The following is a 57,100-nucleotide window of genomic DNA, read 5'->3' on the forward strand; positions in this document are numbered from 1 at the left end:
ACACTCTTTCGGACAGGCTGGCACGCGGAAAGCCGTACCATGGACCAAAGCCGGCGGCACCCCCTTCACCGGGGGCACAGAAGAAACGCATGTCCGGCAACCACCTGTTTGGGAAACGAGTGCTTAAGGAAAGCAGCATGGCCGAGCCGCAAGGACCCGAGATCAAGATCCCCGATCCGGTCGAAATGTCGCGCAACATGGCGCGCATCGCCGAACAGAGCCAGCGGCTGGTGGCCGACTTCCTGCAGCGGCAGAACGGTGAGAGCAGTGCGCCGCAGAGCCTGATGAATATCGGGGCCGCCTTCATGGAGATGACGGCCCGCCTGATGGCGGACCCGGCCAAGCTGATGCAGGCGCAGATGTCGCTCTGGCAGGATTACATGGCCCTGTGGCAGCGCACGACCCAGCGCCTGCTGGGCCAGGAGGCGGCACCGGTCGTCGCCCCGGCCAAGGAGGACAAGCGCTTCAAGGACAGCGCCTGGGACGAGAACACGCTGTTCGACTATATCAAGCAATCCTACCTGCTGACGGCACGCTGGCTGCAATCCACCGTCAAGGAGGTGGAGGGCATGGACGACAAGACGGCCAAGAAGGTCGATTTCTATACCCGTCAGTTCGTCGACGCCATGGCGCCCAGCAACTTTGTGCTGACCAATCCGGAGGTGTTGCGCGCCACGATGGAGTCGGGGGGCGAGAATCTGGTGAAGGGGCTGGAGAACCTGCTGGGCGACCTGGAACGCGGCAAGGGCCAGCTCGCCATCTCCATGACCGACTACAAGAAGTTCGAGGTGGGCCGCAATATCGCAGCCACGCCCGGCCAGGTCATCTTTCAGAACGACCTGATGCAGTTGATCCAGTACAATCCGACGACCGAGCAGCAAAATAAGCGGCCGCTGCTGATCGTGCCGCCCTGGATCAACAAATTCTACATCCTGGATCTGCGCCCGGCCAATTCGCTGGTGAAGTGGCTGTGCGACCAGGGGCATACGGTCTTCATCGTCTCCTGGGTCAATCCGGACGAGAAATTGTCGGCCAAGACATGGGAAGACTACATGACCGAGGGCCCGCTGGCCGCCCTGGACGCCATGGAGCAGGCGACGGGCGAGCGGGAAGTGAACCTTGTCGGCTATTGCATCGGCGGCACGCTGACCGCGTCCACCCTGGCCTATATGGCCGCCAAGGGCGATGACCGGGTGAAAAGCGTGCTGTACCTCGTCACGCTGACCGATTTCACCGAACCAGGGGAACTTTCCGTCTTCATTGACGAGGAGCAACTGGCCGCGCTTGAGGAGAAGATGAACAGCCAGGGCTACCTGAACGGGCAGTCCATGGCGACAACCTTCAACATGCTGCGCGCCAACGACCTGATCTGGTCCTTCGTCGTCAACAACTACCTGCTGGGCAAGGACCCGTTCCCCTTCGACCTTCTTTATTGGAATTCTGACGCGACCCGCATGCCGGCCGCCATGCACAGCTTTTATCTGCGCAACATGTATCAGCGGAATCTGCTGGTGCAGCCCGGCGCGCTGACGCTGAAGGGCGAGAGTATCGACCTGCGCAACATCAAGGTGCCGACCTTCATGCTGTCCACGCGGGAAGATCACATCACCCCGTGGAAATCCACCTATGCGGCAAGCCAGCTTTATGGTGGTCCGGTCAAGTTCGTGCTGGCGGCGTCGGGCCATATCGCGGGCGTTGTCAACCCGCCAGCCGCCAACAAATACAGCCATTTCCTGAACACCAAGCTGCCCAAGGACCCCGACCAGTGGCTGGCCGGCGCCCGGCAGGTGGAGGGAAGCTGGTGGCCCGAATATGCCAAATGGATCCAGAAATATGCCGGCCCCAAGGTGCCGGCCCGCGTGCCGGGCGACGGGAAGCTGACACCGGTCGAGCCTGCGCCCGGTTCCTACGTGAAGCTGCGCGCCTCGGATTGATGCCGCCGCCGCCCCCGCACCGAATGGGTGCGGGGGCGGCATCCCTCATGGCCGCCATTCGAACATGGTCAGCAGCGTGCGCTGCAACAGGCTGTTGAAATTATCGTCCGACACCAGATAGACGGCGACCCCGCCATCGGGCAGGGCACGCGCGTCGATGCCTTCGTAATTTTCCGTCGCCATGGGGGATGCCAGGCGTGCGATCTCCCGCCCGGCCAGCACACCGCCCGGGACAAGCATGGCCGGCAGGTCGGCCGCCGGGACATGGACGATGCGACTGCCCCAGCCGCCCAGCAACCCCACCCGCCGTTCCAGCACCAGCAACCCGCCATCCGGCAGGCGCGCCGCATCGACAGGCAGGAACGGCGGCAACGCCCGGTAGCAGAGCTCGATCCAATCACCGGACCGGCCGACCCAGGCGCGGTGCAGCCCCTGCCCCTCCCCCCCTTCGGCAATGGCCAGCAACCGGCCGTCGGAAAGGGCCAGCAGGGTTTCCAGCCCGCTGTTGAAGGGCAGGTCGGACAGGCCGGCGGGACCTTCGACCGGCGTTGCCGGCACGCCGGCCAGCGCCGGCGGGTAATGCCAGATGCTGTGGCGGCGCTCCATGGAGACGGCCCATCCGTCCCCCGGCCAGTCGCCCAGCAGCGCCAACCCCTCCGTATCGTTGAAGAAACCCGGGAACGGCTGCCCATCGGGACCCAACAGCAAGGCGACCTGGAAATCCGACGCAGCGGCCAGCCTGCCCTCTCCATCATAGGAGAGCCGGCCGGCGATACGCCGTCCACGGTCGCTGATGGCCACGAACTGGCTGCCATCAGGGGCGACGCGCAGGCTGGACAAGCCACCGAAATCAGCATTGCCGTCACGCAGATGCAGGCTTCCCCGCCAAAGCAGTTCACCGGCCCGCGGCGCACCGACCGGTTCCTCCAGCAGGGCGACGGGCACGCTGGGCGGTCCTTCCCGGCCACTCGCACAGCCGCCGCACAGCAGGGCGAGCGACAGAAGCACCGGCAGCACGCAGACAGAGCGGATCATCGGTGGCATACTCCTTTCAGCGAATGGCACGAACGGCTTATGCCAATCGGTCAGGGCCGTTCAGTTCCCCTTCCTATCGCGACTGCGAAACGTTTATCCTCTCTCACCAGGAAATGGCATCCCTCGAAATCAGCGGGCAAAAATCGATGGGCATTGACAAGATGACAGGCATTGAAGCGGGCCCGGAACCTGAATTGTCGGGCGACACTGCGCGACTGGACCGGATCGAAGCGCGACTGGCCGTGCTGGAAGATCGGGTGGCCGGTGCCGGGGCTGCCGTCCCCCCGCCGCCCGAGCCGGCACCGGTTGTCGCCAGCGGCAAGCCGGAATGGCTGACCCAATTGAACGATTTCGTGCGCAACAACCCGGTGCTGGCCCTGATCGGCGTCATCATCGTGCTGGTGATTGCGTCGCACATTCTTGACTGATCAACGGGCAGGCGGGGCGGATGAGCAGTTACAGCTTTGAAATCACGATGAAGTTCAAGAACCGCGGCGACATGGAAAAGGCCGAGGACTGGATCAACGACAATATCAAGGGCCTGTGGGCGCTGGAATTCCTGGGCATGCAGGAAGAGATGAGCGTTGATACCGGCCTGCGGTCCCAGGTCCTGAATGTGCTGTTCAAGTTCGGACGGCGCGAGGATTTCGAGCGGTTCCGCAACGAATATGTCATGGGCAAGCGCCCCGCCGCCGCCGCAACGAAGAAGCCGAAAGTGCCGGAAAAGCCCAAGGGGTTCTTCGCCCGCCTGTTCTCCTGACCGCGCAGCGCCAGGCCCTGAAAACAAAGGCCCGGACGGTGCGCCGTCCGGGCCTTTGACGTCAGAAGGCCGCGCGCCCATGCACAAAGCCGCCGGATGGCGGCGCCCGACGCCTAAATCCGTCGGCACCAGCATCCGCTGGCTCGGGCGCGCCGCAGAACGGTGCGACGGTTGTCGCAGCCGAGGGTCTGATCAATGCTTATTCGAATCAGAAGTCGACATTGACGGACACCCAGAGCCGGCGGCCCTGCTGGTTGTTGTTGTATTCATTGGCATAAAGCGTGTTGGCACCACTGGCATAGGGCAGATAGCGCAGGAAGTTGCGGTCCAGCACGTTATAGACCGTGGCATTGATGGTGACGTTTTCCGACACCTCATAGGCGCCGCCGACATGGAACAGGTTGTATCCCTTGAAATTCCCCAGCCCGGCGCGGGCCACCGCGTCGCTGCGGAAACGCCGGGACCGGTATTCGCCCCGCACCCACGCATTCACCTGGTCGGTCGCCTGCCAGCGCAGGGCGGCATTGACCATGTGCTTGGGCGTGTTGGTCAGCGGCTGCCCCTTGGCCGCCCCGCTCTTCTGCTCGCTGTCGGTATAGGTGTAGTTGCTGGTCAGCGTCCAATCCTCGTGCAGCCGGGCCCGCAGAGCCAGCTCACCGCCCCGGGTCACCGCCTCGTCCACGTTCACGGACTGGCTGAACAAGTCTACGCGCGGCCAGTTGCCGTAATCCACACAACCCGGCCGGTTGGGCGATGCGGCAAAGGAACAGTTCAGCAGGCCGGGGCCACTGGCAATCTTGTCCTGAAATTCGTTGTTGAACAGGGTGACATTGCCCGACAGCCAGCCGCCATCATCGAAATAGGCGGCGATTTCCGTGCTGGTGCTGGTTTCCGGCTTCAATCCGGGGCTACCGATAGACGGGATCGTCCCCTGCCCCGTGAAGCCGGTGATGCCATCAGCCAACTGTTCCAGACGGGGGGTCTTGTACCCCCGGCTGACACCGCCCTTCAGGATCAGTGCCTGGGTCGCGTTCCAGACCAGATAAGCGCGCGGGCTGGTATGGCCGCCAAAGGAACTGTGATCGTCGTGGCGAACACCGACGGTCAGCGCGAAATCGGGCATGAACCGCCATTCATCCTCGGCGAACAACGCCCATTGCCGGTGCGTATAAGGTGCGGGGGCCACCCCATCCACCATCTCCGCGTCCCACCATTGGCCGCCCAGGGTCGCCGTATGATTGCCGATGCGGCCATTCAGCTTGGCGTCATAGATGGTGTTCTCCGACTCCAGCGTGCGGGGCGCGCCCGCCACCTTGCCGGGCGTTCCCGGCGGCAGGGTCCGGCCGATAGTTTCCGTCGTGTTGCGCATCACCGACGTGTCCAGCGTATAATCCGGCGTGATGCGCCAGGTATAGGCCAGCGTATATTGCTCACGATTGAAACGCTGGGTGGGGCCATAGCCGCCCTGGGTGCCGACCGTGCCCAACTGGTTGTCGCCATTCTCATATTTCTGCCAGGCGCCATCCGCGTCGAACCAGATGTCGTGATCGGCGTTGGGCGAGATGGTCAGGCGGGCACCGGCGGTGCGGATCAGCGCCTCCACGGGGCTGGGGCCACGCTTGGAAACCTCGATCTCATTACCGCTGGCATCCGCATAGGCCAGATCCGACGCACCGCGATCCAGCACCGAACCACGAAGCGCAAGCGCCACCTTGTCCGCCAGCAGCGGGCCATGGACATAGATGTTGGCCTGGCTGGTATTGCCGAAATCGGTGTCCTCGTTCAGGGTCTTGGACAGGCTGATGGAACCTGCCCATTCCTTGCCCGGCTTGCGGGTGATGATGTTGACGACGCCACCCATGGCATCGGAGCCGTAAAGCGTCGACATCGGGCCGCGCACGATCTCGATCCGCTCGATGGCCGACATGGGCGGCATGAAGCTGGTGGATGTTTCGCCAAAGCCATTGGGCGTGACACTGCCGGCACTGTTCTGACGGCGCCCATCGATCAGCACCAGCGTGTAGTCACTGGGCATGCCGCGCATGGAGATGTTGAGGCCGCCCGTCTTACCGGCCGTGTCACCGACATCCACCCCCTCGACATCCACCAGCGCCTCGGCCAGGCTGCCATAGGCCTTTTCCCGCAGGTCCTGCTGTCCCAGGACGGTGATGCTGGCCGGCGCCTCCACCAGCTTCTGCGCGAAGCCGGATGCGGTGACCACAATCTCTTCCGTCAAGGGGCGCTGGGCGACCTGGGTTGCGGGATCAGCGGATTGGGCCTGGGCGGCGCATGCCAGAACGCAGGCAGCCGTTCCCAGCAGCGCCGTCCGCATGGACGGCAACAGGGAGCATGTCATCACCACACCTTATGATGTTTCTTGAATACGCGAGACGATCCAACTGGCCGCCCTTTTGGCAGGCGACCATCTTATCGTCAAGCGTTGTTAAGAGAGATTCTCATTCTTATTGTCGTATGATGACAGACGCGCTATAGAAAAACAGGCTCACGTCAATGCGGCCGCGCCACGCGCAGCGGCGACAGCCGTGGCGTAGCAGCCCTGCAGAAGGTAACCGCCGGTCGGCGCTTCCCAATCCACCATCTCGCCACAGGCAAAGACGCCCGGCAGGTCCCGCAGCATCAGATTGCCGTCCAGCGCAGACAGCCTGATGCCGCCGGCCGTGGAAATGGCCCTGTCCAGCCCCCGCTGCCCCGCCAGCGGCACGGGCAGCGCCTTGACCAGGCCGGCCAGCACGGAGGCCCGACCCACATCCTGGTCGCCGCAAAATTCACGCAGCAGCGCCCCCATGGGCGGGGTCAGGGCCAGCGCCTTGCGCAGGCGGTTGGCGAGACTGTCTGCCGGGGGTACCCGCGCCAGCCGGTTCTGGACCTGGGCCAGGGTCATGTCCGGCTTCAGGTCGAGATGGATGACTGCCCTGCCCTGCTTGTCGATGGCCTCGCGCAACGGGGCTGACAGGGCATAAAGCGCGCCCCCTTCCAGCCCTGTCCGCGTCACCACCAGTTCACCGGGAACGGTGCGGTCCTGGAAATGGATGGCGACCCGCTTCAAGGGCTGCCCCTCCGCCCGCTCCAGAAAGCCTTGCGACCAGGAAAGATCGAAGCCGCTGTTCGACGGGCGGAAAGGCGCCAGCGGCACACCGCGCGCCGCCAGTATCGCTGCCCAGCCACCATCCGACCCCAGGCGCGGCCAGCTCGCCCCCCCCAGTGCCAGGATGGTGGCCGACGGCATGACGGACAGGGGCCCCGCGGCCGTATCGAAAGCCAGCGCCCCGTCCCCGTCCCAGCCCGTCCAACGGTGACGGGTGAACAGCTTGACCCCCAACCCGTCCAGACGTTGCAGCCAGGCCCGCAGCAGAACGGACGCCTTGAAGCTTTTCGGGAACACGCGCCCGGACGACCCGACAAAGGTTTCCACCCCCAGCCCATGGCACCAGCCGCGCAGGTCACTGGGCGTAAAGGCGCGGATCAACGGGTCCATGAAGGACCGCCCCGCACCATAGCGGGTGATGAACCGGTCCAGGGGTTCGGAATGGGTTATGTTCAGCCCGCCACGGCCAGCCATCAGGAACTTGCGGGCCGGCGACGGCATGGCATCGTGGATTTCCACCAGCCGGCCGGCCGCTGCCAGGGTTTCCGCCGCCATGAGGCCGGCCGGACCGGCACCGATGATCACGACAGGGCGGGGCATGGCAATTTTCCGTGGAGATGAAAGGGAAGCGTGAAGGGCGGCAGCAAAAAGCCAAGGGGCGGCACCGTCACCGGCACCGCCCCCCGATTTTGTCGCAGCGTTCGGTCAGGCGTGGGTGATCGCCCGCTCGACAAGCTGGCCCAGATGCTGGGTACGCTTGGTCAGGCTTTGCAGCACGGCAGAGATTTCGGCCGTAGCGGCGGCGGTCTGGCCCGACAGGTTCTTCACCTCGCCGGCCACAACGGCGAAGCCCTTGCCGGCCTCACCCGCACGCGCGGCTTCGATGGTGGCGTTCAGGGCCAGCAGGTTGGTCTGCTTGGCGATGGCGTCGATCTGCTGCGCCACGGTGCCGACCTTCTCGATCTCGGTCCGCAGGCCTTCCAGTTCACGGCTGATTTCCTGCAGGGCGGAGGACACCTCGCTCTTGCCGGCGCCGGAGAGATTGCTCGATTCGCTGCCGTACTTCATCTGCAAAGGCCTTGCGTCTATGGGTTGTCCGAAAAGGACCCGGGCCCAGCCTGGGTCTGCCAGACTTCATATCACAAACCGCAGAGAGTGATCGTTACGATTTTCCACGCCCGCCATCACTTTTGGAGGGGTGGCGCCGATGGAAAGGGGGCAGGCCGGCTGCTGAAAAGAAAAGGGGGAGGGCCGGCGCCCTCCCCCTTTCCCGGACGGCTGACCGCCCTTTCCGGATCAACCGAAGGTCAGGGCCGTGGCGCGCACCACGCTGGGCAGTGCGCGGATGGTGGCCAGCAGGTCTTCTCCCACCTTCTGGTCAACCGACACCAGGCAGATGGCGTTCGCGCCCGGTGCCGTGCGACCCAGATGGAAGGTGGCGATGTTGACGCCGGCGTCACCCAGGGTGCTGCCCAGCTTGCCGATGAAGCCCGGCTTGTCCTCGTTGCGGACGAACAGCATGTGCGGGGTGACCTCCGCTTCGACGGGGACCTCCTCGATCTCCACCAGGCGCGGCTTGTCGCCGCCGAACAGGGTGCCGGCCACCGACCGGGTGCGCTGTTCGGTCTGCACGATGACGCGGACCAGGGTCTGGTAATCGCCGGCCACCTCGCGCTTGGTCTCGCTGACCTTGATGTCGCGTTCCTTGGCGATGACGGGGGCGTTGACCATGTTGACCGATTCCATCAGCGGGCCCAGCAGGCCCTTCAGCACGATGGCGGTCAGCGGACGGGTGTTCAGTTCCGCAGCCTGGCCTTCATACTCGATGGTCACGGCCTTCAGGCCCGTCTCGGTGATCTGACCCGCGAAGCCACCCAACTGCTCGGCCAGCTTCATGTAGGGGCGCAGCTTCGGCGCATCCTCCGCCGACACCGACGGCATGTTCAGCGCGTTGACGACGGCGCCGTTGACCAGATAGTCGGCCAGCTGCTCCGCCACCTGCAGAGCCACATTTTCCTGTGCTTCGGTGGTGGAGGCGCCCAGGTGCGGGGTGGCCACGACCTTCTCATTGCCGAACAGCGGGTGGGCCTTGGCCGGCTCCTCCGCGAACACGTCCAGCGCGGCACCGGCAACATGCCCGGCCTCGATGGCCGCCTGCAGCGCCTCTTCCACGATCAGGCCGCCACGGGCGCAATTGATGATGCGCACGCCCTTCTTGGTCTTGGCCAGCGCCTTGGCATCCAGGACGTTCTTGGTGGCCTCGGTCAGCGGCGTGTGCAGGGTGATGAAGTCGGCGCGGCGCAGCAGGTCGTCCAGTTCCACCTTCTCCACGCCGATTTCCGTGGCGCGCTCCGGCGACAGGAACGGGTCGAAGGCGACGACCTTCATCTTCAGGCCGATGGCGCGGTCGGCGACGATGCCACCGATATTGCCGCAGCCGATGACGCCCAGCACCTTGCCGAACAGTTCCACGCCCATGAAGCGGTTCTTTTCCCACTTGCCGGCATGGGTGGAGGCATTGGCGGCCGGGATCTCACGGGCCAGCGCGAACATCATGGCGATGGCATGTTCGGCGGTCGTGATCGAGTTGCCGAACGGCGTGTTCATGACGACGACGCCACGGGCCGTGGCGGCCGGAATGTCGACATTGTCGACACCGATGCCGGCGCGGCCGACAACCTTCAGGTTGGTGGCGGCGGCCAGGATTTCCTTGGTCACCTTGGTCGCCGACCGGATGGCCAGACCATCATACTCGCCGATGATGGCCTTCAGCTCATCGGGCTTCAGGCCGACCTTCACGTCGACCTCGACGCCGCGCTCCTTGAAAATCTCGACGGCGCGGGGGGAAAGGCTGTCGGAAATCAGAACCTTGGGCATGGGAATGTCCTTCGCATGGAGATGCGGGATATCGTTGGAAACGGGGTCCGGCTCGCACTGGGTCACCATTTGCCCTTTGTGCCTTCCCCCCGCAAAGGCAGGGGAAGGCACTTCACAGCAATGGTTGCGCCAAGCGGCGTTCGCCGGAACAGCAGAAAGTTCGAAATCAGCCGGCCTTGACCGTCTCATAAGCCCAGTCGAGCCAGGGCAGCAACGCCGCGATGTCGGCATTCTCCACCGTGGCGCCGCCCCAGATGCGAATGCCCGGCGGGGCATCGCGGTAGGAGCCGGCATCCATGGCCACGCCTTCCTTCTCCAGCAGGCTCGTCAGCTTCTTGGCGATATCCGCCTGCGCCTCGGCCGGCTGCGCCGTCGCCCAGGGGTCGACGATCTTCAGGCAGATGGAGGTGCAGGAACGGCTTTCCACCGTATCGGCCAGGAAATCGACCCAATCGGTCCCGGCGACCCAGTCGGCCACCAGCTTGAGGTTGCTTTCCGAACGGCCGACCAGCCCTTCCAGACCCCCCACCGACTTGGCCCAGTTCAGCCCGTCCAGCGCATCTTCCACGGCGATCATCGACGGCGTGTTGATGGTCTCGCCCTTGAAGATACCCTCGGTCAGCTTGCCGTCCTTGGTCATGCGGAAAATCTTGGGCATCGGCCAGGCCGGCTTGTAGCTTTCCAGCCGGGCCACGGCGCGCGGCGACAGCACCAGCATGCCGTGCGCGGCCTCGCCCCCCAGCACCTTCTGCCAGGACCAGGTGACGACATCCAGCTTGTCCCACGGCAGGTCCATGGCGAACGCGGCAGACGTCGCGTCGCAGATGGTCAGACCCTCACGGTCGGCGGCGATCCAGTCACCATCCGGCACCCGCACGCCCGATGTCGTGCCGTTCCAGGTGAAGACCACGTCACGGCCGAAATCGACCGTGGAAAGGTCGGGCAGCTTGCCATAGCCGGCGGTCAGGGTCCGCACGTCCTGCAGCTTCAGCTGCTTGACGACGTCGGTGACCCAGTCCTTGCCGAAGCTTTCCCACGCGACCATATCGACGCCGCGGGCGCCCAGCATCGACCACAGCGCCATTTCGACGGCACCGGTGTCGGAAGCGGGAACGATGCCCAGCCGGTAATCGGCAGGAATGCCGAGGATTTCCTTGGAGAGGGCGATCACCTGCTCCAGCTTGGCCTTGCCGGGCTTGGAGCGGTGGGAGCGGCCCACGAGCGCGCCCTTGAGGGCGTCGATCGTCCAGCCGGGGCGCTTGGCACAGGGGCCGGACGAGAATTGCGGATTGGCGGGGCGATTGCCCGGCTTCGGCGCAGCCATATGGCTATTCCTTCCAGAATAGTAGCGTCCCGTTGGGGGGACGTGACCCGCCGCCGAAGCTATGGACTTGGCCCGCACCCGTCAATGGGGCATCGCCGTGCGCGTATCGGATTGCTGCCCTGCGGGGTGCGCAGGGGAAAGATTATTCCAGCCCGGACCGCGTCATCCCATGGGTAGCATCGATTTGTCGACCAGACCTGAATCGAGCATGGCGCTGCACAGCTTGAAATAGGCGTCCCGGCGTTCCTGCGCACCGGCGAACCGTTCCAGATAGTTCAGGATGAATTCCGGCCGCTTGAGCGCCTGGGTCAACTGGTCGGCCGCCAACTGCCGGGCCCGCCCTTCCGGCAGCCCGCCGCACAGGCGGACAATGGCCAGGATGCGGTCGGTATAGTTCATCGCCTGGTTGGCCAATATCTCGGTGCGGACATTGTCGAAAATGGCAGCATCCAGGATTTCCGCCATTTCCCGTTTCGGCGCGGCGGGCATGCCCGACATCACGATGCGCCGGGCCAAAGTGCCCAGCGTCTTGATCGCCTCCATCCGGTTGCCGACCTCACGGATGAAATCCTCCGGCACGATCAGACTGCGCAGATATGTTGCCACCTTCGCCTTGGCGGCGTCGCCGGGGGCGGTTTCCGCCAGGGAAAGAACGGTCTCCGCCCTGGTGACGGCGCCGCGCAGCGGGCCGATCAGGTCGGACATGGATTCCGGCTGGATCAGGCGGTCGGCCCGCTGGGCCAGCGCCTCCAGAACCTCTTCATCCCGGGCCAGAACGGGAGCATGCCGGCGAAGGTGGCCGATCACTTCCACCGTCGCTTCCATCTCGTCCCGGATGCCGCGGTCGCTGCGCAATGGCAGGCGCGCATGCAGGTGGCGCAGCAGGCCCAGGCGCAATTCCGCCATGGTGCGCGGCAGCACCCCTTCTGACAGAAGCAGTGACAGGGCTGCCACGCCGGGCGGCTGCTCGTTGCGCCCGCCCGTGCCGAGATTGCCGGCATAGAGGTCAATGGCGTTCAAGACCAGGTCCAGGCGCGACTTCTCCTGCCCGGCCAGGTCCTTCAGTGCCAGCGGCGACGACATGATCTCCGCCGCGATGCTGTCCAGGATGCGCATTTCCCGCACCGACAGGTCGGGCGTGGCCAGCAGGAACAGGCGATCCAGCTTCTCCACCCAGCCCTTGGCATCGGCCAGATAGGCGGCCACGGCCCGATACAGGCAATGATCCAGCCCCGCCGCCGGCCCCTTGTACTGGTCGGCCACGGCCACCAGGCCACCTTCCCCGATCCGGGCGGGCGGAACGGTCTTGGCATTTTTCACCAGTGCGGCCAGGGCCGTGTCGGCCAGGGCCATCAGTTCCTTCATGCGCGCCACGGCGGTCTGCTTGGTACCCCGCACCTGCACAGAGGCGACGCGCTGCAAGGCGCCCTGCAGGATGGTGCCCGCCCCATCCAGCACGCGGGCATTCACCTCGTAATTCAGAACCTCCAGCGGCGTCATCCGCTTTTCGTCCAGGAATTTGGCGAAGAAGGTCCGGAAGATCTGACGCTGCACATCCCCCATCAGGTCTTCGGGCTTCTCGCACCAGGAGGCGTCGCGGCCGGGATTGGCCCGGGCCAGCGGATCGACCTCCTGCACGCCATTACGCAGGCGCTTGACCATGGTCACCGTGGTGGTGAAGCCATGATCCTTGTAGTCGGAACGGCGGACAAGCCGGATGCCATCCACCTCGTTGCGCTGCACCAGCAGCGCAGCGGAAGGTTCCAACTGGCGAAGATCGGGAGACTCCCGAACGACCAGCCAGATGTCGCCGTGAAAGCTATGCAGCTCGTAGACCGTTTGGACGGCACCGATGAGTTTCTGTTTGTCCACAGGCCCTGGCTCGAAAATAGCCGTCCACGCAGCCGGCCATCCCCCTGATGGCCGGCGTCAACGGCCGGGTGGTCTGCAAGCCCCGCCATTTTGCTCAATTCTCCATCCGGGGTAAACAGTGTAATCGGGTCGATCACGCCTATCACGTTAGTGGTAGTGCCGATTCCGGCGCGGCAGGCCGCCACATGGCCCGGTCCGGCTGGTCCAGCGGCCTAAATCCATAGTGCCGGTAAAGCCCGTGGGCATCGACGGTGAACAGCAGGAAACGGCGCAAGCCCATCCATTCCGGCCTGTTCACGACCGTCCCGACCAAGAATTTGCCGAATCCGCCACCCCGCAGGCCGGGATCGATCCAGACATCGGCGAGATAGGCGAAGGTCGTGTGATCGGTAACGATGCGGCAATAGCCGGCCTGCCGCCCGTCATCCAGATAGAGCCCGACCGGCACCGAATGGCGGGCAGCCTTCACCACCTTCTCCCGGCTGATGCCCGGTGACCAATAGCTGCTGGCCAGCGACCGGTGGATGAAATCGAAGTCCAGCCGCGCAGGATCGCTGGACACCACGCACCCATCGTCCCGCCGCACCTCCCAGACCCCACAGGCGGGCGCGTCAGACATGGATGGCACCTTCCAGATAAAGCACGCCGCGCCCGGCGATATGCACGCGCTCGCCCAGCAAGCGGCAATGCAGCCGGCCGCCACGGGCGGAAAGCTGCCGCGCCTCCAGCCCATCCCGGCCCAGCCGCGCGGCCCAATAGGGGATCAGGCTGCAATGGGCCGATCCCGTCACGGGGTCCTCCGGAATACCCTCCGCCGGCGCGAAGAATCGGGAGACGAAATCCACATCCTCCCCCGGTGCGGTGACGATCACCTTCCCGGCGATGGCCGACAGCAGGGCGAAATCCGGTGTCAGGCCACGCACGGCGGCAGCGTCGGGATAGACGATGAACCAGTCGCGCGCTGCCAGCACCTCCACCGGATCAGGCCCTCCCAGGGCACGCAGCAGATCGGCCGGGGCCGTGGCCGGTGCCGGCGCGCGGGTGGGGAAATCCAGCGTGTAAAGGTCGCCGTCCCTGGACACGCGCAGATCACCCGCCACCTTCGTATGGAACAGCAGCTCGGTCGCCTGGGGATCGATGAAGGCGGTGATGACGAAGGCCGATGCCAGCGTGGCATGCCCGCACAGATCAATCTCGCCCGTGGGCGTGAACCAGCGGATGCCCCAACCCTGTCCCTGCCGCACAATGAATGCGGTTTCTGACAGGTTGTTCTCCATCGCGATGGATTGCATCAAGGGTTCCGGCAGCCATTGCTCCAGCGGTACGACGGCTGCGGGGTTGCCGGTGAACAACCGGTCGGCAAAGGCATCGACCTGATAAAGGGGCAGGCGCATGTCGGTCTCCGGTCGGGACCCCGTCTCACAGGGTCGTGAAGTCGAACGCATTGTCCAGCGGGGTCAAACCGGCCTGGGGGTAATAGCTCATCGCGCCGGGAGCCGAGAGCAGCAGGCAGCGCAACGGCCAGCGCCCCGGTTCCACACCGCGGGACGCGGCATCGCGCGTTTCCCGCATCAGCCGCTTGCCGATGCCACGGCCCTGATGGGCGGCATCGACCGCCAGATCGGACAGATAGCAGCAGAAGGCGAAATCCGTGACCGACCGCGCGACGCCCACCAGCAGACCGCCAACCCGCGCCGTCACGATCAGGTTGGCATGGCGCAGCATGGCCTCGATGCGCGCGGGATCGTCGATGGGCCGGCGCTCGGCCAGGCCTGAGCGCTTCAGCACATCGATAAATTCCGCTGTCCGCAACCGCGTTTCCACCGCATAGACGACAGGCATTGACACCATGACAATCCTCCCCGCCCAAAGGCAATCGGACTGGCCAACCTTAAATACGGATACAATTGGCGCAGGAGTCCGATCAATGTCACATTTGTTACGATGACAATTACAACAATAGAAGCGCTGTCGCGGCCGTGGCCAGACCCAGGAAGCCGTTGAACAGCCGGAGTTGGAGATCATCGCGCAGCCAGCGTCCCATCCCCTGCCCGAACAACGCCCAGACGAGGGTAAAGGGCATGCCGACCACAAGGAACATGCAGGTGATGGCCAGCACACTGCCCCATTCGCCCAGTTGCGGCATGCGGAAAATGGCATGTACGGAAATGGCCATGGCCAGACCCTTGGGATTGATGAACTGGAACGCCGCCGCCTGCCAGAATCCCAGCGGCCGGGACCGGGCCCCCGCCTCTGGCCGGCCGGCCGTGCCGATCTTCCAGGCCAGGTAGAGCATGTACAGGACCCCGCCATATTTCAGGACAGGGGCCAGCAGGGGTATCGCCAGCATCGCCGCCTCACCGCCAATGCCTGCCAGCAGCAGGAGTGTGCCGAAGCCGGCCACGATGCCCAGGATGTTGGGCAGGGTGCGCCGCAGGCCGAAGGTCGCCCCGCTGGCCGCCAGGATCATGTTGTTAGGCCCCGGCGTCACAGAAGAAACAATGCAGTAGACCGCCAGTGCCATCAGCGGTTCGATCAAGCCCTTATCCATCGCCCTGACCTCCGGCCATATCCCAGAACGGAATTGCACCTTTCGACCTGCGATAATTGTCACCCAGCATTTCGCAGGCGGCACATTGATACCGTGCATTTCCTTGGATAGAATGGCGGCAAAACAGCGTCAATCTGCGGATTGCAACTGGCAACCATGCAACAAGTGGGACAATCGCCGACCGCAGCGCGGCAGACAGCACAGGAGCGTCAGCCATGAACCAGCCCGCCACCATCCGCTGGCAACCCGCCATGGCCGGCCGGGCCGGCCCGCTCTATCGGGCCATCGCCGCGGCCCTGGCAGAGGATATCGCCAATGGCACCCTGCCGCCGGGCACGCGCCTGCCCACCCACCGCGACCTGGCCTGGGATTTGAAGGTGACCGTCGGCACCATCACCCGCGCCTATCAGGAGGCCGAGCGGCAGGGGCTGATCGGGGGCGAGGTGGGGCGCGGCACCTTCGTGCGCGATCCCCGCCGGCTGGTGGACGCCACAGTGGAAGCCGGCGGCCTGCTGGAACCGGCCACGGGGCTGATCGATCTGTCGGTCAACGCCACGGCGCTATGGCCCGATGCCGCGGCCCTGGCCGCCGCGACCCAGGCCGTGGCGCAGCGGCCCGACCTGACGGCGCTGATGTCCTATCAGACACCCCTGGGCCACCCGCGTCTGCGCGCGGCCATCGCCGACTGGCTGGCCGATACGGCCGGCCTGCATGTCACGGGCGATCAGGTCCTGCTGGCGGCCGGGGGACAGGGTGCGATGCAGGTGGCCCTGGCCGCCGTGACCCGGCCGGGCGACACGCTGCTGGTCGAACAACTGACCTATCCCGGGATGCGCACCCTGGCCCTGCATCTGGGACTGCGGCTGGTACCCGTCCCCATGGATGGCGAGGGCCTGTTGCCCGACGCGGTGGAACAGGCGGCGCGCACCCATGGGGCCCACGCTCTCTATTGCATGCCGACATTGCAGAACCCCACGACAGCAACCCTGTCCCTGGAAAGGCGGCGGGCGCTGGTGTCGATGGCCCGGCGCATCGGGCTGATGCTGGTGGAGGATGATGTCTATGGCTTCCTGAAACAGCCCGCCGTTCCGACCCTGGCCAGCCTGGGGCCGGACGTGACGCTTTATGTCAGCAGCCTGTCCAAATCGCTTTTTCCCGGTCTGCGCACGGGCTATGTCATCGGCCCGCGTCCCTTGTTCGATCGTATGGCCACCGTGCTGCGCGCCACGATCCTGACCCCGGCCCATCTGGGCACGGTGGTGGCCGCCGAACTGATCGACAGCGGGGAGGCCGGGCGGATCGCGCAGCGTCGACGGGCGCTGGTGGCGGAACGACAGGGCCTGACCCGCACGCTGCTGCGCAGCCTGGATCTTTCGGCTTCCGACCCCGACGTGACCCATGTCTGGCTGCCATTGCCGGACAATGTGCGCCGCGACGATCTGGTGCGCGCCGCGCTGGAACACGGGGTCAAGATCACCTCGGCGGAAGCGTTTGGCGTCGGCAAGGCAGAGGTCCAGAACGCCGTGCGTATCTGCCTGCTGGGCGTGGACCATGCCGGCCAACTGGAAAGGGGCGTATCCGTCCTGGACGGGCTGATCGCCAACCCCGTGGCCAGCAGCGCCACCCTGGTTTAGGAACCGGCGCCTCAGGACAGCAGCCGTTCCACCAATTCCATGTCCGCCGCCTTGTCCACATCCACGGCAGCCAGGCCGAACGGCATTTCCACGACCGCCGGCCGCGCCCCGGTGATCCGGCCCAGACGGGCCAGCGCCATGGACAGGGTCAGCCGGCCCAGCAGGAACCGCAGCACGGACAGCGGCCCCAGCAGCCGGATCATGCGCAGTGGATTCTTCCGTTGCGCCTCCACCTGCCGCCAGGTCCGCGCCACACCCATCGCCGCCGCGGTGCGGAAGGCGAAGAGGTTGCACCCGGAAAACGCCCCATCGGCAAACCGCAGATAGGTGCGCTGCGTTTCCGCAACGGCGGCCTGGACGACATGATCGCGCGCCAGACCGACACAGACATCGGCATCATCAGGCAGGTGGGCCAGGAAATGTTCCACCCATTCGGGCTGCAAAAGCGCGTGGTCGGCGGTGGTGACGAACAGCGGCGTGCCCAGGCTGTCCAGGGCCGCGCAGACGGTCAGGCTGGGGCTGCCCGCAGCCGGCAGCAGGGCGATGCGCCCGCCGGCCAGCAGCAGGCCCAGTTCGGGATGGTCGCGGACCAGTTCCGGGCGCTCGATGGCGATATGGATCGGGCCCACGGCCGGCGCGGCCACCAGCGCGCGCACCACCCGGACCAGCATGGGCACCCCGGCGACGGGGGCGAAGGCCTTGTGGCTGACGCCCGCCAGCATCGCCACCGGGTCGGCCGCCCCGCGCGAGCCGGCGAGAACCAGCGTCGTCATTCCCGTCACGGCCATCCCGTCACAGCGCCTTTTCGTAGAGACGATAGGTCTTGTAGCGCTCACAGCCGATGGTCTCGATGATGCGGCGCATGGGCATGTTGTCTTCCAGAATCCAGGACAGCTCGATCCAGCGATAACCCAGGGCGCGCGCCTCCCGCCGCATCCCGTCGATGACCAGGAAGGGCAGGACGGCCGCCAGCCAGCCCCCCACATCCCGGCGGACCCCCATCAAGGGCACCCGCGCCGACTGGACACCCTTGACCTTCAGCCGCCACAGCATCTTGAACAGGCCGAACGGCAGAAGCCGGCCATTCAGGTCGAAGATCGCCTCGTTCAGGTTGGGCAGGGCGACGCCGAATGCCACAGGCTTCCCACCCAGTTCGGCAATCCAGACCAGACGCGGATTGATCAGGGGCTTCATGGATTTGGCCATGTGCCGGGTTTCCGCCGCCGTCAGCGGCACGAAACCCCAATTGCCGGCCCAGGCATTGTTGAAGATATCGGTGATGGTCTCCAGTTCCTGGTCATAGCGCTTCATGTCCAGCATGCGCACGACCAGATTGTGCGGCAGCCGCCGGCTGATGACGCTCCGCACGGCCTGGGGCAATTCGTTGCCGATATCGTGGAGATAGGCGAAAACGTCCTTCGCCTTTTCCAGGCCCGCCGCTTCGATGCGCGCGCCCAGATAATGGCGGTCATGCCCCATCATCAGCATGGGCGGCCTGTCCCAGCCATCCACCAGCAGGCCCGTCTCCTCGTTGATCGACAGGTTGAACGGTCCCAGCATGCGCCGCATGCCCCGCACCAGCAGCCAGTTGCCGGCGGCGCTGAACAGAGCATCGATGACGGCCTGATCATCCTCCGCCGCCAGCAGGCCGAAATGGCCGGTGGCATCCTGCCGTATCTCCAGGCCGGACCGGTCGATCTGGGCAGAGATGCGGCCCACGACCTGCCCATGGCGCCGGGCCAGGAAGAAAGCCGCCTCGGCATGCTGGAAATAGGGATTGTGCTTGGCCGAAAGGGCTTCCTTGCGTTCCAGCAGCAGGGGCGGCACCCAGTTGCGGTCGCCCTTGTGCAACCGGTACGGCAGACGGATGAAGCGATCCATGTCCTTCGGGTCCGTCACCGCGCGGACGTCGACCCGAACAGGATCACCATGCAGCACGCTCAAGATGCGGCCTTCAGTCCATCGCCGCCGCCGGCGCCACCACCCGGTGCCGGCGGACGCGGGGGCCGGTCACGCGGCGGCGCGCCGGTCAACTCCATGACCCAGGGATAACGCTCCGCCTCGTCAAGGTCATAGCCCAGGTTGAACACCGTGGGGCTGCGCGGCTTCTGCCTTGCCTCACCGTAATAGCTGCCGAACAGCATGTCCGGGCCATAGGCGATGATGCCGTAATTCCCGTCCTCGTTATGGAAGTGATGATAGAGGTGGAGCTGCTTGATCCGGGAAACCCAGGCCCAGCGCGGCTTGTAGTTCAGATGCTGGATGCAGTGGAAGAACTCGTAGATGCAGGTCGTGACCAGCCCGGTGGACAAGGCCGCCGCCGCCCCGGTCCGGCCGTCGATCAGCCAGCCCACAGGCAGGGTGACCAGGGCGATGGTCGGCAAGGTGTTGGCCAGGCTGCCGAACAGGACCTCCAACTTGTGCGGGTCCTGGTGATGGTCGAAATGGATGCGTTTCCACAATCCGGCGGACCATTTCATCCGGTAGAGCCAGCGGCCGTGCAGGATGTAGCGGTGGATACCGTACCAGGCCAGCGGATAGATCAGCGAGGCGACCAGCACGACCAGCCCCAGCCGCCACCAGCTTTCCACCCAGGCCAGGGCAAGGATGCCGGCCACCATGGCCAGCAGGCCGTAAGCCTGGATGGCCGGATATGTGGAATAGGCCAGCGCCAGTTCCCGCAAATTCATCTTGCCGAGGTCATAGCTGCGGCCGCGCCAGGCATCGCCCCACATGCCCCTACCCTTTCCCAAACGGGACGGCGTGCCGCCCCTTCTGTCATCGTGCCGTCAAACTATGCCCCGGTCGCCCCGCCTTCAAGCCCGGAACAGGGGTTTCCTCTTGCGACATGGTGGCCGCCTACCCTTCCACATAGACCATGATGGCACCACCGATGGCCGCGAACAGCAGCAGTGGCGCCCAGACGGCGATGAGTGGCGGCAGCACACCCGCCTGCCCCATGGACCCCAGAATGCCGGCCGACAACAGGAAGACCAGCCCGATGACGGTGCCCAGCGCCATGCTGCCCATGGCCCCGCCGCGCCGGCGCATGCCATGCGCCACCGGTGCGGCCAGCAGCAGCATGACCAGGGAAGCGAGCGGAGCTGCATAGGTGGAATGCAGCCGTGTCGCATAGAAGGCCGGGCTTTCACCGCCGGCCCAGGTGCCACGGACGATCCGTATGAGCCGGTGGATGGAGATATTCTCCATCGGCTTGCTCAGATCGACCATGTTGCCCGGGGACAGGGACACGTCCCAGACCATGCCGTCATCATGCTCCACCCGCACGGGATCGCCGATATGGGTGCGCACCACGCCGGTCAGCCGCCAGACGCGATCGACATATTCCCCGCTCTGCGCCGACATCAGGGCCGTGGCCCGGCCGGCCGCGTCACGGTCGACGACCTCCAGCCCCTCGAACCGGCGCCCGTCCTCAGCGATGGAGGCGACGCGCATGATGCTGCCATGCAGCCGGAACCAGACCGGCTTGGCCGGCTCGTCATCCGCCCCCTCGTCGGGCAGCGCCGTCTCGTTCCACCAGGTGACGAACGCACGCTCGGCCCGCGGTGCCACCTGATCGGCCAGCAGGAAATGCCCGATGGCCACGATCAGTGCTGCCGGCAGCAACGCGCCCATGATCTGATAAGGCGTCATGCCCACGGACCGCATGGCCACGATCTCGTTCGTCGACGCAAAGGTCCAGAGCGTGGACAGGGATCCGATCAGCACGGCCAGCGGCACGATCCGTTCCACCACCATGGGCAGACGGATGATCGTGTAATGCATGAGCCCGCCGGCCCCCAGTCCCCGTTCCAGCACGGTGGAAGCGGCATCCAGCAGATCCAGCAGCTGCAGCAGCGCGGAAAGGGCGATCAGCACCGACAGGACACGGATCAGGAAGGTGCGCGTCAGGTAGCGGGTGATGGTACTGCGATGGTTCATGGCTGCGTTCCCCCCGGCGCTCCGCCGGGCCCGCCTGTCCCTGTTTCTGTCCCGCCGCCCTTGCGTCGCCGCCGTGGGATCAGGCGGCGGACAAAGGCGCCGGCCGCATCGATGGCATCGAACAGCGCGGCGAAGGGATTCTCGCCCGGCCGTACCTCGGCCCGGTGGAACAGCCAGCCGCAGAGAAGACAGAAAAGACCGAACGGCACCCACACGCCGATGACAGGCGGCACCCGGCCCACATCGCCGAGGCTTTCACCCAACTGCACAAGATGGTGATAGACGATGAGGATGAGCGTGGCCAGCGCGATGCCCTGGCCCCGCCGGGCCCGTTTGGCCGCCATCCCCATGGGCACGGCCAGCAGCGGCAGCAGCGGCAGGGACAGCGACCGGGCCAGCCTGGCATGGAATTCCGCCTCCACCCGGCTGCGGACCAGAATGGATTGCGGGTCGTGCATTTCCGACCATAGTTCCGTGATGGTCAGTTCGCGCTCGCTGCCGCCCCGCTCCCGGAACGGCTCCGTCACCAGCCGGAAGGGCCGGTCCAGCGTGAGCTCGCCGAATTGCAGCACCTGGCGCCGGCCATCGGGCAGAACACGGATCTGCACCCCATCGCGCAGGGTCATCAGCACGCGCTGCCGATCGGCGGTGGCGGCCAGGGCGCCCGTGGTCGCCGTCGTCACCCAGACCTCGCCATTGTCGCGGTCCTGCTGGACAAACACCTTTTCCAGCCGCCGGCCCGTCACATCGACCATATCGGCGCTGATCGTCAGCCCATCGCCGGCATCCACAAAGGTGGATTGCGGCACCGTGGCATCCCAGGCCGCATTCACCACCAGATGGAACACGGCGCTGTAGCCATAGCGGCCATAGGGCTGCAGGTAGCCGAACAGCAGAATCGAAAAGGCCATCAGCACCGCACCCAGCGCCAGGAATGACCGTGCGATTCGGGGCACCGACAGGCCGGCGGATTGCAAGGCATCCAGTTCATTGTCCTCCCCCATGCGGGCGACGACGACGAACATGGAAATGAAGAATGCCGCAGGCAGCGCCAGCCCCAGATAATGCGGCACCAGATTGGCCACCAGCCGGACCACCATGTCGAACGGACCGCCATGGTTGGCCAGGAGATCGAACAGGCGCAGCAGCCGTTCCATCAGCAGCGCCACCAGCACGACCGCCAGCGACGCCAGAAGCGGCTTCAGCGTCTCCGTCATGATGTAGCGGTCGATCAGCCGCGTGCTGTGCAGCTTGAAATTACGGGCGACCGGCGGCGGTGAACCGTTCACGTTGCATCCACCCACAAGGCCCGCAGGTCAGTAACCAGCGCCGCCAGCACGGCGGCGTCCAGCGCCATCGCCTGCCCCAGGGCCGGCGGCCCGGGCCAGCCGGCATCGGCAAAGGAAAGCCCCCTGTAATCCCGCGTTCCGTCATACCGGGGGATCACATGGAAATGAACGTCCGGATCGACCATCATCAGCATCAGGTAATTGATCTTGTGATAACCAACGAAACGCCCCAGCACCTGTTCCACCCGCGCCACCACCTTTTGCAGGTCGGCAAAGGCGTCCGGCGACAATTGGCCGAACGCCGTCACGGGCTCCCGGCAGACCAGCACCAGCGACCCCAGGGCCGGCTGCTGCGGCCGCACCTGCACCGACCAGGCAGCGGTTTCGGCGACGACACTGGCCGGATGGCCGAATTTCAGCATGGTCGCGTTTGGGGGCATATCGGTCATGGCGCTGGGACTCGGGAGCGGAATTCAACAATGGCGGCACTTTAGTGGCAACAGACAACGGTGGCAATCGGGCCGAACACCGTCAGCCGCGGGGCAGCCGCAGGGACCAGCCCCCCAGCGCCGTGACCGGGCCGTCCCGGTGCCGGGCGCCGCGCACTTCCACCTGCACCCGCCAATCACCGGCGTCGGTGTCCACCGTCACATGATGCCAGCGGGCCGGCATGTCATGCCGCCAGCCGATGGCCGAGGCCGATGGCGCCGTCAGGCTGGGAATGGGCCCCGATGGCCCCTTCACCTGTGACAGGTTGGCCACATGGGCATGGCCGTGCAACAGAATCTCGGCACCTGTACGGGCCAGCAGGGAACGCAGTTCGCGGCGGTCGGTCAGCCCCTTGCGGTTGGAGACGACGCCATCGCCCACCGGGTGATGCACCATCAACACGCGGAAAAGCCCGCGCCGGCCCGCATCGGCCAGCATGTCGCCCAGCCGCTCCATCTGGGCGGCACCCAGGCGCCCCGTCGCCAGAAGCGGTGCGGTGGGCACGCCGCTGTTGGCACCGATGAAGGCGACGGAACCGCGCTGACGCAGATAGGGAAAGGACGGCACGGCCTGCGGGTCGGCATCGTCGCCGCGCATATGATCGGCCCACAGCCCCAGCCCGCGCTCGACGGGCACTTGCACCATGGCGTCATGGTTGCCCGGGACATAGCTCACATCCTCCGCACTTCCCAGTGACCGCAGCCATGCGGCACCGCGCGTGAACTCACCGGGCATGGAGATGTTGGCGATGTCACCCGTCACGGCCCAATGGTCCACGCCCTGCGACCGGATGTCCGCCACAATGGCGGCCAGCATGTCCGGCGTATGGGCATGCCGTCGCTTGCGTTGCCAGGACTGGTAGCTGAGCGTCCGCTTGGACAGCCATTCCAACCCGCGGGGACGGTCGGGCGCCAACGGCAGGTGCGGGTCGGAAAGATGGGCAAAGCGGAAGGGTTGCATGGGCGACACCCTACATTGTCGCACAGGCGATAGGCAAAGCTCCCGTCAGGCTGTATGAAGACGGCCAGGAAATCCCCCTTGATCATGGTTCACGCCTTGTCCGCCGAAAACCCCGCCCCCGATGCCGCCCTGCCGATGGCCGCCACCATCGGTGACAATCCCGTCCGCCTATGGGGCATGACCTCCGCTGAACGGTTGCGCCGGCAATGCGTGCGTAACGGCGTGAAGGAGGTGCGGGCCTGGGACGGTCAGGATCATGGCAGCAGCCAGCTTCTGCTGCGGACCGACTGGGTCTTCGACGAGGTGCTGGTCCGCGACCTGATGCGCAGGCCGGGCACCATCCTGGTCGATGCGCGCAACCGGGAACCCGTGGCCGCCCATGTTTCGGCAGCCGATGCAGCGGCGGCGGCATCCATGCTGAACAATTCACGAGTCGTTCCGGACGAGCTGGCCGGGCGGCTGCGCGTGCTGGTCCCGGACGATCTGTCCTCCAGCTATAATCATGCCCTGCGCAAGCGGGAGGCGCCGTTCCTGCTGCGCCTGACGCCCGAGGCGCTGCCGAGGATCGAACAGCGCATGTTCGCCGGCAGCTACAAGGGCGTCACCGACATCGTGACCAAATATGTCTGGCCCCTGCCGGCCCGCCACGTCACCAAGGCCTGCGCCGTGGCCGGCATGACCCCCAACATGGTGACGGGCATCGGGGCCATCCTGATGCTGCTGGCGCTGTGGCTGTTCTGGCAGGGGCATTACCTGCCCGGCCTGGCGGCCGGATGGATCATGACCTTCCTGGACACGGTGGATGGCAAGCTGGCCCGTGTCACCCTGACCAGCAGCAAATGGGGCAACATCTTCGACCATGGCATCGATCTGGTCCATCCGCCCTTCTGGTGGTGGGCCTGGGCCGCGGGCCTGCCGGCGGCGGGATTTGACATGCCGGGCGGCATGGCCCTGGCGCTGACCGTCATCTGGGTCGGCTATGTCTCCCAGCGTCTGCAGGAAGGCTATTTCATCAAGGTCTTCAAGATCGACATGCACACCTGGCGGCCGTTCGACAGCTTCTTCCGGCTGATCACGGCACGCCGCAATCCCAACCTGATCATCCTGACCCTGGCCACGCTTCTGGGCCGGCCGGATATCGGCATGGTGGTCGTGCTGGCATGGATCGTGCTCTGCTTCGGCGTCCACATGGCCCAGATCGTCCAGGCGCATCAGGCGGCCCGCAAGGGCCCCATCCAATCCTATCTGTCGGCCTGACACCCCTGTCATGGCGCGTCTCGGCCTTATCCGGAACCCCTACAGCCAGCGCAACAAGGGCGTCGGCGGTGACAGGGCTGCCCAGGCGGCGGCCCTGCTCGGCTTCTATTTCGCCGAACCCGCCTCGCCGCAGGAATTGCAGGAGACGCTGGCCGATTTCGCCCGTGGCGGCGTCGACATCCTGTGCGTGGATGGCGGTGACGGCACGGTGCGCGACGTGCTGACCGCCCTGCCCGCCGCCTATGGCGACACGCCGCCACGGCTGGCCATCCTGGCCGCCGGCAAAACCAACCTGATTGCGGCCGATGTCGGCACCACCGGCCATGGCGCCAGGGGGCTGGAACGGCTGCTCAACACCGTGCGGGACGGTTCGCTGGGCCGGCATGCCGTGCGCCGGCCCGTCCTGTCCCTGCACTGGCCGGATGGCGAACACCGGGACGTGCGCGGCATGTTCATGGGGGCCGGCGCCTTCACGCGCGGCACCGACCTGGCCAATGCGGCCATCCACAAGGCCGGGTTCACGCAGGAAATCGCCGTGGCCCTGACCATGGCCGGCGTGCTGGGCCGGGCGCTGGTCGGCAACGACCGGCATGGCTGGCTGGCGGGGGAGGATTTCGGCGCCGCCATCGATGACGGCACCATGGATGATGGCAACCGTTTCCTGTTCCTGGCCACCACGCTGAACCGGCTGATCATGGGGCTGTGGCCCTTTTGGGATCATGGCGACCGGCCACTGCGCTATCTGGATGTCGCGGCCCGCCCGCCCGGCCTTCTCTTCGCCCTGCCCCGGCTGATGAAGGGCCGGCCCGGGGCCGCCATGCGGGCCGGCGACGCCTATCGCTCCGGCGGGGCAGAGCGGATCGGGCTGCGCCTCACCCGGCCCCTGATCATGGATGGGGAGACCTATCCCGCCGGTCATGTCATCCTGTCCGCCCATGACAGCATCACCTTCGTGCAGCCGTGACCGCCCCGCCCCGCCTCGCCGACCTGATCCGCACCGAATGGCAAGCGCCCCTGCCGGACCCGGCTGCGGCGCTGGTGCGCGCATTGCGGGACCATGGCGGGGACAATGTCGCCGCCGTGCTGTTTTATGGCTCCAACCTCCGCTCCGGCGATGTGGAGGGGGTGCTGGACTTCTATGTGCTGCTGGACAGGCTGACACCCTGGCGGGATAGCCGGTCCCTGGCCGCCGCGACACACCTGCTGCCGCCCAGCGTGGAATATTGGGAGGTGCCCTGGCAGGGGCATGTCCTGCGGGCCAAGGTTGCCGTGATGGGCATCGGCCAGTTCGCCGCCGCCAACCGCTTCGGCGGCTGGGACACCACGATCTGGGCACGTTTCGCCCAGCCTGTGCTGCTGGCCCATGCACGCGACGCTGCTGCAACCGGCCGGGTCCTGGCCGCCGTGGCACAGGCCGTTTCCACAGCCGGCCGCTGGGCGGCCCTGCTGGGGCCGGCCCAGGGAACGGCACGCGACTATTGGGAGGCACTGTTCATGGCCACCTATGCCGCCGAATTGCGGGTGGAAAAGGCGGCACGCGGTGTCAGCCTGGTGGACCATGCGGCCGACCGCTACACGGCCTTGCTGGTCCCCGCCTGGCAGGCGGCCGGCATCACCTGCGAGGAAAAGGCCGGCGGGATCCTGCTGCCGTTGATGGGCCAGACGGAACGGACAAGGGGGGTGCGCGCCTGGGCCAGGCGGCGCCTGTTCGGTAAGGGGCTGAACGTTGCCCGGCTGGTGAAGGCAGCCTTCACCTTCCAGGGCGGCGTGGATTATCTTCTATGGAAGCTGCACCGCCATTCCGGCATGCGTCTGGAACTGACACCCTGGCAACGGCGCCATCCCGTGCTGTCCGCCCCCGGCATTCTGTGGAAACTGAAGCGCATGGGGGCCATCAGGTGACGGCGGAGCATACCGCCGCCGAACCCACGCTGCCCTGTCAGCCGCTGCATCATCTGCTGCCCTGTCGTGCGGATCCGTCACGACACGCGCGCCGCACGTCAGGCGAACCAAAGGCCCACCGCAAAACCGGAACCGGGGCGCCAAGCCCGCCGGATAGCGGGACCTGCGGTACCGCCATCGGGGGCCCTCCGGCTCCTGTCTCCCTCGTTACCCGGTGATCTTCCGCGATCGCGGGGACGCAGGCTCAGAACGGGATTTCATCATCCAGGTCGGCCGCCGGGCTGGGGCGGGTGTTCCCCCCGCTACGGGCGCCACTGCCACCATTGCTGCGGCCGGAACCACCCCGATCCTCGTAACCGCCGCCGCCACCATAGCCGCCGCCACCGCCGCTTCCGCCGCCATAGCCACCACCATAATCACCGCCGCGGTCATCATATCCGCCACCGGACGAGGCCCCGCCGCCGCCTTCACGCCCGTCCAGCAGGGTCAGCTCACCCCGGAACTGACGCAGGACAACCTCGGTCGTATAACGCTCCTGGCCCTGCTGGTCCTGCCACTTGCGGGTCTCCAACTGGCCTTCGACATAGACCTTGCTGCCTTTGCGCAGGAAACGTTCCGCGACCCCCGCCAGATTCTCGTTAAAGATGACGACGCTGTGCCACTGGGTCCGTTCCTGCCGTTCGCCGGAATTGCGGTCCTTCCAGCTTTCCGACGTGGCGATGCGCAGCGTGCAGACCTTGCCGCCATTCTGAAGCGACCGGACCTCCGGGTCGCGGCCCAGGTTGCCGATCAGGATGACCTTGTTGACGCTGCCCGCCATGTGTCGCTCTTTCGCAAAAGGGTATCGCCGGTGGAACCTGCGTCCCGCCGTTGTCGCCCGCAGCCTAACGCCGGCCCACGCCCGTTTCTACAATATTAAACAAGAACAATGCAAGAACATTGCATTTGCCGGCACGAGGCGGCATTGTCTGGCCGTGGGTGAATGCGACCGTCTCCAGGATGCAGCCGATGACCGACCAACCGCTTGCAGCCGCCGAACAGGCATTGAGAACCCGTGCCCTGTCCCTGCCCGGCGCGGTGGAGGATTTCCCTTGGGGGGAGCGGGTCGTGAAGGTCAACGGCAAGATATTCGTGTTCCTGTCCCGTCCCGGCGACGGAGCGCTGCGGATCAGCATGAAGCTGCCGCATTCGCGCGATTTCGCCCTCGACGTTGCGGGCGCGGAGCCGACGGGATACGGGCTGGGCAAGGCCGGCTGGGTCAGCTTCGGATTCGCGGCGGGAGATCAGCCGGATGTCGAGCGCCTGTGCCACTGGCTGCTTGAAAGCTACCGCGCCATCGCGCCGCGGCGGCTTTCGGCCCTGCTGGCGACATGACGCCCCCGCACAATGGTGGCCTTGGCAATCACGCCGGGTTGCCTATCCTTAACCGCACCGCAGCATGGCAATGGCCCACGGGGCTGAAAGCGAAGAAGCAGCGATGAGCAAGTACATTTCCGTCCGTGGCGCCCGTGAGCATAATCTGAAGAATGTCGATGTGGATTTGCCGCGCGACAGCCTGGTGGTGATCACCGGCCTGTCCGGGTCCGGCAAATCCTCTCTGGCCTTCGACACGATCTATGCCGAAGGCCAGCGCCGCTATGTGGAAAGCCTGTCGGCCTATGCGCGCCAGTTCCTGGAACTGATGCAGAAGCCCGATGTGGACAGTATCGAGGGGCTGTCGCCCGCCATCTCCATCGAACAGAAGACCACCAGCCGCAATCCCCGTTCCACCGTGGGCACGGTGACGGAAATCTACGATTACATGCGCCTGCTGTTCGCGCGCATCGGCATTCCCTATTCGCCGGCCACCGGCCTGCCCATCGAAAGCCAGACGGTCAGCCAGATGGTTGACCGCACCCTGTCCATGCCGGAAGGCACACGGCTCTATCTGCTGGCCCCCATCGCGCGCGGCAAGAAGGGGGAATTCAAGAAGGAACTGGCGGAACTGCGCAAGCGCGGCTTTCAGCGCGTCAAGATCGACGGGGAAATGTACGAGATCGAGGATGCCCCCACCCTCGACAAGAAGCTGAAGCATGATATCGAGGTCGTGGTCGACCGGCTGAAGGTGCAGGCCGACCTTGGCAACCGGCTGGCCGATTCGATCGAGACGGGGCTGGACCTGTCCGACGGGCTGATCTTCGCGGAGGATGCGGACAGCGGGGAGCGCACGGTCTTTTCCGCGAAATTTGCCTGCCCCGTCAGTGGCTTCACGATTGAGGAGGTGGAACCGCGGCTGTTCAGCTTCAACAATCCGTTCGGGGCCTGCCCGGCCTGCGACGGTTTGGGCTCGAAGCATTATTTCGATCCTATGCTGGTCGTTCCCGACGAGCGGCTGAGCCTGAAGGAGGGCGCCATCGCGCCCTGGGCCAACTCGACCTCGCAATATTACCTGCAGACCCTGGAGAGCATCTGCGCCCATTTCGGCGCCGATATCCGCCTGCCCTGGGAAAAATTGCCCGACGAGGTGCGCCAGTGCGTCCTTTACGGGTCCGGCAAGGCACCGATCACCATGCGCTATGATGATGGCCTGCGTTCCTACGAGACAAAGAAGCCGTTCGAGGGGGTGGTCAACAACCTGCAGCGCCGCTGGAAGGAAACCGAGAGCGCCCTGGTGCGCGAGGAACTGTCCAAGTACCAGTCGGCGCAGCCCTGCGAGGCCTGCGAGGGCGCACGACTGAAGCCGGAAGCCCTGGCCGTCAGGGTCCGGGGGCTGAACATCGCGGATATCAGCCGCATGTCGATCCGGCAGGCGGCGGACTGGTTCGCCAACCTTGACCCCCACCTGACCCAGAAGCAGCGCGACATCGCCGTGCGCATCCTGAAGGAGATCAACGAGCGCCTGGGATTCCTCAACAATGTCGGGCTGGAATATCTGGCCCTGGACCGCGCGTCGGGCACGCTGTCGGGTGGCGAAAGCCAGCGCATCCGCCTGGCATCGCAGATCGGATCGGGCCTGACGGGCGTGCTTTATGTGCTGGACGAACCGTCGATCGGCCTGCACCAGCGCGACAATGACCGGCTGCTGTCCACTTTGAAGCGGCTGCGCGACATCGGCAATACCGTCGTCGTCGTCGAACATGACGAGGACGCCATACGCGAGGCCGATTATCTGGTCGACATGGGTCCGGGTGCCGGCGTGCATGGTGGGACCATCGTGGCGCAGGGTACACCGGCGGAGGTCATGGCTCATCCCAGCAGCCTGACCGCTCTCTACCTGTCCGACCGGCGGCGGATCGAGGTGCCGGCCGTGCGCCGCACGGGTCATCCGGGCCAGATCCTGGAGGTCACGGGCTGCCGCACCAATAACCTGCGCAACGTGTCGGCTCAGGTGCCGCTGGGCACCTTCACCTGTGTCACGGGCGTCTCGGGGGGTGGCAAGTCCACCCTGGTGATCGAGACACTATACAAGGCGCTGGCAAAGCGGCTGATGGGCGCCCGCGAGCATCCGGGCGATCACGACGCCATCCACGGGCTGGAGAATATCGACAAGGTCATCGATATCGACCAGTCACCGATCGGCCGGACCCCGCGGTCCAACCCCGCGACCTATACCGGCTGCTTCACCCCCATCCGCGACTGGTTCGCGGGCCTGCCGGAGGCGAAGGCGCGGGGCTATGGCCCCGGCCGCTTCAGCTTCAACGTCAAGGGTGGGCGGTGCGAAGCCTGTCAGGGCGACGGCGTCATCAAGATCGAGATGCATTTCCTGCCCGACGTCTATGTCACCTGCGATGTCTGCCATGGCAAGCGGTACAATCGCGAGACGCTGGAAGTCCTGTACAAGGGCAAGAGCATCGCCGAGGTGCTGGACATGACGGTGGAGGAAGGGGCGGAATTCTTCCGCGCCGTGCCGTCGATCCGCGACAAACTGGAGACACTGGACCGGGTGGGCCTGGGTTATATCAAGATCGGCCAGCCCGCCACGACCCTGTCGGGCGGCGAGGCGCAGCGCGTGAAGCTGGCCAAGGAACTGGCTCGCCGGTCCACGGGCCGCACCATCTATATCCTGGACGAACCCACGACGGGCCTGCATTTCGAGGATGTCCGCAAGCTGCTGGAAGTGCTGCACGCGCTGGTGGACCAGGGCAATACCGTGCTGGTGATCGAGCATAATCTGGAGGTCATCAAGACCGCCGACTGGATGATCGACATGGGTCCCGAAGGCGGCAACGGGGGCGGGGAGATCGTGGCGGCCGGCACACCGGAGCAGGTGGCGACATCCAGCCGCAGCCACACGGGCCATTACCTGGCCCCCTACCTGTTGCGAAAGACCGTCGCAGCCCCCCCGCCTGCACCCGCCCGCAAGCGCAAGGCAGGCTGACCGGGTTTGCGACAGCGTTCGGCAGGCGGGCTTCGGCCCGCCAACGGCCCCTGTCCGGTGTCAGTCCAGCTTTTGCCCATCCAGCCGGGTGCGGGCGGCGGCGGCCTCGGCTTGGCTTTTCTGCTTTTCCGCCTTTGTCCGGCCGAAACGGATACGGTTCTCGGCCGCCCGGCTCTCCCGCTCGGCCTTCGCCTTCGCTTTTCGGGCACGATTGAGATTCACGATTTCGGCCATATCAATACCTATCCTGCCAGCCACCGATCCCCTAGGTTAAGGCCCTGCGGCCAACCGATAGCAAGAGGAATGGAACGGGCGTGAAGCGGATTGCGGTCATTGCCGGTCTTTGCCTGGGCCTGCTGGTGCTGCTGGCCCTGGTCGGGCCGGCCCTGGTTCCCTGGAACGAGTTCCGGTCGCGGGTGGCCGATGGCCTGACGGAACTGACGGGCCGGCAGGTGGTCATCGATGGCGACCTGGATCTCAGCCTGTTGCCGGCCCCGACATTGCGGGCGGGATCGGTCCGCCTGCTGGATGACGGAGAGGTGCTGGCCAGCATCGGCAGCGTCGATATGCGGGTGAGGCCGCTGCCGCTGTTGCAGGGGCGGGTGCAGATCGAGCATCTGGTCCTGCGCAAGGCGGAAATGCGGGCCTTACTGCCGGGCGACGGACCAGCGCGCTGGCCGGTCGCCCCGGAAGCGCTGGGCGGGTCGGTGCAGGTGGAGGGATTGTCACTGAGCGACGGCTCCCTGGCATTGGAGCGGCCGGATGGCAGCATCACGCGGCTGACCGGGCTATCGGGCGAGATGGGGGCCGGCGGACCCGACGGGCCGTTTGAACTGATGGCCAATGGCGGTCTGGGTGGCATGCCGGTGCGGCTTGCCCTGAACGCCGCCCGCCGCACGGCCAATGGCGGGACCCCGGTACGCGCGCTGCTGACCCTGCCCGATGCCCGCACCGATCTGCGCTTCACGGGCATTCTGCCTGCCGGCGGCGTCCCCTGGAAGCTGGAGGGGGACATCGTCCTGCAGGGCGGCGGTGCCGCCCCCCTGCTGCGGCTGGCACGGCACCTCGCGGGGCAGGAGGTGGGGGAAGTCACCGATACCGGCCCGGCGCTGGCCCTACGCAGTCATCTGGCCATCACGCCAGAGGCCATCGGGCTGGACGGTATCGAGTTGCAATGGGGTGACAGCCGGGCTACGGGCAGCATCGACCTGCCCCGCATGGCGGCGGGCGAAGGGGCTGTCGTCCTGGCCTTCACGGCACTGGACCTGGACGGGCTGGCCGCCGATCTGCCGGACATGCGGCCCTGGTTGCCGGATACGCCGCTGACACTGGACCTGCTGGCCGACCAGGGACGCCTGAATGGCGAAATCCTGCGTGACCTGCGGCTGGTCGGCCGGTTGGAAGCAGGCGTGATGAACGATGCGGAGATGGCTGCCACCCTGCCCGGTGCCACAGCCCTGACCGTGAAGGGTAGCGTCGACCTCACCGGCAGCACACCGGTGGCGGATGTGTTGCTGGATACGCGCAGCGACAATCTGCGCGCCATCCTGACCTGGTCCGGTGTGCCGGTGGAGACGGTGCCGGCGGAACGGCTGCGCCAAGCCCGGCTGACCGGCCGGCTTGCCGGAAAGCCGCAGGATTTTGCCCTGACGGACATCGCCGGCAGCGTGGATACAACGGCATTCACGGGTGCCTTCACCCTGGCACGACGCGACCGGCTGGGTCTGGGCCTGCGCCTGACATTGGACCGGCTGGACCTGGATGCCTACCGCATGGCGGATGCACCACCGCCCTGGACAGGCCTGCGCACGGTGATGGAAGGCATGGACCTGACCCTGGAAGGCCGGGCCGACCTGCTGACGGTGGACAGGATACCCGTGGAGGGGCTGACGCTGGATGCCGGCTGGACGGGCAACGCCCTGTCGCTGCGGGCGCTGAATGCCGATGCCGTGGCGGGCATCAATGCACGGGCCAGCGGCTTCCTTTCGGGCAATCAGGGTGAAAGCTCGCATCTGACGCTGACGGCCAACGGGCCGTCCCTGGCACCGCTTCTGCGGGCCCTGGGCCGGCCAGACCCCGTACTGGCCGAACGGCTGGGCAGCGTGGCGGTGGAGGCGCGGCTGGTGGGCGACATGGTGCGCCTGGCCGCGGATATCCGTGCCGATGCGCTGGGGGGCAGTACTCATGTCGGCGGCACCATCACCGACCCGTTGGACAGGGAGGAGGCGGGTCCGGGCCTGGACCTCAAGGTGCGCAGCACCCTGCCGGAGACGGGGAACCTGCTGCGGCTGTTCTTCAGCGACTGGCGGCCGGCCGGCCCGGCCGGGCCGCTCGACATCTATGCATCCGTCGCCGGCCCCTTGGCCGGTCCGGTGACGATCGACGCCATTCAGGGCCGTTTCGCCGGACAGGAGGTGGCCGGGGCCTTGAACTGGAGCCGGTCCGCGGGCGAGGAGCCGCAGCCAGGCCGCCTGTCGGGGGAACTGGCCCTGGGGGCACTGGATGCCGACCTGCTGCTGCCGGGGCTGACCCGCGACGGCGCGGCCTGGAACCTGGACTGGACGCGCCGCATAAACGGCGAGATCATTTTCGCGGCAAGGCAACTGACGCTTGGCGGGGAAAAGCTGGAGCAGGTCCGCCTGCCGCTGACCGCAGGGGCGGGTCTGATCCGTCTGGAAGAAGCGACCGCGCAATGGCGGGGCGGGACCGTGAAGGCCGGCGGCGCCATCGAGCAAACCGCCGCCGACCCGGTCAACGCGGAGACGCAGACATCGCCGCTGGCCGGCAATCTGACGCTGGAGGTCGCAGGGGCGGACCTGCCGCCCTGGCTGAATGGAGAGAGCCTGGGCGTTGAGGGCGGCAAGCTTGATCTTTCATTTACAGGAACCGGAACCGGCCCCACGCCGCACGCCGTCACATCCTCCCTTTCCGGCAGTGGGCAGGCCACCCTGCACGGATCCACGGTGACCGGCATCGACCTGGCCGCCACCGGCAAGCGACTGGCCGAGGGGGGGGCCCGGGGACCGGCCAACCTGCGCGCCATTCTGCGCCGCGGTGGCCAGACGGGCTTCGACACGCTGTCCCTGTCCTTCGCGCTGGCCGACCGTATCGCAGCGATCAGCGGCATCGATGCCGCCGGACCGCAAGGCGCGTTGACCGGTGCCGGCCGCTGGTCCTGGCACGACCGCACCCTGGACCTGGCTTTGACCGCCAGGCCGGCCGACCCGAAAGCGGCGCCGTCCATGGGCATCCGGCTGGCCGGGCCCGATCAGGCGGCCGTGCGGACCCTGGACCTGGAGGCAGCCGATGCCTGGCTGGGCCGGCGGGAGGCGGAGCGGCGGGCGCGGGAAGCCGCGAAGGAGGCTGCCACGAAACCAGCCCCCGCAGCGCCCACGCCGGCCCCGAAACCCGCACCAAAGCCGGCAGCCCCCGCACCGCAACCGGCTCAGCCGCAAGATGACGCGGTGCAGGGAATCCTCGACCGGCTGAAACGCACCCCTTGATTTGAAAGTCGAATGGGTATTCATCTCCATGCATCCATCCGCAGGCCGGTCCAGCCGGAACGACAAGGGAGCGAGTAGCATCATGCTGAAGGATAAGGTCGCCATCATCACGGGCTCCACCAGCGGGATCGGGCTGGGTATCGCGCGCCGGCTGGCAGCGGCGGGCGCCCATGTCGTGCTGAACGGTTTCGGCGACAAGGCGGAGATCGAAACGGTCCGCACGGCCATCGAGGCGGATTACGGTGTCCAGGCGCTTTATTCCGCCGCCGACATGAGCAAGCCGGACCAGATCCGGGCCATGATCGACCTGGCGGTGGAGAAGCTGGGCGGGGTTGACATCCTGGTCAACAATGCGGGCATCCAGCACACGGCCCCCGTCACGGAGTTCCCCGCCGAACGCTGGGACAGCGTGATCGCCATCAACCTGTCCGCCGTTTTCCATGGCATCCAGGCCGCCCTGCCGCATATGCAGGCCAAGGGCTGGGGCCGCATCGTCAATATCGCGTCGGCCCATGGGCTGGTGGCCAGCGCCAACAAGGCCGCCTATGTCGCGGCCAAGCATGGTGTCGTCGGCCTGACCAAGGTCGTGGCGCTGGAGAATGCCGAAGGCGCCATCACCTGCAACGCCATCTGCCCCGGCTGGGTGCTGACCCCGCTGGTGCAGAAGCAGATCGATGCGCTGGCCGCGCGCGAAGGCATCAACGGCCAGGAGGCACAAGTGAAGCTGTTGTCGGAAAAGCAACCATCGAAGCAGTTCACGACGCCCGAGCAACTGGGTGACCTGACGGTCTTCCTGTGCAGTGATGCCGCGGCCAACATCAAGGGCGCGTCGCTGACCGTCGATGGCGGCTGGACGGCGCAGTAAAGCCCGACAGCTCCCCTGCCCCTCGCCTGCTTCGTCCTTGCATTTTCCCTTTTTCCAAGTGAAGTCCCGTCATGACCAAAGCAAAAGCCGCCCCCCGCCCCCGCATCGGCCTGGCGCTGCAGGGAGGGGGATCGCACGGGGCCTTCACCTGGGGCGTGCTGGACAGGCTGCTTGAACGCGACCGGCTGGATGTCGAGGCGATCAGCGGCACCTCCGCCGGCGCGCTGAACGGTGCCCTGCTATCCTATGGCTGGCTGACGGGGGGAGCCCAGGGGGCCCGGGACCTGTTGCACCGGTTCTGGCGCCGCGTGGCGAAGGCCAATGCCTTCGGGCCGATGTCGCCCTCCTTCCTCACCCAATTGACGGGCAACCCCAATGTGGAGGCCCATCCCGTCTATGCCGGGTTCGACCTGATGATCCGGATGATGTCGCCCTACCAGTTCAATCCGCTGGGCCTGAACCCGCTGGCCGATGTGCTGGAGGGGCTGATCGACTTCGGGAAACTGGCGGAAGCGGCGGAAATGCGGCTGTTCGTCAGTGCCACGAATGTCACGCAGGGCAAGATGCGCCTGTTCCAGGGCAAGGACCTGTCAGCCGATTGCCTGCTGGCCACCGCCTGTCTGCCGTTCCTGTTCCAGGCCGTGCGCATCGACGGGGAACATTACTGGGATGGCGGCTACATGGGCAATCCCGTGCTGGACCCGCTGATCAAGCAATGCCGCGTCGATGACATCGTCATTGTGCAGGTCACGCCCATCCACCGGCCGGAGGTGCCCCGAGCGCCGACCGCCATCGTCGACCGCATCAACGAGGTCAGCTTCAATTCCACCTTCCTTCGCGAATTGCGGTCGATCGAGCTGGTCAACCGTCTGCTGGCCAGGGGAGCCATGACGCCGGAGGCATCGGGGATGCGGCAGGTCCACCTGCACCGCATCCAGGCGGAAGACCGGATGGCCCATCTGGGTGTGTCCAGCAAGCTGAACGCGGATTGGGGCTTCCTGACGGACCTGTGCGAACTGGGGCGGGAGGCCGCCGACCGTTGGCTGGCCGGCGATGCGGCACAACTGGGCCAGCGCAGCACCTTCGAGACGGGAAGCCTTTTCGTGTGAGGTGCCGCCCCGCTCCTGCCCCATCTTGCGGAGACGGCCCGACCCGATCGCGGCCGACCCGGAAGCATCCCCTCGTGCCCTCTGTTTCAACCCTGGCAAACATGCTATAGGCCCGCACTTCAGCATCCAGACAAAACAAGGCTGCAATGGCTTGGATATCAAACGACCCTGAACGGGGGTTCTTCGGGCATCCGCGCGGGCTGGCGCCACTGTTCTTCGCGGAGATGTGGGAACGCTTCTCCTTTTATGGCATGCGCGCGCTTCTCACGCTCTATCTCGTCAAACATTTCATGTACAGCGATGAGCAGGCGAGCTTCATCTATGCCAGCTATGCCTCGCTGAACTATGCCATGCCGGTGATCGGCGGCCTGATCGCCGACCGTTACCTGGGCAATCGCAAGGCGGTGATGCTGGGCGCCATCCTGCTGGTCTGTGGCCATATCGGCATGGCCTTTGAAGGCGCACCGGCCCAGATCATCGACGGCGTGATCGTGCGGCAATCGCCATACGATCAGATCATGTTCCTCTCCCTGGCCTTCATCATTGTCGGCGTCGGCTTTCTGAAGTCGAACATCTCGACCATGGTCGGCAAGCTTTACGCCAACAAGGACGATCCCCGCCGCGATCCGGGTTATACCATCTTCTACATGGGCGTTAACCTGGGCTCCTTCATGTCCACGATCGCCTGCGGCTATCTGGGCGAAACCTATGGCTGGGCCTATGGTTTCGGGCTGGCCGGCCTTGGCATGGTGGCAGGGCTGATCGTGTTCGCCCGCGGCACGCAATGGTATCGCAATTCCGAACCACCCGACCCGGTGGCGCTGCGGGCCCGCACCCGCGCCGGCCTGTCGCTGGAATGGATCATCTATGCCGGGGCTGTGGCCGCGGTGTTCGTGAACTGGCAGCTTGTGCAGATGCATGCCGTCGTCGGCTCGCTGCTGCTGGCCATCGCCACGGTCGTGCTGCTGGGCATCCTGTGGTTCAGCCTGACCCAATGCACCAAGATCGAGCGGGATCGCATGGTCGTGGTGCTGGTGCTGACCGCGCTTTCCGTGGTGTTCTGGACACTCTTTGAACAGGCGGGAACCTCGCTGACGCTGTTCGCCGACCGCAATTCGGACCGGTCGCTGTTCGGCTTCATCATTCCGGCCTCCGTGGTCCAGGTCTTCAACCCGATGTTCATCGTGCTGCTGGCTCCCGTGTTCTCCTGGGGCTGGGTGAAGCTGGCGCAGAAGGGGCTGGAGCCTTCCACACCGTTGAAGTTCGCGCTGGCCATCATTCAGGTCGGCCTGGGCTTCGGTGCCCTGGTGGTCGGCGCCTCCCTGGCCGGGGAGGACGGGCAGACCGCGCTGTTCTGGCTGGCCCTGGCCTATCTGCTGCACACGACCGGCGAACTGTGCCTGTCGCCCGTGGGCCTGTCGATGATCAGCCGCCTGTCGGTGGCCCGCATCACCGCCATGGTCATGGGCGTCTGGTTCCTGGCCTCCTCCGGTGCGCATTTCCTGGCCGGCATCGTTGCCGCCATGGCCAGTACCAGCACGGAACCGGGGCGAGAGATGACGGCTGTGGAAAGCCTGCCGGTCTATACGGCGGTGTTCCATGACCTGTTCATCGGTGCGGCCGTCATCGGCGTGATCGTCGTCCTGATCAGCCCGTTCCTGAAGCGGCTGATGCATATGGATGCGGCCGACATGCATGTGACCAACGGCAAGCCGCCCAAGAAGGGCTGAGCCCCACGGGCTTGCCATCGCCATGGACCCGCCCGGATCGCTCCGGGCGGGTTTCTTCTTTTCGGGGGTCGGCCTGCAGCACCGTAATTACCTTCCAGGTAATCGACAGGCGACGGGGTCCATGGGACAAGAAGGCCTTCCCTTCCAGCACGCCCGGGCGCCCCCATGCTGCAAACCGCCACCCGCCGCCGCGTCAATAATGCCGAAGCCTTCGGCCCATTGCTGAAACGCTGGCGCCAGTCCCGTGGGGTCAGCCAGTTGGACCTCGCACTTTCCTGCAATACCAGTCAGCGGCACCTGTCCTTTCTGGAATCGGGCCGGTCGCGCCCGTCGCGTGGCATGGTGCTGCAACTGGCCGGGGCGCTTTCGGTGCCGCTGCGGCACCAGAACGCCCTGATGCTGGCCGCCGGCTTCGCGCCCGCGTGGGACAGCAGCCCGCTGGATGCGCCCGACATGGCCCCCGTGAAGGCTGCCATCACCCATATGCTGGACATGCAGTCCCCCTTCCCGGCCGCCGTCGTGGATCGCCATTACAACCTGATTCAGGCCAATGGCGGCGGGCAGCGCCTGCTGGGCTTTCTGGCCGGTCCCGCCATCGCGGCCATGGCCCAGACCAACCTTGCCCGCCTGCTGCTTTCCCCCGACATGCGGCCGGTGATGGAAAACTGGCAGGAGGCGGCAGCCTGGACGATACGCCGCCTGCGGGCGGAAGCGATGCTGGAAGACCCACTGGCCGGTGCGCAGGATGATCCGATGGCCGATATCCTGACCGATCCGCAATGGCTGGACCTGGCGCCCCCACTGACCGAGGGACCGCCGGACGCACCTGCCCTGTGCCTGCGGTTCAACAAGGACGGGGTAAGTCTGTCCTTGTTCTCCATCATCGCCATGGTCGGCACGCCGCTGGATGCGGGGCTGCAAAGCCTGCGGGTGGAATTGTTCTATCCCGCCGACGCCATGACGGAAGGGTGGTTCAGGGCGCAGGCATGATCTACCAATAGGTGTATTATTCCTATTGCCATTTCGACGATCATGCGCATGATCAAGGGCGGGCCGATCAGGGGACGGGGAAACGCCTTTGGACATGCACTTATCCAGGACCGGGAAACCCGATCAGGGTTCGGCAGCCGTCCCGCCAGGCTTCAGGACATATCCAGCGCGATTGCGGCGCCGTGCCCGGTACCTGACCTGGCCCCTGGTCCTTCTGTCGGCCGTATATGCAGGGGGGGCTGCGGCCCTGGCCGGGCCGGGCGATGTGACCGCGGTCAGCGCCGGGGCCCCTTCCTGGCGCCGCATCACCTTGGACCGCACACCGTCACCGACGGAAATGGTGGCGGTGCGGATCGCCATCGCGGCCGACAGTTTCCATCCCGGCCGGCATGTCATCGTGGATGTGCCCAGCGGCCCGGCCTTCGTCGCCCAGATCATGCGGGAGGCGGCGGCGGAGCCAGCCGACGGAACCCTATGGTTTGATGCCGCCATTCCCTTCCGGGCCTTCAACGATACCACCCCCAGCCTTTCCCTGCGCTTCCTGCTGGATGAGGGATGCAAGCCGGGGGAGGCGGTGCCGACGGATCGCGGTCCGCTTCTGGTCACGGCCGTGGATGCGCGTCTGGCACCCCTTGCGCCGTGAAAGCCGGATTACACCGGATCAGCCAACCACCTGCCAGGCGCCATCGGGCTGCATGCAGGCCGTGCCATAGGCATCTTCACGCCGACCGCCGATGATCACCTGCTGCTGGAATTCCCGGCAATAGGCACCCGCGGGCGTCCGCCCCTCGCGCAGGGGCGTGACGGACCCGCCATAGCCGCCATCGGACCAGATGACGGGCTGGCCGATGGGCGCCGTGGTGGCACGTATCTGTGCTTCCTCATGCGCACGCTGCTGCGTCTCGCTGAGCGCATTCAGCGCCAGCAGCGAAATGGCTGTCAGCCCCAGGAAGGCCAGAGCGTCATTGTCGCGGCGATAATGACCATAGCCGGAATACCAATGGCCATGCGGCCGCACCACCACGACATCATGATAGACACGGCGGCGGGCCGGCGGCACATCCCAGTGACGCACATGGTGGCCGCCACGATCGTACCAGCCGGGCGGCGGGCCATAGTAACGGTCATATCGCGGACCGTTGCGGGGGCCCTGGTCGTAGCGGGGGCCATGATCATGGCGGGGACCGCGATCATAACGGCCCCGGTCATACCGCTCCTGCCCGTGCTGACGGTCGCGGCCATAGCCGTTCCGATCCCGATCGCCCGGCCCCGCAACTGCCGGCGGTATCGCCACCGACAGGGACAGCAGGGCCGCCAACGCCAGGGAACCCAGTTTGTGCAATCGCATGATCGCCTCGCCTTAAAACCAGTGGCATCCCCGACAAGGGATGCGCAGACCATCACGATCAGGGCGGGAGGGGGCGGATTTATGGCAAAGGCGCGCATGGCTGACCCTTTCAGCCACCGGATTTCCGCATGGATAGGCATGAACCAGCAACAGGATCGCCGGGGGCCACTTTCCAGCCGGGGTCCGGCGTCAGGTCCAGCCGGCCCAGAGATGGGCCGTGGCAAGGCTGCGCCAGGGCGCGAAGGGCTGCATCAGGGCTGCCTGCTCCGCCGGGCCGGGACGCCGGTCCAACCCGTGGAAATTCTGCAATGCCAGGGCAAGACCGGCATCCCCCACGGGCGCGATATCGGGAAAGGCACAGGCCCGCAGCAGCACATAGGCCCGTGTCCAGGGCCCGATACCCTTGATCCCCGTCAGCGCGGCATCGGCCGATACCGCGTCGCCATCGGGCAACGCCTCATAATCCACACCGGCCCTGGCCGCATTGATCAGATAGGTGGCCTTGGCGCGGGAGAATTTCAGCCGGCCCAGCACTTCCGGGTCCAGCGCCGCAATGCCGGCCGGCGTGGGATGCGCCTTCATGCCCGATACATGGTCGATGCCGGCCAGATCGATCAGCGTGCGGCGCAACTGACCGGCGAAGCGCAGATTGACCTGCTGCCCCACGATGGCCCAGCACAGTGCCTCGAACACGCTGGCGGTCTGCGGCAGGCGCAGCCCCGTGCCGCACCGCGACAGCAACCGGGCCACCGCCGTATCGTCACGCCCCAGCGCCTCCAGCCCCGCAACGTCGATGGATACGCCCAGCATGCGGGCCGCCGCGGCGCGCAGGCGGGCCGCCTCCACCGTCGTCAGATCGGCGGGGTCGGCGGTCAGCACCGCACGACCTTCCCCCAGCGCGATCTCCAGGCGGATGGCGCGGCCGGCCGGGGCCAGCACCTTGGTGACGCACGCGCCCGCCACCCGTTCCGACAGCCCGTCCGGGTCACGCCCATGATAGGCCAGCACCCAATCGGCACGATATCCCGGCGGCAAGGGGATGTCGGGCAGCCAGACCGCCGCCATCGTCAATGCTCCACCAGCACGCCGTCACGCATTTCCACCACCCGGTCCATGCGCCGGGCCAGGTCGAGATTATGGGTTGCGACCAGCGCCCCCAGACCCTGCCCGCGCACCAGATCGGCGAACAGGGCGAACACCGTCTCGGCCGTCGCCGTATCCAGATTGCCCGTCGGCTCGTCCGCGATCAGCAGCCGGGGGCGGTTGGCCAGCGCGCGGGCAATGGCCACGCGCTGCTGTTCCCCGCCCGACAATTTGGCCGGACGGTGCCCGGCACGGGCCGACAGGCCGACAAGGCCTAGCAGTTCCTGTGCCCGCGTGCCGGCCTGGGCACGGGCCGCCCCGGCCAGCATCTGCGGGATGACGACATTCTCCAGTGCCGAGAATTCCGGCAGCAGATGGTGGAACTGGTAGACGAAGCCGATCCTGTCGCGCCGGATGGCCGTGCGCTCCTTGTCGGACAGGCCGTCGGCCTTGCAGCCCGCCACCTCGATGACACCACGATCGGCATGTTCCAACAGGCCGGCAATGTGCAGCAGCGTGGACTTGCCCGCCCCGCTGGGGCCGACCAGGGCCACCATCTCCCCCGCCCGGATGGCGGCGTTGACGCCGCGCAGCACATGCAGCGGGCTTTCCACCTGGGTGAAGCTGCGATGGATATCGGTCAGGCGCAGGACGATGTCATCCATTTCTCACTCGTATCGCAAGGCTTCGACGGGGTCCAGGCGGGCAGCCCGCCAGGCAGGGTAGAACGTGGCCAGAAGCGACAGCGCAACCGACGCCAGACCCACCTGGGCCACCTGCCACGGATCGGTGAAGGAAGGCAAGGAAGACAGGAAATAGATGTCCGAATTGAACGGATCGACGCCCGTGGCCGACCGGATGATCTGACGCAGCCCTTCCATATGCCCCGACAGGAGCAGACCCAGCGCCAGCCCTGCCGCCGTGCCGGCCATCCCGATCGACGCCCCCGACATCAGGAAGATGCGCAGGATGGTGCCACGCCCGGCCCCCATGGTGCGCAGGATGGCGATTTCCCGCCCCTTGTCCTGCACCATCATGATCATGCCGGAAATGATGTTGAAGGCGGCGACGACGACGATCATGCCCAGGATCAGGGTCACGACATTGCGTTGCGTCTCGATAAAGCCGAAGAAGGCACCGTTCACCTGCGCCCAGTCGCGGACATAGAGGCTGCCCGGCAATTGCCGGGCAATGTCGCCCAGCTTGGACCGGGCCAGCGTGGGGTCGGCCAGCGTGACCTCTATGGTGGAGACAGTGTCGTAGAGGTCATAGAAGGACTGGGCCGTCGGCAGGTCCATCAGCACCAGGGTGGCATCGAATTCCGAGACGCCCAGCGCCACGATACCCGCAACCGTGAAGGCGCGCGAACGCGGCGAACCGCCCTGCCCCTCGATATTGGGGGACAGGATGGTAACGCGGTCGCCCAGGGCGATCCCTGCCCGTTCGGCCATGCGGGCGCCGATGGCGATGCCGTCGCCCGACGCCAGTGAACCTTCCACCAGCGCATCGGCAAAGGCCGGGCGGGCCGCCATGTCCGATGCGCGCAAGGCCTTCACCAGCACCCCCCCGGCAAAGTCGCGGAAGGACAGCAGCCCCTGTGCATCCACGGTGGGCATGACCGACACGACGCCCGGCACCTGCTTCACCCCGTCCAGCAGCATGTCCGTGACGGGGAAGGTGCCACTGCCATCCATGGCCACGACATGGCCCTGGAAACCCAGCACGCGGGCCAGCAGGTCGCGCTGAAACCCGTTGAAGACCGACAGCGAGATGATCAGCGTCGCCACACCCAGCGCAATTCCCAGAAAGGAAAAGCCGGCAATGACGGAAATGAAGCCTTCCTGGCGCCGGGCACGCAGGTAACGGAAGGCGATCCAGCGTTCGACGATGCCGAACATGCGGGCTTTCCCCTCAGCCATGGCGCAGCGCCTCCACCGGGTCCATCGACGCCGCGCGGCGGGCGGGATACAGCGTCGCGCCGACCGACAGGAACAGGCCCAGGCTGACAACCAATGTCACCTCCCCCCAATCGATGATGGCCGGCAGCGTGGTCAGGAACAGCAGCATCTGCGAGCCGCCAATGCCGGGCACCTGGCCCAGCGCATGGCCGATGGCCTGGACATTGACCGTCAGCAGCAGCCCGACCCCGAAGCCCAGCAGCGTGCCGACGGCACCGATGGACGCGCCAGCCAGAAGGAAGATGCGGGAAATGCTGGCCCGCTCCGCCCCCATGGTGCGCAGGATGGCGATGCTGGCGGCCTTGCCGCGCACCAGCATGACCATGGAGGAAACGATATTGAAGCTGGCCACCAGTATGATCAGCGTCAGCACGATGAACATGGCCACCCGTTCCACGCCCAGCGCCGTCACCAGCCCCTGATTGGACTGCCGCCAGTCCGTGATCTTGAAGCCAGGGCCGGCCGCCTGTTCCAAGGTTCGGCGCATGCGGTCCACATCCATCGGGTCCAGCACGAACACGTCGATGGCGCTGATGCCCTCACCCGTGCGGAAAAAGGCCTGCGCGCTTTCCAGCGGCATGAACAGCAGGCTGCCATCCTGTTCGGGCATGCGCAGGTCCACCACCCCGTCCACGGGGAATTCCTTCTTGCGCAGCATGGTGCCGAAGGGGGTGGGCGTGCCCTTGGGGCTGATCAGCGTGACACCGCTGCCCGGCGCCACGCCCAGCGCGCGTGACAGGCCATAGCCCAGCACGGCCCCGTCCTCCCCCATGTCCAGCGTGCCGCGTACCAGGCTGCGGCCGACGACGGGCCTGTCCATCAGGTCGTCCGCGGAAAGGCCGCGCACCTTGACACCCACGGCGCGGCCATCGACCGTGGCCAGCGCCTGGCCTTCCACCACCGGCATCGTGCGCAGCACACCCGGCGCGGCGCGCAGCCGGTCCAGCAGCGGGCCGTAATCGTTGAGCACGCCGCTTTCGGCCGTGATGCCGGCATGGGCGCCCACGCCCTGGATGCGGGCCACCATCTCCGCCCGGAAGCCGTTCATCACCGACATGACGATGATCAGCGTCGCCACACCCAGCGCCACCCCGATGAAGGAGAAGCCGGCGATGACGGACACCGTCCCTTCCTGCCGCCGCGCCCGCAGGTAACGGAAGGCGACCATGCGCTCAAAGGGGCTGAAGATCATCACATCTCGGGCGAACAGGAAACGACGCAGGGGTTTAGCCTTGCTTATAGGCGGAAATGGGGCGGCGGCGGAAGGGTGGTCCGCGGCCTTTTCATGGCGGGGCCCCTCACAACCCCAGTCATAAAACAGGATGAACGCCGTCGCGATGAAAGCCGCTTGACGGCGTTAGGTCGATTGACCTAATTTTCATCCAGGTCAATCGCCTTGAACCTAATCCCATGCCGCCCACCCGCACCCAGATCGTGGAAGCCGCCGACGCGCTGTTCTATCAGCGCGGGTTCGACCACACGTCCCTGGCCGACATCGCGCAGGCCGTGGGGATCGCGCGGGGCAACCTGACCTACCATTTCAAGGCGAAGGACGAGATTCTGGCCGCCGTCATCGACCGGCGTCTGGCGGCCACACAGGCCATGCTGGACGGGTGGGAGGCCGCGGGGGACGGGCCGGCGGCGCGGATCACCGGCTTCATCCATATATTGATCACCAATCAGGCGAAGATCATGGCCCATGGCTGTCCCGTCGGCACCCTGTCGAACGAGCTTGCCAAGCTGGATCACGCCGCCTTGCCCGACGCGGCCCGCATCTTCACCCTGTTCCGCACCTGGCTGGCACGGCAGTTCACCCTCATGGGCCATGGGGAACGCGCGGACGAACTGGCGCTGCACCTGCTGGGCCGCAGCCAGGGGGTGGCGACGCTGGCCACCGCCTTCAGGGATGAAACCTTCGTCCGGCGGGAAGTGGCGGCGATGCGCGACTGGCTGGCAGCGCTTGCGACACCGACAAATCAATAAGGGGGGAACCACATGTTCATCATCTTCCTGCGCTTCACCGGGGACAAGGCGCGTGCGCCGCAATTCATGGAGGCGCACAATGCCTGGCTGCGGCAGGGCTTCGACGATGGCGTCTTCCTGCTGGCCGGCGGGCTGGAAGCCGGCCGGGGCGGGGCCATCCTGGCCCATGGCACCGATGCCCCCGCCATAATGGCCCGTGTTGCCACCGATCCCTTCGTGATCGAAGGGATCGTCAGCCCCGACATCCAGGCCATCACCCCCGGTCGCGTCGACGACCGGTTGAGCTTCCTGCGTGCCGCCTGACGGGTGCCGCCATGGACAAGACCCTGCCCGGCCCGGATGGCCGCCCCCGCTGCCGCTGGTGTGCGTCGGCGCCGGAATTTCCGCATTATCATGATACCGAATGGGGCTTCCCCGTCGCCGACGACCGGCGGCTGTTCGAGAAATTGTGCCTGGAGGGGTTTCAATCCGGCCTGTCCTGGCGCACCATCCTGGCCAAGCGGGAGAATTTCCGCGTGGCCTTCCATGGATTTGATATCGATGCCGTTGCGGCCTTCGGCCCTGGCGATGTCGAACGGCTTCTGGCCGATGCCGGCATCGTCCGCCATCGCGGCAAGATCGAGGCTGCCATCAACAATGCAAGGCGGGCGCAGGAACTGATCGCCGCAGAAGGGTCGCTGGCTGCGTATTTCTGGCGCCATGAGCCGCCGCCGGGGGAACACGGGCGCCCCCAATCGGCCTCCACTTCTGCCACATCGGTGAAACTGTCCAAGGATCTGCTGAAACGCGGCTGGAAATTCGTCGGCCCCACGACACTCTTCGCCTTCATGCAGGCGATGGGCCTGATCAACGACCATGCCGAGGGCTGTGTGATCCGGGAGGAGGCGGCGAAGGCACGGGAAGGGTTCAGGCGCACGTAATGTACCGCGCCCCTCGGAAGATCCCGATAGAGACCTCATATTTTCCTTTATTTTCAGATACTTAAACAAGAGATTTCGGGGATTCCCTGGTTGTTTGGGTATACCAGCGGCCCAGAACCTTGACCGATGGTCAAGGTTTTCGGCACCTCAAGCGCCGGCGCCCACATGCCAACGGCTCGGGCACGCGCCACGTGGCGCGCGGCGGCAGTCGCCGCGGGTACGAAGGGCCAAATATTTCGACCGTCCGTATAAAAGGGGCGGCCCCATGAGCCGCCCCTCCCCTCATCCAAACAAATGACGCAAGTTGGTCCGGCGGCGACTGCCACAGCACCGCTCGTGCGGCGTCGCCCGCGCCAACGAATGTTGGCGCCGGCAATTGAGGGCGGTGACCAGCACCAATAGGTGCTGGTCACCGCAAAATAGTATTATGCCGTCACCTTGGCCAGTGCCTCTTCCAGAGGCAGTTCCAGTTTCTCGCCCGATGCACGGCGTTTCAGTTCCACCGTACCGGCCTTCAGGCCGCGGGGGCCGATGGTGATCTGCCAGGGAATGCCGATCAGGTCCATGTCGGCGAACTTGGCGCCCGGCCGCTCGCTGCGGTCATCATAGATCACCTCCACCCCTGCGGCCTGCAGGCGGGCATAGAGATCGTCGCAGGTGGTGCGGCAGGCCGCGTCATCGGCCTTCAGATTAATCAGCGCCACCTTGAACGGCGCCACCTGATCCGGCCAGATGATGCCGGCATCATCATGGCTGGCCTCGATCAATGCCGCCACCACGCGCGACACGCCGATGCCGTAGGACCCCATCTCCACCGTCACCGGCTGCCCGTCGGGTCCGGTCACGACCGCGCCCATGGGGGCGGAGTATTTGGTGCCGAAATAGAAGATGTGCCCCACCTCGATCCCGCGCGCGGTGACCAGATCGGCCGGCGCCTTTTCCGCGTCGTGCATTTCCTCCGTCGCGGCATAGATGCTGGTATATTTGGCGAAGAAATCCTTCAGGTCGCCATTGGCATCCGGATTGTCGGCCAGAACGTCCATGTCCAGCCAGGCCTTGTCACAGAACACCTGGCTTTCGCCGGTATCGGCCAGAATGATGAACTCATGGCTCAGATCGCCGCCGATCGGGCCGGTGTCGGCGCGCATCGGGATGGCCTTGATGCCCATGCGGGCGAAGGTGCGCAGATAGGCCAGGAACATCCGGCGGTAGGACAGCCGGGCCCCTTCGGCATCCAGATCGAAGGAATAATTATCCTTCATCAGGAATTCACGGCCGCGCATGATGCCGAAACGGGGCCGGACCTCGTCCCGGAACTTCCACTGGATATGGTAGAGGTTCTTGGGCAGGTCCTTGTAGGACTTCACGAAGGTCTTGAAGATGTCGGTGATCATCTCCTCGTTCGTGGGGCCGAACAGCATCTCGCGGTCATGGCGGTCGGTGATGCGCAGCATCTCCTTGCCGTAGGCCTCATACCGGCCCGACTGCTTCCACAGGTCGGCCGACTGGATGGTCGGCATCAGCAGTTCCTGGGCGCCGGCCCGGTCCTGTTCCTCCCGCACGATCTGCGACACCTTCTGCAGGACCTTCCAGCCCAGCGGCAGCCAGGCATAGATACCGGCCGATGTCTGGCGGATCATGCCGGCCCGCAGCATCAGGCGATGGCTGACGATCTGCGCCTCCGACGGGGTTTCCTTGAGGGTGGGCAGGAAGTAGGTGGACATGCGCATGGGAGGAAAACTCGCAAATCAGGAGAAATGACGATCGTGCCGGACTTTATGGGCTGACGCGGCCGGCGGCAAGGTGGGAGAATGGTTGACCGGCGTGCGCCACGCCGGAACCGGAAAGGCCGCCACCGCGTTGCCGTCCGGACGCCGGTTCCCCAGAGGCCCCCCATGAAGCTGTTCCAGTGCCAATGCTGCACCCAGGTCCTTCATTTCGAGAATACGGCCTGCCTGCGCTGTGGCCGGACGGTAGGCTATCTGCCTGGAACGGACGCCATGGCGGCGGTGGAAGCCGACGGCCCGGTATGGCGCGTGCTGCCAACGGGCGGGCAAGCGGGGGACACGCAACGTTGGCGATTCTGCCGCAATTGGGAATTGAGCGCCTGCAACTGGATGGTGGCGGTGGGCGATGGGGACGATCCCGAAGCGCCCGTCTTCTGCCGGGCCTGTCAGCATAACCGCACCGTGCCCGACCTGTCGGACCCGGCCCATCATGCGCTGTGGCAGAAGATGGAGGCGGCGAAACGACGGCTGATCTACACGATCATGCGTCTGGGCCTGCCCCACCCCAGCCCGGACGACGCCCATCCGGAGCCGCTGGCTTTCGACTTCCTGGCCGACGATCCGGAAGCGGAGGAACGGGTGATGACCGGCCATGCCGACGGCGTCGTCACCATCGCCCTCAAAGAGGCGGACGACGCCACGCGCGAGAAGATGCGCGCCGACATGGGCGAGGCCTATCGCACCCTGCTGGGCCATTTCCGGCACGAGGTAGGGCATTATTATTGGGATATCCTGGTCCGCGACGGCGGCAAGCTGGAGGATTTCCGCGCCATGTTCGGCGACGAGCGGACCGATTATGGCGAGGCACTGGAACAGCATTACAAGGAAGGTGCCCCCGCCGGCTGGCAGGAGAACCATGTTTCGGCCTATGCCACCATGCACCCATGGGAGGATTGGGCGGAGACCTGGGCGCATTACCTGCACATGGTGGACACGCTGGAAACCGCCGCGGCCCTGGGCATGCGGCTGGAACCGGATGCGGATGAGGAGGGCGAGCTTTCCGCCACGGTCGATTTTGATCCCTACCGCGTGCGCCGCGCCGCCCGCCTGATCTCCGCCTGGGTGCCGCTGACCGTGGCACTGAACACCCTGAACCGGTCAATGGGCCAGGCCGATCTCTATCCCTTCGTCCTGACCGAGCCGGTGCAGCGCAAGCTGGGCTTCGTGCATGATCTGGTGGTGGAGGGACGGAGGTAAAGTCGCCCGGCACCTTGCGCGAAAACGGGATTTGAGGGCGGTGATCAGAACCAATTGGTTCTGATCACCGCAAAATAGTATTAACTGTAAGTCATCACGCCGCCACCAGCTCAAACTTGTCCACATCCACCAGCCCCATGTCGGTGATCTTCAGATGCGGGATCACCGGCAGGGGGAGGAAGGCCAGTTGCAGGAAGGGCTCAGCCAGAGGGCAGCCCAGCGCCTTGACCGATGTGCGCAGCGCTTCCAACTCATGTTCCACCGCCTCGAACGGCTTCAGGCTCATCAGGCCCGCGACCGGCAGGGCGAGTTCGCCGACAACAGCACCATCCTTCACAGCCACGAAGCCACCGCCGATTTCGATCAGGCGGTTGATGGCAGCGACCATGTCGGCGTCGCTGGAGCCCACCGCGCAGATATTGTGGCTGTCATGGCCGACAGAACTGGCCAGCGCGCCCGACCGGATGCCGAAGCCCTTCACGAAGCCCTTGCCGATATTGCGGGTGAAGCCGTGGCGCTCCACCACGACGATCTTCAGGATGTCATTGTCCGGATCGGCATGGCGGCGGCCGTTGCGATAGGGGACGGTGGCCTGCAACGCCTCCGTGATGATCTTGTTGGGCAGCACACCGATGACAGGCGTGCCGGGACCGGCGGCGGGAATGGCGAGGTCTTCGGCCCCGATGCGGTCGCGCTTGATGGAGTTCAGGCCCACGGCGGGCGCAGAGGTGCGGCCGGCAAAGGTTTCAGGGGATACCGGCTTGCCGGCCCGGATCACCTGGGACACGGCACATTGCGCCAGATCGTCCAGCAGGACGATATCCGCCCGATAGCCCGGCGCCACCAGCCCCCGGTCCGTCAGCCCGAAACCGCGTGCCGCCGACCATGTGGCCGTGCGATAGGTGGCGGCAATATCCGCCCCATGGGCGATGGCACGGCGGATCAGATGGTCCAGATGTCCTTCCTCCGCGATGTCCAGCGGGTTGCGATCATCGGTGCAGAAGGCCAGGAACGGGCTGGTCACCGGATCGATCAATCCTGCCAGCGCATCCACATCCTTTGACACCGAGCCGTCGCGGATCAGCACCTGCATGCCCTTGGCGATCTTTTCCCGCGCCTCGGCCTGGCTGGTGCATTCATGGCAGTTCCGGATGCCGCAGGAAAGATAGGCGTTCAGTTCCTTTCCTGTGACCAGCGGTGAATGCCCATCGATATGGGCGCCATAGAACTCCGCCAGCTTGTCCAGCGTCTCCTCATCCTTCCACAGCACGCCGGGAAAGTTCATGAACTCGGCCAGGCCGATGACTTTGGGATGGTGGCGGTGGCGGGCCAGATCGTCGGCCTTCAGCCGGGCGCCCGCCGTTTCCAGATGCGTGGCCGGCACACAGGAGGAAAGCTGGACGCGCAGGTCCAGCGCTGTCGTCAGAGCCGAATCCAGGAAATATTCAAGCCCCGTCCGCCCCAGCACGTTGCATATCTCGTGCGGGTCGCAGATGGCCGTGGTGGTGCCGCGGGGCAGGACGCAGCGGTCGAATTCCGACGGGGCGACCAGGGTGCTTTCACAATGGACATGGGTGTCGATGAAACCCGGCACGGCAAAGCGGCCCCTGCCATCGATCTCCATGACGCCGTCATAGCGGTCATAGGTGCCGACGATGGTGTCGCCGCAGATGGCGATGTCGGTTTCATCGATGGCACCGGTAGCCACGTTCAGCAGCCGTACATTCTTGATGACAAGATCGGCGCGGTTGCGCCCCATGGCCTGATCGATCCGCTGTTTCAGGATGGCTTTGGCGGCGGCGCGGTCCATGGGTCAGCCCTCACATCTCAATGGGGAACATTGGCACAGAGCGCCACCAGGTCGGCTTCGGCCGCCGGCTGGACGGGACGGCCGTTGAACAGAACCCGGTCACGCTCGACCGTTACCGTACCGATCTGCACCTCCCCCCGGTAGAGGTTATTTGTTGCGATACCGAAACGCCGGGCCAGATCGGCGGTCAACTCGATCTCGATCACCTCCGGCAGCGCGATGGCGGCGCTGTCGGGCAAATCGGCCGGGGCGACCGGCCGGCCATGCACATCGACACCGGGCCGGTATTCGACATCGGCGCCGGGCTGGTGGCGGGTCAGGTACCGGCAGGCAGCGGGATCGACGCGGATGGTCGGCGGGTCGGCCTGGGTCCGGGCCGGCGATTGCGCCAGGGCCGGGACGGGAAAGACGACCAGTGCGAACAAGGCCACCAACCCTATGGCTCCCATGGCTTTTTCAAGGAATACTGGCATTCCGTCTCTCCCCATATCCGACGCGCGGGGGCGCCCATGCGCATGCTGGTATCCTACTTCAAGCTGAACGAGCTGGGCAGTGATGTCCGGACGGAGTTGCTGGCCGGGTTCACGACTTTTTTAACCATGGCTTACATCATCTTCGTCAATCCGCAGATCCTGTCGGCAGCGGGCATGGACCATGGGGCCGTGTTCGTGGCGACCTGTCTGGCCGCGGCGCTGGGCTCCGCCATCATGGGGCTTTACGCCAACTATCCCATCGCCCAGGCACCGGGCATGGGGCTGAACGCCTATTTCGCGTTCACGGTGGTCGGACAGATGGGCTATTCCTGGCAGGTGGCGCTGGGGGCCGTGTTCCTGTCCGGTATCCTGTTCATCATCCTGTCGGTGCTGCCCGTGCGTGAGGCGGTGGTGAACGCCATTCCGCGCACGCTGAAGCTGGCGATCTCGGCCGGGATCGGTTTGTTCCTGGCCATCATCGCGCTGGAAAATGCCGGGTTGATCCGGGCCCATCCCGTCACGCTGGTCACCATCGGCGACCTGACGAAGCCACAGCCGCTGCTGGCTGCTGCCGGTTTCATCATCCTCTGCGCGATGGCCGCGCGGCGGGTGACGGGGGCCGTGATCCTGACCATCCTGGCCGTGGCACTGGTCGGCATGGTATCCGGTGTCACCCCGTTCAACGGGCAGGTCGTGTCATTGCCCCCCGATCCCAGCCCCACCTTCCTGGCCATGGATCTGGCCGGGGCCTTCAGCATCGGGCTGGTCACGGTCGTGTTCGCCTTCTTCTTTGTCGATCTGTTCGACACGGCGGGCACCCTGGTCGGTGTCGCGCACCGGGCCGGGTTGCTGGACAAGGATGGCAGGCTGCCGCGCCTGAAGCGCGCCCTGTTCGCCGATGCCGCCGCCACGACGGCCGGTGCGGCGCTGGGGACATCCACCGTCACCTCCTATATCGAAAGCGCGGCCGGCACCAATGTCGGCGGGCGCAGCGGGTTGACGGCCGTCACGGTGGCCGTGCTGTTCCTGGCCTGCCTGTTCCTGGCCCCACTGGCCGCCAACATCCCCGCCTATGCCACGGCCCCCGCCCTGCTCTACATCGCGTGCCTGATGGCGCGCGGACTGACCGAAATCGACTGGGAGGATGTGACGGAATATGCACCGGCCGTGGCGACAGCCATCGCCATGCCGCTGACCTATTCCATCGCCCATGGCATCGCCATCGGCTTCATCACCTTCGCCGGTATCAAGATCCTGACCGGCCGCTGGCGGGAGGCGGGACCCGTCGTCCTGGTGCTGGCGGGGCTGTTCCTTTTGAAATTCGTCCTGCTGGGCTGACCGGCAGGCAACCGATTCCCCTCTCCCCGCCATGATATTCCCCCATGGCGGGAGTAGATATTAACAGATGGACGATTAAGGATTACGCAGAGAAAATCATGATAACGATAGCATTGATGAAATAATAGGCTTGTGCTGCCCTTTTGGGCATTCATTCCGTTTGCGTAAAGGGCACAAGCAACCCAAGCCGGCGTCCAATGAGAAGAAGACTAAATTTTTCTTTATTTTCAATGTGTTAGATAGAATCTGCGATCCAGGGAAGCCATGCAGCAGGGATATGGTTCGAAACCGAACCATGCATCCGTGACAATGCTGCCACAGTGCCCGCATCATTTTTGTGCGAAGCATTTGGTTAATGATTTTTGATGGTGACGGGTGTGCCGAGGCCTGCTTATACTCCGCCCCACAAAAGAAAAAGACCGCGCCAGCAAGGCAGCGCGGCCTGAGTTTAGGGAGGAATCGCCACCAGGCGGTGTCAAAACAGGGATCCAACCCCGTTCGACAAGATAAGTTTTTAACTTTCTGAATTCGAAGGCAAGCCGATTTTATCGGCTTGCCTTTTTTATTGATCGATTCTTAGATTTTTGCTCAAGAAATATGCAATTGCTAACCAACCGAACAGGCGTTTGCCCGTTCAGAGGGCGGAATAGCCCTGAAAACCCGCCTTTATGGCTTGTTGCCAGGGCAAATCGAGATTCGACATAGCAATCATGGCCGGACAATCGGGCCGGTGGGCGCCGGGCAGATATCCGATGCTCATCAGGAACTCGCCAACGATCTCCCCGCCTGTGAAGCGGAAAGTCCGGCCGAACAGCTTCACCCATTCGGGCTTGCCCCGCGGGTGGTTAGCCGCGATCCAGCCATGGAAGGAACCGTGGCTGGATCGCAGGCGCTGGATCATCTGTGCATTGTGAATAGCGGCCTGGACCTTCAGCCGGTTTCGGATGATACCCGGATCGGCCAGCAGCCGGTCAATATCCGCAGGGCCGTAAGCCGCCACCGCATCGACGGAAAAACCATCATAGGCGGCGCGAAAGCTTTCCCGCTTCTTCAGGATGGTGAGCCAGGACAGGCCGGCCTGGTTGATTTCCAGCACCAGCCGTTCGAACAGTTCATCATCCCCGGTGAGCGGGACGCCATATTCATGATCATGATAGGGACCGTGCCATTCATGGCCCGGCGCCACATCGCAATATCCCGACAAGATTCCGCTTCCTTCTCACGAAAGGTCGTATCCTGGCAGCATAGCGCGGCGGAGCCGGACGGTCGCGGAAAATGTTCGCTTTACGTTCTGTTTAACAGCATCTCCGGCCTGCCTGCGACCAGGGCGGGCAGGCCGGAGACCGGGTCAGGCGACCTCCAGCACGGCCTCTACCTCCACCGCCACGCCGAAGGGCAGTGACGCGGCGGAGACGGCGGAACGGGCATGCTTGCCGGCATCACCGAACACTTCGCCCATCAATTCCGACGCACCGTTGATCACCTTGGGCTGGTCATTGAAATCGCCTGTGGAGTTGACGAAACCCACCAGCTTCACCACCCGCACCACGCGGTCCAGATCGCCATCCAGCGCCAGCCGGGCCTGTGCGATGATGTTGAGGGCGCAAAGACGGGCCGCCTCCCGCCCTTCCTCAATCGAACAGCCGGCGCCCAGCTTGCCGACATGACGCAGTTCCCCGTTCCACATCGGCACCTGACCGGAAATGAAAAGCTGGTTGCCCGTGCGCACGGCCGGGATATAGGCGGCCAAGGGCACCGCAGCCTTGGGCAGTTCGATATTCAATTCGGCCAGACGCGCGTCGATGCGACCCGCCATGGCAACCTCCTCTCAAAGGTGATGGGTTGGCCCCTTGATAGCAGTGCCCAAGGCGCCGGGGAAGGGCCGGACCCCGCACTTATCGATCCATGTCCTGGCCTGACAGGATGTAGAAATGCAGCAGGACCGGCCGGCCGCGGGAATAATTGAAGCCGGACAGTTCGGCCACCCGGCGCGGATGCCGGCCGGCCGCCTGCATGGCGGCAAGGAACGCCGCCTCCTCCCGCCCCGTGGTGACCAGTCCGATGGCACAGGCGGGATCGGCCAGCAGATGACCGGCCACCATGCCGCCCCCACCCAGCCGCGTTTGCGTGCCCACCAGGAACACCATGGACGGCTCTGTATAGCCACCGGCCGCCAGGATACTGCCGGCACAGGGCTTTTGCGCGTCGAACACCTGCCGGACCTGCGGGCTCAGCCAGAAAGGCGTCAGGCCCGGCAGCGCCATCCCGAACAGACCGGCATGGAAGCCCAGGCTGGCCAGCAGCGCCACCATCAGCCCCCGCCCCCGGTGATGGCGGGCCAGCAGGAACCAGAGCAGGCCGCCGGCAACCAGCACAATCCCCCCGGTAGCGACCAGGCTGCCTGTCAGCCCCTGCCCCATCAGCCGATAAGGGGCACCGACCAGCACCACACCCAGCGCGCCCGACACCAGCAGCATCAGGGCGGCGGCCGGCCAGGACCAGCGCCGCATCCGGGGTGCAGTCACGGCACCGGTTGCCGGCAACAGCGCCGCGGCCGCCAGCAACGCCACGGCCGGCAGCACGGGAAGCGTGTAATGCGGCAGCTTGGTCACCACGATCTCGTGGATGACCCAGGTCGGGATGATCCAGGCCAGGCAGAAGCGAACCGCGGCCTCATGCCGGCGCGCCCATATCCAGGGCAGCGCCAGCAGGACCAGCGGCGCCCAGGGCCAGAAACTGATCCAGAAGCTGGCCAGGAAATATCCCGGCGGTGCGCCATGGCTTTCCTGCCCCGCATGCGCCTTGCCCAGGAATTCATGCCCCACAGCCGTGGCGAAGAAGCCGCCATCCGTGGCGATCGTGATGGCGGCCAGCCAGGGCAGCACAAGGGCCAGCAGAACCGCGAGACCGGCGACAGGGCGCAGGCGGGCAAGCCATGGCGCATCGCGATCGATGATCCACAGCGCCAGCATGGCGGCACCCACCACCATCAGGATCACCCCCTTGACCAGGATGCCCAGCCCCAGCGAAAGCCAGAACAGCATCGCCAGCCCCCGCGGCAGGGGCAGATCCGGCCGCATATAGACCCGCGCCAGCACCCCCATGCAGCCCATGACACAGGCAAGCTGGACGGCATCGGTCTTGGCCATGCGGGCTTCCACACCCAGAATGACACAGGTGGCCAGCATCGCGGCCCCCAGCAGCCCGGCCGCCGGCCCGAACAGGCTGGCCCCCGCCCAGGCCGTCAGCAGCACGGCCGCCAGCGCGCCCGCCAGGGAGGGCAGCCGGTACATCCAGACCGGCCCGTCATCGCCGCCGACCGTCAGGACATGCACCGTCGCGGCCTGCATCCAGTAGATACCGACCGGCTTCTTGTGCCGCGCTTCATCCTGGAAGCGGATATCGATGAAATCGCCTGTTTCCAGCATCTGCCGGCTGGCCTGGACATACCGGCTTTCATCCCGGTCGAAGGGCGGGATCGTGGCAAGGCCCGGCAGGAAGGCGGCAAGCGCCAGCACAAAAAGCAGCAGCCGGGAGAGGGTCCCCCCGGCCTTCATGTCGTCCCCCGCCTCTCCCGCCGGATCAGGTGCAGGTTGCGGGTATAGATGACCAGGGCCGGCACCTGACCCGCGATGATCACCAGATCCGGCCGCAGGAAACCATAGACCATCAGCATCATGCCCCCGCCCAGGCTGAACCACCAGAAGGCGACGGGCA

Annotated in this window: 52 protein-coding genes (1 of these 52 cut by a window edge); 20 read left to right on the forward strand and 32 right to left on the reverse strand. The window is 65.7% G+C overall.

Annotated elements, in window-relative coordinates; genetic code table 11:
- The first annotated feature begins 137 nt into the window (after positions 1–137).
- Positions 138–1,934 carry a PHA/PHB synthase family protein gene (locus tag ACM9LZ_RS00700; protein WP_416617412.1) on the forward strand — a complete coding sequence of 599 codons (1,797 nt, stop codon included), beginning with the start codon at positions 138–140 and terminating at the stop codon, positions 1,932–1,934.
- A 45-nt stretch (positions 1,935–1,979) separates the two neighbouring features.
- Here ACM9LZ_RS00700 and ACM9LZ_RS00705 read toward each other — a convergent pair whose 3' ends face one another.
- Positions 1,980–2,969 carry an esterase-like activity of phytase family protein gene (locus ACM9LZ_RS00705; RefSeq protein ID WP_416617413.1) on the reverse strand — a complete coding sequence of 330 codons (990 nt, stop codon included), beginning with the start codon at positions 2,967–2,969 and terminating at the stop codon, positions 1,980–1,982.
- A gap of 161 nt (positions 2,970–3,130) precedes the next feature.
- Here ACM9LZ_RS00705 and ACM9LZ_RS00710 point away from each other — a divergent pair, with 161 nt between their 5' ends.
- Both ACM9LZ_RS00710 and ACM9LZ_RS00715 read left to right on the forward strand, forming a co-directional pair.
- The gene (locus ACM9LZ_RS00710) at positions 3,131–3,397 is read left to right on the forward strand and encodes a hypothetical protein (protein ID WP_416617414.1); all 267 of its coding nucleotides are present in this window, start codon (positions 3,131–3,133) and stop codon (positions 3,395–3,397) included.
- A gap of 20 nt (positions 3,398–3,417) precedes the next feature.
- A complete protein-coding gene (locus ACM9LZ_RS00715; RefSeq protein WP_416617415.1) occupies positions 3,418–3,729 on the forward strand; it encodes a hypothetical protein in 312 nt (103 codons plus the stop codon).
- A 208-nt stretch (positions 3,730–3,937) separates the two neighbouring features.
- On the opposite strand, the gene ACM9LZ_RS00720 is transcribed toward ACM9LZ_RS00715, so the two are convergent.
- From ACM9LZ_RS00720 to ACM9LZ_RS00765, 10 genes are all read right to left on the reverse strand, one after another.
- The gene (locus tag ACM9LZ_RS00720; RefSeq protein ID WP_416617416.1) at positions 3,938–6,085 is read right to left on the reverse strand and encodes a TonB-dependent receptor domain-containing protein; all 2,148 of its coding nucleotides are present in this window, start codon (positions 6,083–6,085) and stop codon (positions 3,938–3,940) included.
- Positions 6,086–6,232: 147 nt separating this feature from the next.
- On the reverse strand, positions 6,233–7,435 hold the full coding sequence (locus tag ACM9LZ_RS00725) for a TIGR03862 family flavoprotein (protein ID WP_416617417.1): 1,203 nt from the start codon (positions 7,433–7,435) through the stop codon (positions 6,233–6,235).
- Between the two features lie 105 nt (positions 7,436–7,540).
- A complete protein-coding gene (locus tag ACM9LZ_RS00730; RefSeq protein ID WP_054167173.1) occupies positions 7,541–7,903 on the reverse strand; it encodes a methyl-accepting chemotaxis protein in 363 nt (120 codons plus the stop codon).
- A 228-nt stretch (positions 7,904–8,131) separates the two neighbouring features.
- On the reverse strand, positions 8,132–9,712 hold the full coding sequence (gene serA / locus ACM9LZ_RS00735) for a phosphoglycerate dehydrogenase (protein WP_416617418.1): 1,581 nt from the start codon (positions 9,710–9,712) through the stop codon (positions 8,132–8,134).
- A gap of 166 nt (positions 9,713–9,878) precedes the next feature.
- Positions 9,879–11,036, reverse strand: coding sequence for a phosphoserine transaminase (locus tag ACM9LZ_RS00740; RefSeq protein ID WP_416617419.1), 1,158 nt, complete (start codon positions 11,034–11,036; stop codon positions 9,879–9,881).
- 162 nt (positions 11,037–11,198) lie between these two features.
- Positions 11,199–12,908 carry a hypothetical protein gene (locus tag ACM9LZ_RS00745; protein WP_416617420.1) on the reverse strand — a complete coding sequence of 570 codons (1,710 nt, stop codon included), beginning with the start codon at positions 12,906–12,908 and terminating at the stop codon, positions 11,199–11,201.
- A 142-nt stretch (positions 12,909–13,050) separates the two neighbouring features.
- Positions 13,051–13,527: a GNAT family N-acetyltransferase gene (locus ACM9LZ_RS00750; protein ID WP_416617421.1), complete on the reverse strand. Its 477-nt coding sequence runs from the start codon at positions 13,525–13,527 to the stop codon at positions 13,051–13,053.
- On the reverse strand, positions 13,520–14,302 hold the full coding sequence (locus ACM9LZ_RS00755) for a PhzF family phenazine biosynthesis protein (RefSeq protein ID WP_416617422.1): 783 nt from the start codon (positions 14,300–14,302) through the stop codon (positions 13,520–13,522). Before ACM9LZ_RS00755 ends, ACM9LZ_RS00750 begins: the two co-directional genes overlap by 8 nt.
- Before the next feature lie 25 nt (positions 14,303–14,327).
- A complete protein-coding gene (locus tag ACM9LZ_RS00760) occupies positions 14,328–14,759 on the reverse strand; it encodes a GNAT family N-acetyltransferase (RefSeq protein ID WP_416617423.1) in 432 nt (143 codons plus the stop codon).
- 100 nt (positions 14,760–14,859) lie between these two features.
- Positions 14,860–15,459 carry a LysE family translocator gene (locus tag ACM9LZ_RS00765; RefSeq protein ID WP_416617424.1) on the reverse strand — a complete coding sequence of 200 codons (600 nt, stop codon included), beginning with the start codon at positions 15,457–15,459 and terminating at the stop codon, positions 14,860–14,862.
- Between the two features lie 215 nt (positions 15,460–15,674).
- Between ACM9LZ_RS00765 and ACM9LZ_RS00770 the strand changes: the two genes are divergently transcribed.
- A complete protein-coding gene (locus tag ACM9LZ_RS00770) occupies positions 15,675–17,093 on the forward strand; it encodes an aminotransferase-like domain-containing protein (RefSeq protein ID WP_416617425.1) in 1,419 nt (472 codons plus the stop codon).
- Between the two features lie 11 nt (positions 17,094–17,104).
- Here ACM9LZ_RS00770 and ACM9LZ_RS00775 read toward each other — a convergent pair whose 3' ends face one another.
- The 7 genes from ACM9LZ_RS00775 to ACM9LZ_RS00805 form a co-directional block, all read right to left on the reverse strand.
- Positions 17,105–17,866: a nucleotidyltransferase family protein gene (locus tag ACM9LZ_RS00775; RefSeq protein ID WP_416617426.1), complete on the reverse strand. Its 762-nt coding sequence runs from the start codon at positions 17,864–17,866 to the stop codon at positions 17,105–17,107.
- 19 nt (positions 17,867–17,885) lie between these two features.
- The gene (locus ACM9LZ_RS00780; RefSeq protein ID WP_416617631.1) at positions 17,886–19,031 is read right to left on the reverse strand and encodes a dATP pyrophosphohydrolase; all 1,146 of its coding nucleotides are present in this window, start codon (positions 19,029–19,031) and stop codon (positions 17,886–17,888) included.
- 2 nt (positions 19,032–19,033) lie between these two features.
- The gene (locus ACM9LZ_RS00785) at positions 19,034–19,828 is read right to left on the reverse strand and encodes a sterol desaturase family protein (RefSeq protein WP_416617427.1); all 795 of its coding nucleotides are present in this window, start codon (positions 19,826–19,828) and stop codon (positions 19,034–19,036) included.
- Between the two features lie 124 nt (positions 19,829–19,952).
- Entirely contained in the window at positions 19,953–21,035 is a 1,083-nt protein-coding gene (gene lptG / locus ACM9LZ_RS00790; RefSeq protein ID WP_416617428.1) for an LPS export ABC transporter permease LptG, read from the reverse strand.
- A complete protein-coding gene (locus ACM9LZ_RS00795) occupies positions 21,032–22,324 on the reverse strand; it encodes an LptF/LptG family permease (RefSeq protein ID WP_416617429.1) in 1,293 nt (430 codons plus the stop codon). Before ACM9LZ_RS00795 ends, lptG begins: the two co-directional genes overlap by 4 nt.
- Complete coding sequence (locus ACM9LZ_RS00800) at positions 22,321–22,773, reverse strand: HIT family protein (RefSeq protein WP_416617430.1); 453 nt, start codon at positions 22,771–22,773, stop codon at positions 22,321–22,323. Before ACM9LZ_RS00800 ends, ACM9LZ_RS00795 begins: the two co-directional genes overlap by 4 nt.
- Before the next feature lie 82 nt (positions 22,774–22,855).
- Entirely contained in the window at positions 22,856–23,773 is a 918-nt protein-coding gene (locus tag ACM9LZ_RS00805) for a metallophosphoesterase family protein (RefSeq protein ID WP_416617431.1), read from the reverse strand.
- 84 nt (positions 23,774–23,857) lie between these two features.
- Between ACM9LZ_RS00805 and ACM9LZ_RS00810 the strand changes: the two genes are divergently transcribed.
- From ACM9LZ_RS00810 to ACM9LZ_RS00820, 3 genes are read left to right on the forward strand one after another with little or no spacing between them, the layout of a single operon-like run.
- Positions 23,858–25,030, forward strand: a complete 1,173-nt coding sequence (locus ACM9LZ_RS00810) for a CDP-alcohol phosphatidyltransferase family protein (RefSeq protein ID WP_416617632.1) — start codon at positions 23,858–23,860, stop codon at positions 25,028–25,030.
- A gap of 10 nt (positions 25,031–25,040) precedes the next feature.
- Entirely contained in the window at positions 25,041–25,994 is a 954-nt protein-coding gene (locus ACM9LZ_RS00815; protein ID WP_416617432.1) for a diacylglycerol kinase family protein, read from the forward strand.
- Positions 25,991–26,932: a hypothetical protein gene (locus ACM9LZ_RS00820; RefSeq protein WP_416617433.1), complete on the forward strand. Its 942-nt coding sequence runs from the start codon at positions 25,991–25,993 to the stop codon at positions 26,930–26,932. The genes ACM9LZ_RS00815 and ACM9LZ_RS00820 overlap by 4 nt, the downstream gene beginning before the upstream one ends.
- Before the next feature lie 244 nt (positions 26,933–27,176).
- Here the strand turns inward: ACM9LZ_RS00820 and ssb are convergent, their stop codons facing one another.
- Positions 27,177–27,752 (reverse strand): single-stranded DNA-binding protein, encoded by a 576-nt coding sequence (ssb, locus tag ACM9LZ_RS00825; RefSeq protein WP_416617434.1) that lies wholly within the window; start codon positions 27,750–27,752, stop codon positions 27,177–27,179.
- A 188-nt stretch (positions 27,753–27,940) separates the two neighbouring features.
- Here ssb and ACM9LZ_RS00830 point away from each other — a divergent pair, with 188 nt between their 5' ends.
- Together ACM9LZ_RS00830 and uvrA are read left to right on the forward strand one after the other, a co-directional pair.
- A complete protein-coding gene (locus ACM9LZ_RS00830) occupies positions 27,941–28,306 on the forward strand; it encodes an MmcQ/YjbR family DNA-binding protein (RefSeq protein WP_416617435.1) in 366 nt (121 codons plus the stop codon).
- Positions 28,307–28,409: 103 nt separating this feature from the next.
- On the forward strand, positions 28,410–31,289 hold the full coding sequence (gene uvrA / locus ACM9LZ_RS00835; RefSeq protein ID WP_416617436.1) for an excinuclease ABC subunit UvrA: 2,880 nt from the start codon (positions 28,410–28,412) through the stop codon (positions 31,287–31,289).
- 60 nt (positions 31,290–31,349) lie between these two features.
- Here uvrA and ACM9LZ_RS00840 read toward each other — a convergent pair whose 3' ends face one another.
- Positions 31,350–31,523: a DUF4169 family protein gene (locus ACM9LZ_RS00840; RefSeq protein ID WP_416617437.1), complete on the reverse strand. Its 174-nt coding sequence runs from the start codon at positions 31,521–31,523 to the stop codon at positions 31,350–31,352.
- An 80-nt stretch (positions 31,524–31,603) separates the two neighbouring features.
- Here ACM9LZ_RS00840 and ACM9LZ_RS00845 point away from each other — a divergent pair, with 80 nt between their 5' ends.
- The 6 genes from ACM9LZ_RS00845 (at position 31,604) to ACM9LZ_RS00870 (ending at position 40,129) form a co-directional block, all read left to right on the forward strand.
- Complete coding sequence (locus ACM9LZ_RS00845; RefSeq protein WP_416617438.1) at positions 31,604–34,792, forward strand: AsmA family protein; 3,189 nt, start codon at positions 31,604–31,606, stop codon at positions 34,790–34,792.
- 82 nt (positions 34,793–34,874) lie between these two features.
- A complete protein-coding gene (locus ACM9LZ_RS00850; protein WP_416617439.1) occupies positions 34,875–35,657 on the forward strand; it encodes a 3-hydroxybutyrate dehydrogenase in 783 nt (260 codons plus the stop codon).
- Between the two features lie 71 nt (positions 35,658–35,728).
- Positions 35,729–36,766, forward strand: coding sequence for a patatin-like phospholipase family protein (locus tag ACM9LZ_RS00855; protein WP_416617440.1), 1,038 nt, complete (start codon positions 35,729–35,731; stop codon positions 36,764–36,766).
- 146 nt (positions 36,767–36,912) lie between these two features.
- Positions 36,913–38,496 carry a peptide MFS transporter gene (locus ACM9LZ_RS00860; protein ID WP_416617441.1) on the forward strand — a complete coding sequence of 528 codons (1,584 nt, stop codon included), beginning with the start codon at positions 36,913–36,915 and terminating at the stop codon, positions 38,494–38,496.
- Positions 38,497–38,661: 165 nt separating this feature from the next.
- A complete protein-coding gene (locus tag ACM9LZ_RS00865; protein WP_416617442.1) occupies positions 38,662–39,486 on the forward strand; it encodes a helix-turn-helix domain-containing protein in 825 nt (274 codons plus the stop codon).
- Positions 39,487–39,658: 172 nt separating this feature from the next.
- A complete protein-coding gene (locus tag ACM9LZ_RS00870; RefSeq protein WP_416617443.1) occupies positions 39,659–40,129 on the forward strand; it encodes a hypothetical protein in 471 nt (156 codons plus the stop codon).
- Between the two features lie 18 nt (positions 40,130–40,147).
- Here ACM9LZ_RS00870 and ACM9LZ_RS00875 read toward each other — a convergent pair whose 3' ends face one another.
- From ACM9LZ_RS00875 to ACM9LZ_RS00895, 5 genes are all read right to left on the reverse strand, one after another.
- Entirely contained in the window at positions 40,148–40,834 is a 687-nt protein-coding gene (locus tag ACM9LZ_RS00875) for a hypothetical protein (protein WP_416617444.1), read from the reverse strand.
- Positions 40,835–41,023: 189 nt separating this feature from the next.
- A complete protein-coding gene (locus tag ACM9LZ_RS00880) occupies positions 41,024–41,899 on the reverse strand; it encodes a DNA-3-methyladenine glycosylase family protein (protein ID WP_416617445.1) in 876 nt (291 codons plus the stop codon).
- 2 nt (positions 41,900–41,901) lie between these two features.
- Positions 41,902–42,582 carry an ABC transporter ATP-binding protein gene (locus ACM9LZ_RS00885; protein ID WP_416617446.1) on the reverse strand — a complete coding sequence of 227 codons (681 nt, stop codon included), beginning with the start codon at positions 42,580–42,582 and terminating at the stop codon, positions 41,902–41,904.
- 3 nt (positions 42,583–42,585) lie between these two features.
- Positions 42,586–43,836: a lipoprotein-releasing ABC transporter permease subunit gene (locus ACM9LZ_RS00890; protein ID WP_416617447.1), complete on the reverse strand. Its 1,251-nt coding sequence runs from the start codon at positions 43,834–43,836 to the stop codon at positions 42,586–42,588.
- The gene (locus ACM9LZ_RS00895) at positions 43,829–45,067 is read right to left on the reverse strand and encodes a lipoprotein-releasing ABC transporter permease subunit (protein WP_416617448.1); all 1,239 of its coding nucleotides are present in this window, start codon (positions 45,065–45,067) and stop codon (positions 43,829–43,831) included. Before ACM9LZ_RS00895 ends, ACM9LZ_RS00890 begins: the two co-directional genes overlap by 8 nt.
- Before the next feature lie 218 nt (positions 45,068–45,285).
- On the opposite strand from ACM9LZ_RS00895, the gene ACM9LZ_RS00900 reads away from it, so the two are divergent.
- The 3 genes from ACM9LZ_RS00900 to ACM9LZ_RS00910 are packed head-to-tail and all read left to right on the forward strand — an operon-like array spanning position 45,286 to position 46,778.
- Positions 45,286–45,858, forward strand: a complete 573-nt coding sequence (locus ACM9LZ_RS00900) for a TetR/AcrR family transcriptional regulator (RefSeq protein WP_416617449.1) — start codon at positions 45,286–45,288, stop codon at positions 45,856–45,858.
- Positions 45,859–45,870: 12 nt separating this feature from the next.
- The gene (locus ACM9LZ_RS00905; protein WP_416617450.1) at positions 45,871–46,161 is read left to right on the forward strand and encodes a YciI family protein; all 291 of its coding nucleotides are present in this window, start codon (positions 45,871–45,873) and stop codon (positions 46,159–46,161) included.
- An 11-nt stretch (positions 46,162–46,172) separates the two neighbouring features.
- Positions 46,173–46,778 carry a DNA-3-methyladenine glycosylase I gene (locus ACM9LZ_RS00910; RefSeq protein ID WP_416617451.1) on the forward strand — a complete coding sequence of 202 codons (606 nt, stop codon included), beginning with the start codon at positions 46,173–46,175 and terminating at the stop codon, positions 46,776–46,778.
- Positions 46,779–47,203: 425 nt separating this feature from the next.
- Here ACM9LZ_RS00910 and proS read toward each other — a convergent pair whose 3' ends face one another.
- Complete coding sequence (gene proS / locus ACM9LZ_RS00915) at positions 47,204–48,508, reverse strand: proline--tRNA ligase (RefSeq protein WP_416617452.1); 1,305 nt, start codon at positions 48,506–48,508, stop codon at positions 47,204–47,206.
- Positions 48,509–48,673: 165 nt separating this feature from the next.
- Here proS and ACM9LZ_RS00920 point away from each other — a divergent pair, with 165 nt between their 5' ends.
- Complete coding sequence (locus ACM9LZ_RS00920; RefSeq protein ID WP_416617453.1) at positions 48,674–49,762, forward strand: zinc-binding metallopeptidase family protein; 1,089 nt, start codon at positions 48,674–48,676, stop codon at positions 49,760–49,762.
- Positions 49,763–49,856: 94 nt separating this feature from the next.
- Here ACM9LZ_RS00920 and ade read toward each other — a convergent pair whose 3' ends face one another.
- Both ade and ACM9LZ_RS00930 read right to left on the reverse strand, forming a co-directional pair.
- Entirely contained in the window at positions 49,857–51,572 is a 1,716-nt protein-coding gene (ade, locus tag ACM9LZ_RS00925) for an adenine deaminase (RefSeq protein WP_416617454.1), read from the reverse strand.
- A 17-nt stretch (positions 51,573–51,589) separates the two neighbouring features.
- Positions 51,590–52,045, reverse strand: a complete 456-nt coding sequence (locus ACM9LZ_RS00930) for a hypothetical protein (protein ID WP_416617455.1) — start codon at positions 52,043–52,045, stop codon at positions 51,590–51,592.
- A gap of 36 nt (positions 52,046–52,081) precedes the next feature.
- Here ACM9LZ_RS00930 and ACM9LZ_RS00935 point away from each other — a divergent pair, with 36 nt between their 5' ends.
- Positions 52,082–53,383: an NCS2 family permease gene (locus tag ACM9LZ_RS00935; RefSeq protein WP_445376487.1), complete on the forward strand. Its 1,302-nt coding sequence runs from the start codon at positions 52,082–52,084 to the stop codon at positions 53,381–53,383.
- Positions 53,384–54,017: 634 nt separating this feature from the next.
- On the opposite strand, the gene ACM9LZ_RS00940 is transcribed toward ACM9LZ_RS00935, so the two are convergent.
- The 4 genes from ACM9LZ_RS00940 to ACM9LZ_RS00955 all read right to left on the reverse strand — a co-directional run.
- Positions 54,018–54,587, reverse strand: a complete 570-nt coding sequence (locus ACM9LZ_RS00940; protein ID WP_416617456.1) for a DNA-3-methyladenine glycosylase I — start codon at positions 54,585–54,587, stop codon at positions 54,018–54,020.
- 144 nt (positions 54,588–54,731) lie between these two features.
- Positions 54,732–55,199 carry a RidA family protein gene (locus ACM9LZ_RS00945; protein WP_416617457.1) on the reverse strand — a complete coding sequence of 156 codons (468 nt, stop codon included), beginning with the start codon at positions 55,197–55,199 and terminating at the stop codon, positions 54,732–54,734.
- A gap of 79 nt (positions 55,200–55,278) precedes the next feature.
- A complete protein-coding gene (locus ACM9LZ_RS00950) occupies positions 55,279–56,940 on the reverse strand; it encodes an ArnT family glycosyltransferase (RefSeq protein ID WP_416617458.1) in 1,662 nt (553 codons plus the stop codon).
- Positions 56,937–57,100 carry the 3' portion of a lipid-A-disaccharide synthase N-terminal domain-containing protein gene (locus ACM9LZ_RS00955; RefSeq protein ID WP_416617459.1) on the reverse strand. Its footprint extends 148 nt past the window's final position, so the window shows 164 of its 312 coding nt (coding positions 149–312); its start codon lies beyond the right edge, outside the window; its stop codon occupies positions 56,937–56,939. Before ACM9LZ_RS00955 ends, ACM9LZ_RS00950 begins: the two co-directional genes overlap by 4 nt.

The organism is Niveispirillum fermenti, assembly GCF_048066175.1.
Taxonomy (GTDB): domain Bacteria; phylum Pseudomonadota; class Alphaproteobacteria; order Azospirillales; family Azospirillaceae; genus Niveispirillum; species Niveispirillum fermenti.

Coding starts and splice junctions, on each gene's coding strand:
- ACM9LZ_RS00830 (WP_416617435.1), top strand. CDS start 27,941: ATGACCGACCAACCGCTTGCAGCCGCCGAACAGGCATTGAGAACCCGT.
- ACM9LZ_RS00880 (WP_416617445.1), bottom strand. CDS start 41,899: ATGGCGGCGGTCTGGCTGCCCGACATCCCCTTGCCGCCGGGATATCGT.
- ACM9LZ_RS00720 (WP_416617416.1), bottom strand. CDS start 6,085: ATGACATGCTCCCTGTTGCCGTCCATGCGGACGGCGCTGCTGGGAACG.
- ACM9LZ_RS00875 (WP_416617444.1), bottom strand. CDS start 40,834: ATGCGATTGCACAAACTGGGTTCCCTGGCGTTGGCGGCCCTGCTGTCC.
- ACM9LZ_RS00765 (WP_416617424.1), bottom strand. CDS start 15,459: ATGGATAAGGGCTTGATCGAACCGCTGATGGCACTGGCGGTCTACTGC.
- ACM9LZ_RS00860 (WP_416617441.1), top strand. CDS start 36,913: ATGGCTTGGATATCAAACGACCCTGAACGGGGGTTCTTCGGGCATCCG.
- ade (WP_416617454.1), bottom strand. CDS start 51,572: ATGGACCGCGCCGCCGCCAAAGCCATCCTGAAACAGCGGATCGATCAG.
- ACM9LZ_RS00815 (WP_416617432.1), top strand. CDS start 25,041: ATGGCGCGTCTCGGCCTTATCCGGAACCCCTACAGCCAGCGCAACAAG.
- proS (WP_416617452.1), bottom strand. CDS start 48,508: ATGCGCATGTCCACCTACTTCCTGCCCACCCTCAAGGAAACCCCGTCG.
- lptG (WP_416617428.1), bottom strand. CDS start 21,035: ATGAACCATCGCAGTACCATCACCCGCTACCTGACGCGCACCTTCCTG.
- ACM9LZ_RS00895 (WP_416617448.1), bottom strand. CDS start 45,067: ATGATCTTCAGCCCCTTTGAGCGCATGGTCGCCTTCCGTTACCTGCGG.
- ACM9LZ_RS00920 (WP_416617453.1), top strand. CDS start 48,674: ATGAAGCTGTTCCAGTGCCAATGCTGCACCCAGGTCCTTCATTTCGAG.
- ACM9LZ_RS00900 (WP_416617449.1), top strand. CDS start 45,286: ATGCCGCCCACCCGCACCCAGATCGTGGAAGCCGCCGACGCGCTGTTC.
- ACM9LZ_RS00855 (WP_416617440.1), top strand. CDS start 35,729: ATGACCAAAGCAAAAGCCGCCCCCCGCCCCCGCATCGGCCTGGCGCTG.
- ACM9LZ_RS00840 (WP_416617437.1), bottom strand. CDS start 31,523: ATGGCCGAAATCGTGAATCTCAATCGTGCCCGAAAAGCGAAGGCGAAG.
- ACM9LZ_RS00730 (WP_054167173.1), bottom strand. CDS start 7,903: ATGAAGTACGGCAGCGAATCGAGCAATCTCTCCGGCGCCGGCAAGAGC.
- ACM9LZ_RS00945 (WP_416617457.1), bottom strand. CDS start 55,199: ATGGCGGGTCGCATCGACGCGCGTCTGGCCGAATTGAATATCGAACTG.
- ACM9LZ_RS00750 (WP_416617421.1), bottom strand. CDS start 13,527: ATGTCTGACGCGCCCGCCTGTGGGGTCTGGGAGGTGCGGCGGGACGAT.
- ACM9LZ_RS00755 (WP_416617422.1), bottom strand. CDS start 14,302: ATGCGCCTGCCCCTTTATCAGGTCGATGCCTTTGCCGACCGGTTGTTC.
- ACM9LZ_RS00810 (WP_416617632.1), top strand. CDS start 23,858: ATGGTTCACGCCTTGTCCGCCGAAAACCCCGCCCCCGATGCCGCCCTG.
- ACM9LZ_RS00800 (WP_416617430.1), bottom strand. CDS start 22,773: ATGACCGATATGCCCCCAAACGCGACCATGCTGAAATTCGGCCATCCG.
- ACM9LZ_RS00725 (WP_416617417.1), bottom strand. CDS start 7,435: ATGCCCCGCCCTGTCGTGATCATCGGTGCCGGTCCGGCCGGCCTCATG.
- ACM9LZ_RS00890 (WP_416617447.1), bottom strand. CDS start 43,836: ATGGCTGAGGGGAAAGCCCGCATGTTCGGCATCGTCGAACGCTGGATC.
- ACM9LZ_RS00785 (WP_416617427.1), bottom strand. CDS start 19,828: ATGTGGGGCGATGCCTGGCGCGGCCGCAGCTATGACCTCGGCAAGATG.
- ACM9LZ_RS00805 (WP_416617431.1), bottom strand. CDS start 23,773: ATGCAACCCTTCCGCTTTGCCCATCTTTCCGACCCGCACCTGCCGTTG.
- ssb (WP_416617434.1), bottom strand. CDS start 27,752: ATGGCGGGCAGCGTCAACAAGGTCATCCTGATCGGCAACCTGGGCCGC.
- ACM9LZ_RS00885 (WP_416617446.1), bottom strand. CDS start 42,582: ATGGATGACATCGTCCTGCGCCTGACCGATATCCATCGCAGCTTCACC.
- ACM9LZ_RS00715 (WP_416617415.1), top strand. CDS start 3,418: ATGAGCAGTTACAGCTTTGAAATCACGATGAAGTTCAAGAACCGCGGC.
- ACM9LZ_RS00930 (WP_416617455.1), bottom strand. CDS start 52,045: ATGCCAGTATTCCTTGAAAAAGCCATGGGAGCCATAGGGTTGGTGGCC.
- ACM9LZ_RS00710 (WP_416617414.1), top strand. CDS start 3,131: ATGACAGGCATTGAAGCGGGCCCGGAACCTGAATTGTCGGGCGACACT.
- ACM9LZ_RS00910 (WP_416617451.1), top strand. CDS start 46,173: ATGGACAAGACCCTGCCCGGCCCGGATGGCCGCCCCCGCTGCCGCTGG.
- ACM9LZ_RS00760 (WP_416617423.1), bottom strand. CDS start 14,759: ATGGTGTCAATGCCTGTCGTCTATGCGGTGGAAACGCGGTTGCGGACA.
- serA (WP_416617418.1), bottom strand. CDS start 9,712: ATGCCCAAGGTTCTGATTTCCGACAGCCTTTCCCCCCGCGCCGTCGAG.
- ACM9LZ_RS00775 (WP_416617426.1), bottom strand. CDS start 17,866: ATGACGACGCTGGTTCTCGCCGGCTCGCGCGGGGCGGCCGACCCGGTG.
- ACM9LZ_RS00740 (WP_416617419.1), bottom strand. CDS start 11,036: ATGGCTGCGCCGAAGCCGGGCAATCGCCCCGCCAATCCGCAATTCTCG.
- uvrA (WP_416617436.1), top strand. CDS start 28,410: ATGAGCAAGTACATTTCCGTCCGTGGCGCCCGTGAGCATAATCTGAAG.
- ACM9LZ_RS00850 (WP_416617439.1), top strand. CDS start 34,875: ATGCTGAAGGATAAGGTCGCCATCATCACGGGCTCCACCAGCGGGATC.
- ACM9LZ_RS00770 (WP_416617425.1), top strand. CDS start 15,675: ATGAACCAGCCCGCCACCATCCGCTGGCAACCCGCCATGGCCGGCCGG.
- ACM9LZ_RS00705 (WP_416617413.1), bottom strand. CDS start 2,969: ATGATCCGCTCTGTCTGCGTGCTGCCGGTGCTTCTGTCGCTCGCCCTG.
- ACM9LZ_RS00905 (WP_416617450.1), top strand. CDS start 45,871: ATGTTCATCATCTTCCTGCGCTTCACCGGGGACAAGGCGCGTGCGCCG.
- ACM9LZ_RS00700 (WP_416617412.1), top strand. CDS start 138: ATGGCCGAGCCGCAAGGACCCGAGATCAAGATCCCCGATCCGGTCGAA.
- ACM9LZ_RS00935 (WP_445376487.1), top strand. CDS start 52,082: ATGCGCATGCTGGTATCCTACTTCAAGCTGAACGAGCTGGGCAGTGAT.
- ACM9LZ_RS00865 (WP_416617442.1), top strand. CDS start 38,662: ATGCTGCAAACCGCCACCCGCCGCCGCGTCAATAATGCCGAAGCCTTC.
- ACM9LZ_RS00950 (WP_416617458.1), bottom strand. CDS start 56,940: ATGAAGGCCGGGGGGACCCTCTCCCGGCTGCTGCTTTTTGTGCTGGCG.